This is a genomic window from Janthinobacterium agaricidamnosum NBRC 102515 = DSM 9628 (assembly GCF_000723165.1).
GTDB lineage: Bacteria > Pseudomonadota > Gammaproteobacteria > Burkholderiales > Burkholderiaceae_D > Janthinobacterium > Janthinobacterium agaricidamnosum.
In genome coordinates, this window is sequence record NZ_HG322949.1 from 4,611,258 (window position 1) to 4,668,928 (window position 57,671).

Here is a 57,671-nt window from a genome sequence, read left to right on the forward strand (position 1 = left end):
CCGGGCGCACGACCATGCCGTATCGGGGCAAGGTAACCTGGCTGGCGGCAACAGTCCGCTGTGGCATGGCGCCGCTGGCGGCGGCCACCGCAACGGCGCGGCGCAATGGGGCATCCGCAGCAAGGAATTCGGCGGCGCCGGTTACAACCAGCTGCTGTTCGACGATACCGACCAGCAAGGCCGGATTCAATTGAAAAGCAGCCAGGCGGCCAGCGAATTGAATTTGGGCCATTTGATACACAGCGCCGACAATTACCGCGGCAGCCTGCGCGGCAGCGGCGCCGAATTGCGCACCGACGCGTATGGCGCGGTACGCGCCGGCGCCGGGTTATTAGTGTCGAGTTATGCGGTCACGCATGGCGCGGCGCGGCGCGATCCGGCCGGCGACAATGCCCCCGGCATCGCGCTGCTGAAACAGGCGGTGGTGCTGGCAGAGACCTTCGGCAAGGCCGCCAAAACGCATCAGACGGTGGCCTGCAGCGAGAATGTGGCGCCGTTAAAAGCGTTGCTGGCAAGCGTATCCGGCATGCATGACATGGACGGCAGCGAAGTCCCGCACGTCAAGGACCCGATCATCGCGCTGTCGGCCAAGGCGGGATTGGGTGTGGTGGCCGGGCAAAACATGCAGATGAGCAATGGCGAGACGGTGACCCTGATGAGCGGCTTGGACAGCCAGTTCATCGGCGGCGGCCAATGGCGGGTGCACACCGGCCAGGCGATCGGTGTGCTGGGCGGCGCGGTGCAGGCCGGCGACGACAATGTGGGCCTGCAATTGATCGCGGCCAGGAACACGATTGAATTGCAGGCGCAAAGCGATGTGATGAATATCCAGGCGCGCGACGAAATCGATGTCATCAGCGCCAACGCCCACATCGACTGGGCGGCGGCGAAAAGCATCAGCATGTCGACGGCGGGCGGCGCGAATATCACGATTGCAGGCGGCAATATCACGGTGCAATGTCCGGGCAAGATCATCATCCATGCTGGGAAGAAGGCTTTTACCGGACCGACGCGTGTGAATTATCCACTACCGGCACTGCCGACCAGCGTATGCAAAGCTTGCCTATTGGCCGCCTTGCGTAGCGGCAGTCCATTTGTCGCGCCAAGCGCAGCGTGAGGAAATCCCATGTACTTTGCCATTGATACTCCCGATGCAAACTGTCCGGTACTGATTGCGCAGCAATTGCAGGAAGTGCGCACCACCGATGAGACTGCTCCCCTGCACTTGTTGGCGCTGGTCGATGGCGCCTTTGATGAAGCATTGTTTACCGAGCGTTATCGGAACCGCCTGCCGCGCCAATCGCTGTATGCACACACCGCGCTGCAAAGCTTCGGCAATGCATCACCGCATGTGCTGGCAGCGCCTGCGGGCGACGAGGCACAGGCGGCCTGGCTGCAACGTTTGTTTGAGATATGCGCAGGCAAGCCTATGCTCAGCATTATCGCCAGCAGACTCGATGTCGCGGCATTCGCGCAACACCTGCGCCCCTACCTGATCGCCATCACGCCGGACACCGTCGAATGGCCGGTGCGTTGGGGCGATACGCGCATCTTGCCGGCGCTGCTGGCGGCATTGACGCAAGCCCAGCACAGCCATTTGCTCAGTCCGGTCTATCGCTGGTGGTCGGTACGGCGCGATGGCGGTTTGATCAGTTGGCAAGGAGCGGGAGACATCCAGCCGACCGATGCCGGTTTTGACAAGCTGCCGTTGAGCGACTCGGCTTTTGCAGCCTTGGTCGACGCAGCGGAAGCCGATGCCGTACTCGCCAATCTACACGACACGCAACCGGATTTGTTTCATTCCAGCAGCCCTGCCGAATGCCATGCCCGGGTAGCGCGTCACCTGACCCTGGCCAGCGCCAGCGGCATCGAAGCGGCCGGACCACGCCAGCATTTCAGCGCACTCGCCTTGATGCTGGCCGATGATTTTAGCGCTCATCCAGCGATGGCGAACCTGCTGCGGCGCACTCGGCAAGGTGCAAATTATCTGACGGAAATCGATACGCTGCCGGAAGATTTTTGGCAAGCCAGAACGACTGTATCATCAATTTAACTGAAACTTATGGAGATAGTATGAAATGGTTTTTTATTGTTCTTATTTCATTTTTAATGAGTGCTTGTGCTGCTCGGCAGCAAAAGGAATCGACGATGGCTCCAGCTTCCGTAGGCATAGTAAATCATACCGGAAATTATATTCATAGCGCATCGGTAAATGGTGCCGGGGGAGCAAATATGGCGAGGTGGGGGGCAGGAGGGGCTGATGTTTGCTGTACCTCAATCCCAAAAGTCTGGTATCCCGGCATGAAAGTGTTGGTTAGATGGAATATGCCCGAGGGGCATACAGATATATTTAAGGAAAAAATTGTTGAAGTTGAAAAATACGATGAAGCTGGTGATATTTACATGCATTTCTTTCCTAATGATGAGGTACGTGTAGTGGTTTCCAATGCCAGAGGTGCAAGTTCGGCACATCCGATTATTCATTATGGAAAACCGGAAACCATTTCTTCAGGAAAATGATTGCGATGATTTCCAAAACTCCCATATCTGCACCATTTCCTGTTGATAATTTTTTACTGCCATCGATTAAAGAACAGTCAAAAATATCCATGATTACATGCGATAAATCATCAGACACAAAATGCAGTATTCCTATTAGAGTCGGCCTGTTCTTTGATGGTACAAATAATAATTTGGAACGTGACAGAGATGGCAAAAGAATCGGCGTGCCAGATTCAAAAACAAAAATTCCTGTTTTTATAAAAAACAAACCATTAAAGCTTGAAGAATACAGTCATAGTAACGTTGCAAGACTTTTTTTTGCATTTGCTCAAAACAAGGAAGGAAGTGGTTATTTTCGCAACTATATGGCTGGTGTCGGCACACCTTTTCCAGAAATTGGAGAGTTGACCGAATCTGATGATGGCAAGGCTTTTGCCAAAGGCGGGCAACCTCGAATTATCTGGGCGCTACTACAAGTGTTGAATGCCATTCACCTGACTGCGGATGGATTGAAGACTCCGCTTTACAAACCAGAAGAAATTGGTAAATATGCACAAGATTATGATGAAGAGGTTGGAAAGAGTGATGGCGATGTTTATGGTAACCGGCAACAAATTACCCATGTCTCATGGTTTGCCAAACATATAGCCAAGCTTGAAAAAGCGCGTGAAACACGTCCCAAGCCTTTGATCCCTTCAGTGACATTAGATGTATTTGGTTTTTCGCGCGGCGCCGCCCAAGCTGTAGCTTTTTGCCACTTATTCAATGATCTGCTGGTTGAGAATAAGTTGGCGGGAATTCCTGCAACTATAAATTTTCTGGGCTTATTCGACACGGTTGCCACCGTCGGCGTATCCGCTTCAGTAGCTCGCACCTTGCCAGTGCCTGATGGTTTCGCCGATGGTCATTTTTCTTGGGCCAAAAGAATACTCGACCCTCTGCCTGCCTGCGTCAACAAAGGTTTGCATTGTATAGCCGCACATGAACAGCGCATGAATTTTCCTGTGACCGGTTTAGCGACGGGAAACAAAATAATAGAAATGTATTTTCCGGGAGTCCACTCCGATGTGGGCGGTGGATACGCCCCTGGTGAGCAAGGAAAAGGACGAGGCGCCCAAGCCGCGATGCTTTCGCAAATCCCATTGGCATATATGTATAAGGCTGCGAGGCTCCAAGGAGTTCCCTTGCAGCCATTCAGCGAATTGGAAACACGTTTGCAAGATGAATTTCAGGTTGACTTAAACTTGGCTTCGGCATGGAATGCCTATACAAAAGCGCTTGACGATGAGGGTGGATTGCTGCTGAAACATATGGAGCTTTACCTTCGTTGGCGTGCCGCCCGCATGGAGTCACTTGAACAAATCGCCAGCTTCAAGGCTGCCGATCCGCAGGCTCAACAGGATTTGCAAGATTCCAATCGTATGCTGGCCGGCGATGTTCGAGCGATGAAATTTAGAAGCAAGTTAAATTCGATGAGTAAAGATATGAATAGCTTGCCTTTTTCGCAAGCCGATGCTGTAAATATTAGTCAATGGCAATATCTTAGGGCACAAAAATCAGTTCCTTTAAATAAATGGGAACAATGGGCTCTTTCAGCCTATAACACCGCCGAAGCATTGCCTGATGATGTCATGCGATTCTTTGATGACTACGTACATGATTCATTGGCAGGCTTTTATTTGGCTGGAGAAGTAACTGAATATGATAAACGCGCCAAGGCAAGCAAAGTCATGAAGGAAAATCCCGGTACTCTTAAAGGTTTTGATAAGAAGGTGTTTGATATAACAAGTAAAGCACAGGTGGCACAGAAAAAGAAAGAACGTGGCGAAATATTAAATCAAGAAGAGGAAAATCTGGCCAATGAAGCCGAATACGGCACTCCGTATCCGATCATGACCGATACTGACAGTGCCGATTTGCGAAACGCAATGATCTTGACACAAACTTCCACCAGACGTGAAGGCGGAGGATATTTCATGCGACGCGGTTATTACCCTCATGAGGGATTTCTATTTTTTCGTAGAAGTAAGTATGAAAATCAATTGCAGCGCACTCCCCGCGTGCCTAAAACAAGTAAAGCGGACAAAAAAGATTCACCGGTATTTGATATGGTGTGGAGCGAGGACATGGCGACCGATTTGCGTATCGCGGATGCCCGGCAATTCAATGGCTACGGTGCGAACTTGGCAATTGTGTAAATGTTGTTTTACTCGTCAGGCAGATGCCTGTCACGCTGTGCATGGAGGACATGGTGTAGCGCCGGCACGAATGTCGCCATTCAAATAAGTACTGGCATGGCAATTGGCCTGATGAGCCGACTGGACAGCCAGTTCATCGCTAACGGCCAATGCCGCTTGCATCCGCACGCCGGAAGGCACGATGCAGGCGCTGCCTTGGGCGAAGCGATTGTCAATCAAAACATCATTTAATCAATCAAGAAGACTTTTAGATAAGTGAGTATTTATCTACGTAGTCTGTGCAATTGACTCTAATAATGATAATCATTACCATTCGCATCTCATAGATTTTTGCCAGTCTCTGCCGCCTCCGCTTCGAATCTGTCGCGTCGCCTACACAGTCTGCGCAAACAGTTCATTCGCCCCGGAGATCGTTCATGCACCAGACTTTGCAACATCCGCAATTCCCCCTGCGCCGCTTGCCATATGCTATCGCCCTCGCCTTGCTGGCCTTGCCGGGCGTCACGCTGGCGCAACAAGCCGATACCGGTGGCGCCGAGGCCGCCGTGATGGACACGGTGCAAGTGAGCGGAAACTGGCTGGGCACAGGGTTGCAGAACAGCATCAAGAATTTCCCAGGCTCTCGTACCGTGGTGCAAAAGGATGCGATTGAAAGTTCCGGCGCCGCCAGCATCAGCGACGTGATGCGCCGCATCCCGGGCGTACAGATCAGCGACAACTCGGGTAGCTCGGGCAGCGCGGTGTCCCTCAATATCGGCGTGCGCGGCCTGGCCGGACGTTATTCGCCGCGCAGCACCGTGCTGCTCGACGGCATCCCGCTGGCGGTCGCGCCTTACGGCCAGCCACAATTGTCGTTCGCGCCTGTCAGCCTGAACAATATCGAATCGGTCGATGTGGTGCGCGGCGGCGGCGCGGTGCGCTACGGCCCGCAAAACGTCGGCGGCATCATCAATTTCAAGTCCCGCTCCATCCCGACCACCAGCGGCCTGCAGGGCGATGCGACGGTGCGCTACAACAGCTATAGCGAAGTGGGCCACAACACCCAATACAGCGCCTTCGTCGGCAACCAGCTCGACAATGGCGTGGGCTTTGCCGTGCTGTACTCGGGTCTCGATGGCAGCGACTGGCGCGTCGGCAGCAATGAAAAGGTCAACGATTTCGCGCTGAAGCTGCGCTACGACCTGAGCCCGACCTCCGAAATCTACGGCAAGCTGTCGTATTACGACGTCACCTCGTACACCCCTGGCGGTTTGACGGTGGCGCAATACAAGGCCGATCCTTTCCAGAACACCCGCAAGACCGATTTCTGGAGCGGCAACCGCAGCGCCGCCGACATCGGCTACCTGAATACCATTTCGGCCAACCAGGAATTCGAAATCCGCGCGTATTACAACAAGAGCGAACGTCAAAGCACGCTGGTCAATACGGCTTTCACCGGCCTGGGCCATCAGCCGCGCAATTACCAGGTGCTCGGTATCGAACCGCGTTATACGCAGCGCTTCAGCATCGGCGGCGTCACCCAGGATGTCACGGCCGGCTACCGCTACCTGCGCGAGCGCGCCGATGAAACCGTGTACAACACGGTGATCGCCAGCGGCGTCAACCAGGCGCCGACCGCTTTTGCGAATAATTCGACCGACGCGCATGCTTTTTACATCGATGACAAGATCGCCGTCGGCGCATGGCGCATCACGCCGGGCATACGTTACGAACACATCGAGACGACCCGCATCAACCACGTCCCGACCGATCAGGAAATCGAGTTAACCAACAACAAGCCTTTGCCGTCGTTGAATATCGCTTACTTGCTGACCAATGACTTGACGGTGTTCGGCAACTACAGCACCTCGTTTGGCGCGGTGCAAAACACGCAATTGAATACGCAATCGGCCAACAATCCGTTGAGCCCGGAACTGGCCAAGACGATGGAAGCCGGCGCACGCTGGAAAAGCAGCGGTTTTTCGGCGGAAGCGACACTGTTTAATATCAAGTTCGACAACCAGATCCAATCGGTCGGCAGCGGCCTGAACCTGACGTTTGAAAATATCGGCGCGACCCATCACCGCGGCCTGGAAACGGCGTTCGACTACAAGTTCGACAAATCCGGACCGCTGGCCGGCTTGAACGCCTTTGCCAATTATTCCTATACCCATGCGACGCTGGAGTCCGGCGCGAATGCCGGCAACGATGTGGCCTTTTATTCACGCAATACCGATACCATCGGCGCACGTTATGAAATCGGCTCCTGGGCCTTGAATCTGTCGACCGTCCATCAAAGCAGCCAGTTTGCCGACGATGCCAACACGGTGGCCGAATCGGCCGACGGCAAGCTGGGCACCATTCCAGGCTACCGTACCTGGAATGCGCAAGTGAGCTGGAAAGTACCGCATCAAAAAGGCGTTGAAGTCCTGGCAGGCGTCAACAACCTGGCCGACACGCGCTTTTTCACGCGCACCTCGGATAACAACCTGGGCAAGATGGTCGGCGCGCCGCGCATGGTGTATCTCCAGGGCCGCTGGGTTTTCTAAACGCCCCTTCCAGCACTCCCCACACGCCGGCCATCGTCTTGCACGATGGCCGGCGTTGTTTTTTTCTCCTCCCCGCTGCGCAGAAAAACAACAAGCTGCGCCGTGCGTTTCCGGGAGATTAGCCTGTCCCTCCCAGTAGATTATTACACCACATTATTTAATTGCCTTGCAGCAAATAATAATTTCAATTTTTATACATTTTTCGATGTCATTGATGAGCATGCTCAAGATGCCGATGATACAATTCACATATCGATTAAGAAACTAAGTTACATTAAATACAATTCACTGGGAATAGGCTATGAAAATCTCACCCGTACTGTTGACCGTCTTCGCATTCAGCGCCCTGGTCGCAGCAGGCAGCGCCAGCGCCGCCAACACCCCGGCAACCCCGCTCGTTCCAGCCAATCCGAACCTGGTCGTCAACGGCAGTTTTGAAGCGAATACTTTCAACGGTTCGTTCACCCAGCTGAGCGCGGTGAACGGCTGGACTTCGTCGAATGGCGTGTTTGAATTGCAAAAAGGCGCAAACCAGGGCGGCATCAGCGGTTTCATGCCAAACGCGGCCGATGGCATTCAATATCTGGAATTGAACAACAACAACCTGTCGTCGGTATCGCAAAACCTGGCCACCAAGGCTGGCGGTCTGTACTCGCTGTCGTTTTCTTTCGCCGGCCGTCCGGACACCCCGAACCAGCTGCCTAGCCTGATAAACGTGTACTGGGGCAATACCCTGCTGAATCCGTCGCCGCTGGTCGGCACCGATACCGGCAGCTGGCAAAATTTCAGCCTGAGCACGCTGACGGCGCAAGGTGCGCTGACGTCGCTGCGCTTTGAGTCGGTCGGCCCGACCGGCGCGCCGACCTTCGGCTCCTACCTCGACAACGTGACCGTGACCGCCGTGCCGGAACCGGAAAGCTACGCGATGCTGCTGCCGGGCCTGGCCTTGGTCGGTTTCATGGCGCGCCGTAAAAAAGCGGCCTGAGCATTCCGCAGTATTCCTGACCAAGCCGCCCGGTAATTGTTGACCTGGCGGCTTTTTTTATGGCGCACGCGGTGACGGTTGTTTATTCGAAACTCCCGCCCAGCGAATTGGCGATCATCGCCTGGAAGTCCTGGCGCAGTGCACGGTCGCTGCGGAACTGGCCCAGCATCTTCGACGTCACCGTCACCGCGCCCGGCTTGCTGACGCCGCGCGTGGTCATGCACATATGCGCCGCCTCGATCACCACCGCCACGCCGCGCGCCTGCAAGGTGTCGTGGATGGTGTCGGCGATCTGGGCAGTCAGTTTTTCCTGGATTTGCAAACGCTTGGCAAATACGTCGACCACCCGCGCCAGCTTGCTGATGCCGACCACCCTCTCGCGCGGCAAATAGGCAATGTGGGCACGGCCGATGATGGGCACCATATGGTGCTCGCAATGCGATGCGAAGCGCACGTCGCGCACGATCACCATCTCGTCGTAGCCGTCGGACTCTTCAAAGGTGGCGCTCAGTTCGCGGGCGGCGTCGGCCTCGTAACCGGCAAAAAATTCGCGGTAGGCGCGCACTACCCGGTCCGGCGTATCGATCAAGCCTTCGCGGCCGGGATCGTCGCCAGCCCAGCTGATCAGGGTTTTGACAGCGGCCAACGCTTCTTCGCGGCTGGCGCGGCCGGAAGCGGCGGCAGGAAATGAGAGGGATTCAGGCATTATCGAGTTTGATGTGATCCGCGTCATGCGGTGAGATGGACATGATAGGGTTTCTCGCCATCAAATGCAACCAACTTGCATTAATGGAGTTCAAAACGCTGTATTAAACACCTACAGTCTTGAGCAATGTTGCACAAAAGAACTTGATTGAGGCTACAATGACATGTCTTTTGCCAACATTTTTGGCAATACCGAACCGCCGCCAGGGAATACCATGTCTGAAGAAAAAAGCGTTACCGATTTCAATTCCTACGGCAAGGAAACGCCGGTCGGCCGGCCCGATATCGATGGCCGCGCCGGGGTCTTCGTGCCGACCGAGGAGTTTGACATCGACAATACCACCACCATCCGCAAGGGCGCCGGCATCGTCGGTTTCGGCAACCTGGATGGCACGCTGACGGTCTATTACGAAGCCAACCGCTTCGATGAAAGCGGCTTGCACAAGTGGGAACACAAGGCCCGCAAGGCGTATGACCGGATGGTGATGGGCGCGCCGACGGTGTCGAAAACCAAGATCGAAGCGAAGATGCTGGAACAGGTCGGCATCATCGACGGCATGGGGATCAACTTGAAGCATCCTGAGCGCCTGGCGCACTGGCTGCAGATATCGAACGTGATGGATACCGCGCCGGAACAGCCGGTGGTGATGTGGAAAAACCGCTAATCAGGCTTGGCAGCGCTTCCACAGTATTGGACGAGGTGTTGTCCTACACGGGGGCGGACATTCATCTGATGCCCAAGAGCATTATTTAAACCTATCATACAGGCATAGACTCACACCATCCCAACGAATTGACCAGGAGTACCCCATGTCTCGCCTTTTACCCATCGTCTTCGGCGCTTTACAGCTTGGACTGGTCGGTGCGGCGACATATGTGCTGTGCTCGGCCAGCGTACTGAACGAAGCTTCAGTGTTCCTGGCGCACTAATTACGCAGAAAAAATGGCACACCGGCCTGCCCGGGTGCGCCATTCAAGCGATCAATCGCTGCACTCTTAACGGCGGCCGTGGAAGCCGCCATAGCCGCCCCAGCCGCGATGGCCGTAACCGCCCCAGCCGCGGTGGCCGCCGACGAACAGGAAATCGAAGCCAATCGACACTGGCGGATTGTAATAATACGGCTGCGGGTAATACACCGGCTGCTGCACATATACCGGTTGCTGCACATACACAGGCTGCGGCGCGCCATACACCGGCTCGCTGGTATATTGCACGGTCGTTGGCGCGGACACATATCCAGCTTGCACCGGTTCCGACGATACCGTATGCCATTGATATGGATCGACCGGCGTCACCACGCGGGTACCATAATATGCCGGACCCGGCGGCACGACGGCGCAACCGCCCAAGGCGGCCAGTGACATCACTACGATCAAGCTTTTCATGATAATTCTCCTATTTCCCATGACTTACTATAGGAAATAAATCAGGGGGACGCTGCACATTTAACAGCTTGTTACATCGGCCTCGTCAACGTTACATGGGACCGGCACACCAGCCCCATCGTGCGCGTCAAAGATGGTCGATATCGCACATATCGAGCGCACGACCGCCAGCATCGTAGCGCAAGGCGCAGACTTCAAAGCGTACACCATAATCGAGATCGATGCGCTGCACCTCGCCGTATCGCAGCTTGAAACTGCGAGCCAGCTCACTGCGGGCGGACAAGGCGCCGACATCCGATGGTATCGCCATCACCGCGTCGAAACCGGGCTGGTGCACCTCCTGGCGCCGCGCTATATCGGTAAGCAAGGTGACATCGAGCTGCAAGCCGCCCAGCACATAACTGAAGAACGTCACCTTGCGCTGGGCGCTCATGACGCCCCAGGCACAAGCGCCGGCGGCATCGCATTGCCTGATTTGCGCCAAGGGGAAATATTCCTTTCCACCCTGTAATTTCTTCAAGGGCCAGCTGGAACGCAATCCGTCGCGCTTGCCGCTGAGCGGATTGATCCACGTCAAGCGGTTAACCAGCGACACATACTGGCCATCTTTTTGCGGATCGTCGGGACTGGAAAAGGAGGCGCAAGCCGACAGCGTCAACGGCAAGGCAAGGAACAATACCGGCAGCAAGAATTTACTCATGATCGCGACTCGCTCGTTTAAAGAAGTATCGGCTGGCACTGGCCAGCTCACGGTAACACAGATCAAGGCCGCATGCGGCGCCATGCAAAAACGGCCCGCCCCACGATGGCAGTCGTGAGCCGGGCCGCATCAAGGGCCGGGAGCCTGGGGAACCGTCCGCCGCTGCGGACCTCAGGCCATCAGTCCAACTTCCAGGCGTAATCCACCTTGGTCCAGGTCTGCGCCGCGCTGCCATCCTTGGTGCCCGGCTTGAATTTGCAAGCGCTGAGCGCCTTGATGGCGGCCTTGTCGAGGTTCTTGAAACCGCTGCTCTTTTCCACTTTCGATTCCGCCACGCTGCCATCGGCATTGACCAGGAAGCTCATCGAGACCGTGCCTTGCTCTTCATTCATCAACGAAGCTTTCGGATAATCGGCCTTGCAATTCTTTGAATCGAAACTGGCAGGAACTTCAGCCGCAAATGCTGCGGAGGAGACAGAAACCAGCAACGCTGCCGCTACACTCGCAAAACGCTTATTTTTAGACATTTGTTTCCCCAAATATTTTTAATCAGAACAAACGATTTCAGACACCCTGGAACGATACTCGCGCAATCTGTTTTACAGCTTCCAGACGTAGTCGACCTTGGTCCAGGTCTGGGCCACGCTGCCATCCTTGGTGCCAGGCTTGAACTTGCAGGCGCTGATGGCTTTAACGGCAGCCTTGTCCAGATTCCTGAAGCCGCTGGTTTTTTCAATTTTCGATTCGATGACGCTACCCTCGGCCGACACCAGGAACGCCATCGAGACGGCGCCCTGCTCTTCATTGACCAAGGAGGCTTTCGGATAATCAGCCTTGCAATTTTTTGCATCGAACGATGCCGGAACTTCAACGGCGAAGGCGGTGGCGCTCACGCCGGAGAACAGTACCGCTGCAATAACACTGACAAAACGCTTATTCATGATCACACTTTTTCCACAACGTTAAACAAAACCTGGACCGCACCATCAGCGGCAGCCGCAGCGCGCTCGCGCGGCAGCGGCCCCTGCTGGTTAACACGGCTTAAAACTCTTCCCACTCGTCATTGGCGCCAGCGCTGGCGACAACTCTCTTCGGCGCCGGCGCCGCTGCGGCGGCAGCTGGCGCGGCGACTTTACGCGGTGCTGGCTTGGCGGCGCGCAAGGCGGCCACCGGCTTGGCTTTGACATGCGGCGCCAGCGGCGCGGCCACGGCTGCCGGGGCCGGCTGATAAGCGACGGCTTTTTCTTCGCCTTCGACCAGTTTGAAGATGCTGACCACGTGGGCCAGTTCGGCGGCCTGGTCTTGCAGGCTTTGCGCAGCGGCGGCGGCTTGTTCCACCAGCGCGGCGTTTTGCTGGGTCATGCTGTCCATTTCGATGATCGACAGGTTGACTTGCTCGATGCCGGCGCTTTGCTCCTGGCTGGCATTGGCGATTTCGCTCATGATGTCGGTCACGCGCTTGACGCTGTCGACCACTTCGCCCATCGTCACGCCGGCCTGGCCGACCAGCTTGGTGCCGGCTTCGACCTTGCCGACCGAGTCATCGATCAAGCCCTTGATTTCCTTGGCCGCCGCGGCCGAACGTTGCGCCAGGTTGCGCACTTCGGTCGCCACCACCGCAAAGCCGCGGCCTTGTTCGCCGGCGCGCGCCGCTTCCACCGCGGCGTTCAGCGCCAGGATGTTGGTCTGGAAGGCAATGCCGTCGATCACGCCGATGATGTCGACAATTTTCTTCGACGAGTCGTTGATCGACCCCATGGTGCCGACCACTTGCGCCACCACCTCGCCGCCCTTCAGGGCCACGTCGGACGCGGTCGCCGCCAGCTGATTCGCTTCGCGGGCATTGTCGGCGTTCTGCTTCACGGTCGACGTCAGTTCTTCCATCGCCGACGCGGTTTTTTCCAGCGAGCTGGCCTGCATTTCAGTGCGCGACGACAAATCGATATTGCCGGCCGCGATTTCACGCGACGCCGTGCCGATGGTTTCGGTGCCGACCCGCACCTGGCCGACGATGCCGACCAGGCTGTTGCGCATTTCCTTCATTTCCGCCAGCAGGCTGGAATTGTCCGACGCCTGGGTGTTGATCGCGATCGACAGGTCGCCATTGGCGATGCTGCCGGCGATGGCCGCCGTGTAATCCGGTTCGCCGCCCAGCTGCTTCAGCAGGCCGCGGGTGATCACGAACGCCGCCGCCACGCCCAGCGCCACCGCCAGCGCGCCGAGGATGATCATGAAGGTGCGCGCATTGTCGAACGCGGTGCGGGCATCGGTTTGCACCTGGGCATTCAATTTGTCTTCCAGCGACGCCAGTTGTTCCAGCGCTTCCATCCATTTTTTCTGGACCGGGCGGATTTCCTTGATCATCACCTTGGTGGCGCCTTCGGCGTCGTTGGCCAGCCACAGCGCGGACGCCTTGGCGATGGCCGGCATCGCCGTCGCTTCATACTCCTTGATGGAGGCGAGCAAGGTCTTTTCTTCGGCCGTGGATTCCAGCGCAAACTGGGCTTCCAGTTTCTTCTGGGTTTCCTGGTAGGTATTGGTCTGGCTCTTGATGCGGGCCATTTCCGGCTCCATATCGCCGGCGTCGGTCATCAAGGTCAGGATGCGCAGCGACGTGATACGGTCGCTGACATTGCCGCGCATGTCGATCACCAGCCGGGTGACCACGTTATTGACACTGACCACATGGTCGAGGCGATCCTGGATTTGCGCCATGCGGCCGATGCCGACGACGGTCACCGCGATCAACAACACCAGCACCAACGCAAACCCCAAACCGAGGCGGCTACCAACCTTCATTTTTGCTAAATTCATTTCGGCTCTTCGTAAATGACTCATTGATAAGAATTTTGCCCGGCATTACATGACGAAGGCTGCGACGCACCGGCTTCCCGCGGCCCGATCCTGCCCGCTGGTCTCCGGCCGCACGCAGCCTCGTTTGTTCTTGACCCTCGCCGCCAGCGACTGACTGCGCATGCAAATTTATTCACAGGGTTTGTTTCTTGCTATTCCTTGTAATGTCACAGGAGCAATCGATTTTACCGTGAGAAATATTTGTCTATAATCAATTATAGATGTAAATTTTGCCTCAAAGCAAGCAATAACTGCCTCATTAATTTGCAGATTAACTTTCTGCGGGGAAATTACGGGATCGCCGTGACTTGCATGGAAAAAGTCACGAATACCGAGAATTTATGCGTGATGCGGCATTTTTGTGATGGCTTCCAGCAACAATCCAGCATCGCCGAGCGCCAGTTTTTTCGAGTCCGACAAGGTTTGCCGAAACGAGCGGGCGCCCGGTAAACCTTGCATCAAACCGAGCATGTGGCGCGTGATGCTGTTCAATTTCAGCCCCTTCTTTCCCTCCTTGTCCAGTTGCGCGCGAATGTATGGAATCATCGCTGCGAGGATTTCCTCGCGGGTCTTGACAGCGCTGTCGTCGCCGTAATAGCGCTGGTCGAATTGCGCCATCGAATACGGGTTGTGATACGCCTCGCGGCCCAGCATCACGCCATCCAGGTGCTGCAAGTGCAAGTCGATCTCGGCCAGCGTCTTGATGCCGCCGTTGATGATGAATTCGAAGTCAGGAAAGTCGCGCTTCAAGCGGTAGGCGTAGTCGTATTTGAGCGGCGGCACTTCGCGGTTTTCCTTCGGGCTCAAGCCTTTCAGGATCGCATTGCGCGCGTGCACGATAAACGTCTTGCAGCCGGCGCCGGCCACCGTGCCGACGAAATCGCGCACGAAGTCGTACGACTCGGTATCGTTGATGCCGATCCGGTGTTTCACCGTGACATCGATGCTGACCGCGTCGCGCATCGCCTTGACGCAATCGGCCACCAGCTGCGGTTCGGCCATCAGGCAGGCGCCGAACGCGCCCTTCTGCACCCGCTCCGACGGGCAGCCGCAATTGAGGTTGATTTCATCGTAGCCCCATTGCTGGCCCAGCCTGGCGCTGGCGGCCAGATCAAACGGGTCGCTGCCGCCCAGCTGCAGCGCGACCGGATGCTCTTCGTCGTTGAAGCGCAGGTGGCGTTCGACGTCGCCGTACACCAGCGCGCCGGTGGTCACCATCTCGGTGTACAGCCAGGTATGGCGCGTGATCTGGCGGTGGAACAGCCGGCAATGGCGGTCGGTCCAGTCCATCATCGGGGCCACCGACAGGCGGCGCGAAGGCAAGGTTTTGGTAGTCACGGCAACAACTCGCTAAAAAAATGGGGCTAAAACACCAAACCCGCTGGCGCATCACCGGTTAAAGTCATGCGGCACAGCGGGCCCGGTACGTCACCGCCACGGAGGGCGGCAACGCTTTGTCATACGATCGGATTACGATTCGCGCGATGCTTTTTTACGCTCGTGCTCTTTCAGGAAACGCTTGCGCAGGCGGATCGATTTCGGGGTGATTTCCACCAGTTCGTCGTCCTCGATGAATTCGACCGCGTATTCCAGCGACATCTGGATAGGCGGCACCAGGCGCACCGCTTCGTCGGTACCCGACGAACGCACGTTGGTCAGCTGTTTGCCCTTGATCGGGTTGACCACCAGGTCGTTGTCGCGCGAGTGGATACCGATGATCATGCCTTCGTACACCGGGTCATTATGCGATACGAACATGCGGCCGCGGTCTTGCAGTTTCCAGATAGCGTAGGCAACGGCGGCGCCGTCGTCTTGCGAGATCAGCACGCCGTTGCGACGGCCGGCCATTTCGCCACGGCTGTTGTCGACTGCCGCGTATTCGTGGAACACGTGGCTCATCAGGCCGGTGCCGCGGGTCAGGGTCATGAATTCGCCCTGGAAGCCGATCAGGCCACGCGCAGGGATCAGATACTCGAGACGCACGCGGCCCTTGCCGTCCGATTCCATGTTTTGCAGGTCGCCACGACGACGGCCCAGTTCTTCCATGACGCCGCCCTGGTTGGCTTCTTCAACGTCGACCGACAGGTTTTCAAACGGCTCCTGGCGCACGCCATCGACCATCTTGAACACCACGCGCGGACGCGATACGGCCAGTTCGAAGCCTTCGCGACGCATGTTTTCGATCAGAATCGTCAGGTGCAGCTCGCCGCGGCCCGATACTTCGAAGATCGTGTCGTCGTCGGTTGGCGCCACGCGCAGGGCAACGTTGGCTTTCAATTCTTTGTCCAGACGGTCGCGCAATTGACGCGAGGTGACGAACTTGCCTTCGCGGCCAGCCAGCGGCGAGTTGTTGACCATGAAGTTCATGGTCAGGGTCGGCTCGTCGACGGTCAGCATCGGCAGCGCTTCCGGGGTATCCAGTGCGCACAGCGTCGAACCGATGCCGATTTCGTCGATACCGTTGATCAGGCAGATGTCGCCGGCGACCGCTTCGTCCACCAGCACGCGCTCCAGGCCCTTGAAGTTCAGCACCTGGTTGATGCGGCCCTTGATCGGGGTGGCGCCTGGACCATCGATGACCAGCACGTCCTGGCCGACCTTGACGGTACCGCGGTTGACGCGGCCAATGCCGATCTTGCCGACGTACGAAGAGTAGTCCAGCGAGGTGATTTGCATTTGCAGCGGGCCTTCCGGATTGTCGTCACGCACTGGAACGTGTTCCAGGATGGCGTCGAACATCGGCTTCATGTCGCCGCCGCGCACGTCTTCGGTCAGGCCGGCGTAGCCGTTCAGGCCCGAAGCGTAAACGATAGGGAAATCCAGTTGCTCGTCGGTCGCGCCCAGTTTGTCGAACAGTTCGAACGTCTGGTTGATGGCCCAGTCCGGGCGCGCGCCTGGACGGTCGATCTTGTTGACGATAACGATAGGCTTCAGACCCAGTGCCAGCGCCTTGCGCGTGACGAAACGGGTTTGTGGCATCGGGCCTTCTTGTGCATCGATCAGCAGCAATACCGAGTCAACCATCGACAGTACGCGCTCTACCTCGCCGCCGAAGTCGGCGTGGCCTGGGGTATCGACGATATTGATGTGGGTGCCTTGGTACTCAACGGCGCAGTTCTTCGACAGAATCGTAATGCCGCGCTCCTTTTCGAGGTCGTTCGAGTCCATGACACGCGTGTCGACCGCCTGGTTTTCACGGAAGGTGCCGGACTGGCGCAGCAGTTGGTCAACCAGGGTCGTTTTGCCGTGGTCAACGTGGGCGATGATTGCGATGTTGCGAATTGCGCGTTTTGTATTTGACATGGTCGTAGTAGTTACTGAAAAACTGCGGAGTGCGTACGGAGGTGTACGGGATACCCGAATGCTAATCTGTTTCCGGAACCGCGCAGTATAGCATGTTGCGTTGCAGCGCTATTTTAAAATTGCTGGCGGTTGCGGCAGTCGGGGGGTTACAACAACAAGCCAGCAGACTGCGCTGGCCCTTCTTGATTTAATTCGGTGGATGCGCCGTGGCGATCAACCGTTCCGGCGCCAGGATGGCATATTCCTGTAGCTGGCCGGTGCCCAGCAAACGCGGGCCGTGATACACCCGCACCCGGCCCGGATCGTCGGGCACGGCCACGTTTTCCTTGCCCAGCGCGATGCGCTGGCCGTGCAGGAAACGTTTCGCCAATGCATCATCCAGCAGGATGGCCGGGAAACTCGACAGCAAGGCGTCGACCGGCTCCAACAGGCCCAGCGGTTCGGCGTGGGCGGTCAGCGCGTCGAGCGTGATCACGCCGGCTATCGTCAGCGTACCGACCTTGGTGCGGCGCAGCGCATTCAGGTGCGCGCCGCAACCCAGCGCCGCGCCGATGTCCTCGCCCAGCACGCGGATATAAGTACCCTTGCTGCACATGACCGACAACGTCAGGAACGGCGCTTCATAACTGATGAATTCCAGCTGGTGTATCGTTACCGGGCGCGCTTCGCGTTCCAGCGTGATGCCGGCGCGCGCATATTCATACAGCGGCTTGCCGTCGCGCTTGAGCGCCGAATACATCGGCGGCACTTGCATGATGTCGCCACGAAAACGTTCCAGTACAGCATAGATCTGTTCGCGCGTCACATCCACTTCGCGCGTGGCAAGCACCGCGCCTTCGGTATCGCCGGTATCGGTGCTCACGCCGAGGTGCACCACGGTCTCGTACGTCTTGTCGGCTTCCAGCAAATCCTGGGAAAACTTGGTCGCTTCGCCAAAGCACAGCGGCAGCAGGCCGGTCGCGAACGGATCCAGCGTGCCGGTATGGCCCGCCTTTTTCGCGTTCAGCACGCGCTTGACCTTGATCAGCGCGTCATTGCTCGACCAGCCGACAGGCTTATCGAGCAGCAATACGCCATCGACCAGGTCACGCACCCGCTTGATGCCGGGCGGTCTTGTCAAGCCGGCCACCGCTTATTCCGCGTCCGCTTCAGGTGCGGCGTCCGGCTTGACGTCCGGTTCGGCGTCAGCCGCGCGGGTCGCGTTGGCCTTGTCGATCAACAGCGACATTTCCATGCCGCGCGAGGTCGATGTGTCGTGCACAAAATGCAGTTGCGGCAAGGTGTGGATGTGCAAACGCTTGCCCAGCAAGCCACGGATGTAGCCGGACGACGACGTCAATCCTTCGATGGTGTTCTTGATGGCTTCCTTGGTATCTTTCAACATCGTGAAAAACACCTTGGCGTGCGCATAATCGGGCGTGATCTGCACTTCGGTGATGGTGACCATGCCGACGCGCGGGTCCTTGATTTCGTAGGCGATGATTTCCGCCAGGTCGCGCTGGATCTGGTCCGCTACGCGCAAGCCGCGCGCCGGCATGGTTTTGCTATGTTTTGCCATGATGAATACTACTTTTCCTAAGTGCCGCAGGGCGCATGGTCCAAAACGGTTGCCCGCCCGGCCCATGCGCCCCACGTGTTTCGCGCGGACATCGATATGTCCGCGCCGATACTGATTGGATTACAGCGTACGCGCGATTTCCTGGACTTCGAACACTTCCAGCACGTCGCCGACTTCGATGTCGTTGTAGCCCTTGAGCGACAAACCGCACTCGAAGCCCGAACGCACTTCTTTCGCGTCGTCCTTGAAACGTTTCAGCGAGTCGATCTCGCCGCTCCAGGTAACGATGTTGTTGCGCAACAAACGTACCGAAGAACCACGCTTGACGACACCGTCGGTGACCAGGCAACCGGCGATCGCGCCCACTTTCGAGACCAGGATGACCTGGCGGATCTCGACCGAACCAATGATGCTTTCGCGTTTCTCTGGAGCCAGCATGCCGGACAGCGCGCTGCGGACATCGTCGATCGCATCGTAGATGATGTTGTAGTAACGAATATCCACGCCGTTCGACTCGGCCAGCTTGCGGGCTTGCGCGTCGGCACGGGCGTTGAAGCCGATGATGACCGCTTTCGAGGCCACCGCCAGGTTGACGTCGTTTTCCGAAATGCCGCCGACCGCCGCATGCACCACCTGGACCCGGACTTCCGAGGTCGACAGTTTTTGCAACGATTGCACCAGCGCTTCCTGCGAACCTTGCACGTCGGTTTTGATGATCAATGGCAAGTTTTTGACTTCGCCTTCGGCCATCTGGTCGAACATGTTTTCCAGTTTCGACGCTTGCTGTTTCGCCAGTTTCACGTCGCGGAACTTACCTTGACGGAACAAGCCGATTTCACGCGCCTTGCGCTCGTCAGCCATGACCACCACTTCTTCGCCGGCTGCCGGCACTTCGGTCAAGCCCTGGATTTCGACCGGGATCGACGGACCGGCTTCATTGATCGGCTTGCCGTTTTCATCCAGCATGGCGCGCACGCGGCCATACGAGGAACCGGCCAGCACCACGTCGCCGCGGCGCAGGGTACCCGATTGCACCAGGATCGTCGCGACCGGGCCACGGCCCTTGTCGAGACGGGACTCGACCACCAGGCCGCGCGCCGGCGCGTCGACCGGGGCGCTCAATTCCAGCACTTCGGCTTGCAGCAATACCTGTTCCAGCAACTCGTCGATACCGGCGCCGGTCTTGGCCGACACTGGCACGAATGGCGATTCGCCACCGTATTCTTCCGGCACCACTTGTTCGGCGACCAGCTCTTGCTTGACGCGGTCCAGGTTGGAACCCGGCTTGTCGATCTTGTTGATCGCCACCACCAGCGGTACGCCGGCTGCTTTCGCGTGGGCAATCGCTTCCTTGGTTTGCGGCATCACGCCATCGTCCGCTGCGACTACCAGGATCACGATGTCGGTTGCTTTCGCACCACGGGCACGCATCGCCGTAAAGGCTTCGTGACCTGGGGTATCCAGGAAAGTGATGATGCCGCGCGGCGTTTCGACGTGATAAGCGCCGATGTGCTGGGTAATCCCGCCGGCTTCGCCCGACGCGACCTTGGCGCGGCGGATGTAATCGAGCAAGGAGGTCTTACCATGGTCGACGTGACCCATGACGGTGACCACCGGAGCGCGCGGCTTGGCTTCGAAGTGCGCGTGCTCGCCGTTGTCGGCCAGCAATGCTTCAGGATCGTCCAATTCGGCGGCAAATGCCTTGTGACCCATTTCTTCCACCAGAATCATGGCGGTTTCCTGGTCCAGCACCTGGTTGATGGTGCACATTTGGCCCAGTTTCATCAAATGCTTGATGACTTCCGATGCCTTGACCGACATTTTATGGGCCAGTTCGGCGACGGTGATCGTCTCCGGCACGTGGACATCCTTGATGACGGCTTCGGTAGGCGCCTGGAAATTGGTTTCACGGTCTTCGTGGTGCGCAGAACGACGGCCCTTGGCGCCACCGCGCCAGCTGTCGCGTCCGCCCGCAGGGCCGCTATTGCCGCGTGGCTTGGCTGCGCCAGGCGCACCGCGTTTTTTCGCGTCGTCCGACCAGGTCGACGAGACGTTCGCCGACTTGATCGATTTCTTGTCGGCCACGGCCGGCTTTTTATCGCCAGGCTTGTCGCCCGGTTTTTTATCGGCAGGCTTGTGCAGCGTGCCTTCCGGCGCTTTCGGCTTGACCACGGCGGCGGCCACCGGAGCCGGTTCCGGCGCCTTGATCGCGCGGCGCGGCGCATTCATCATCGCCTTGATTTGCGCAACTTCGTCGGCCACGGCTTTACGGGCGCGTTCGGTCGCTTCCGCTTTTTCAGCGGCTTCCTTGGCTGCCTGGGCAGTCGCGGCGGCTTTTTTCTTCGCTTCTTCGGCGGCCAGGCGTTTTTTCTCTTCGCCGGCGGCGTCGTCGGCAACCGCAGGGGCACCCGCCGCTACGGCGGCGACCGCGGTGGCGGCCTTGGCGGCGGCTTTCCTGGCTTCCGCTTCGGCTTCTTTCTTCGCATTCAATTCAGCTTGCTGGGTGGCCTTGGCTTGCGCCTCTTTCTCGGCATCCAGCTTGGCCAGGCGTTCCTGCTTTTCGCGCAGGTCGGCTTCCTGGCGGGCGATCAATTCAGCCTGCTTGCGGGCTTCCTCTTCACGGCGCGCCACTTCAGCGTGGTCGATCACCGGCGCGGCCGGCGCCACTGGCGCAGGGGCCGGTGCCACGGCTTCGTCGCGCTGGACAAAAGTGCGTTTCTTGCGTACTTCAACCTGGATCGTGCGCGACTTGCCGGTGGCGTCAGCCTGCTTGATTTCTGTCGTTTCCTTGCGGGTCACGGTGATTTTCTTTTTCTCAGTGTCAGCCGCTGCGCCATGGGTGCGGCGCAGATGATCCAAAAGCTTGTCTTTATCATCTTTCGACAATGGATCTGACGTCGAACTTTTTTCGACGCCGGCAGAACGCAGCTGCGTCAGCAGCAAATCTGCAGGCATCTTCAGTTCGGTGGCAAATTGGGCTACGTTGTTACTCGCCATTCAGTCCTCTTTTCTATGTGTCGCGGAGATGATAAAGATACTCAAATTAAGCCTTTGCGGATTCGGCCAGACTCCATGCCTTGGCTTGCAGCGCCTTGGCACGATCGTCGTATTTCGAGTCAACCAACTTCATCTCATCGTCGGTCACATCTTTAAATTCACTCTTAATCAGTTCACGCGCACGGTCCGCAGACAAGGCCAGGATTGCGCCAAATTCGTCGTATGCCAGTGCTGCAAATGCTTCAACGGTCTTGATACCAGCCAGACCCAGCTTGCCGGCGGTGACGCGGTCCATCGTATCCAGACCCACCAACGCCTCGTCCATGCCTTCCAGACCCTCTTCCGAAGCGATCGCTTCGGTGACCAGCGCATCGCGCGCCCGGGTCCGCAATTCATTGACGGTATCTTCGTCAAACGATTCGATTTCCAGCATTTCGGAAATTGGCACGTAAGCGATTTCTTCCAGACTGGCGAAACCTTCTTCCACCAGAATATCGGCGACTTCCTGGTCGACATCGAGTTTTTCCATGAACAGGATGCGCACGGCAGCCGTTTCCTGGGCAGACTTGTCGGCCGATTCTTCGGCCGTCATGATGTTGATTTTCCAGCCGGTCAATTCAGCCGCCAGGCGCACGTTCTGGCCGGAACGGCCGATCGCGATCGCCAGGTTTTCTTCATCGACGACCACGTCCATCGCGTGTTTTTCTTCGTCGACCATGATCGACGACACGTTCGCCGGCGCCAGCGCGCCGATGACGAACTGCGCCGGATCTTCCGACCACAGCACGATGTCGACGCGTTCGCCGCCCAGTTCGCCGGTAACGGCCTGGACGCGCGAACCGCGCATGCCGACGCAGGTACCGATCGGGTCGATGCGCTTGTCGGCGGTGTAGACGGCGATCTTGGCGCGCACGCCGGCGTCGCGGGCGGCCGATTTAATTTCCAGCATGCCTTGTTCGATTTCCGGCACTTCCAGTTCGAACAGCTTCATGATGAAGTCCGGCGCGGTGCGCGACAAGATCACTTGCGGGCCGCGCATATTGCGGTCGATGCGCAAGATGAATGCGCGGACCCGGTCGCCGATACGCAAATTCTCTTTCGGGATCATCTGGTCGCGCGGCAAGCGGGCTTCGATCTTGCCGGACTCGACGATCGCGTCGCCGCGTTCCATGCGCTTGATGGTGCCGGTGACCAGCGCATCGCCGCGCTCCAGGAAGTCGACCAGGATCTGTTCGCGCTCGGCGTCGCGGACGCGCTGCAAGACCACCTGCTTGGTGTCTTGGGCGAAACGGCGGCCGAATTCGACCGACTCGATCGGTTCTTCGATGTGGTCATCGACTTCGATATCGGCGATCTGTTCTTTTGCCTCGAAGTGCAGGATCTCCTGATCCGGCAATTGCAGGCCCGCCTCATCGGGCACCACGTGCCAGCGGCGGAACGATTCAAACTCGCCCGAATCGCGGTCGATCGAAACGCGGATGTCTACTTCACCCTCATAACGTTTCTTCGTGGCTTGCGCCAACGCGAATTCAAGCGCGCCGAAAACGACATCTTTATCGACGTTTTTTTCGCGCGCCAGCGCGTCAACCAATAATAAAACTTCGCGGCTCATGCTTTGCGTCCCTTAAAATCCACCTGTGGCACCAAACGTGCCTTATCCACGTCGGCGAGCGTAAACTCCAACATCGCCGGACCATCCTTACCTTCAAATTCCAACGACAAATTATCGCCCACGGGTTCTTGCAAGATCCCCTGGAACGATTTACGGTTGTTCGTACCCGGCATCGCCGCACGCAGCTTGACGATGGCTTCATGGCCGGCGAAACGGATGAAATCTTCCATCTTGCGCACCGGGCGGTCCAGCCCCGGCGATGAAATTTCCAGCCGTTCGTACGGCACGTTCTCGACCGTCAATACATGCGACAACTGGTGGCTCACAGTAGCGCAATCCTCGACCGTGATCGGGCCTTTTTCTTCGGCGTCCGCGGCGCTGAAATCGATGAAGACGCGCAGCAGTCCGCGCTCGGCCCGTTCGACATCAACCAGCTCGTAGCCCAGACCAGTCACCGTCTTTTCAATTAATCCCAACTGCTGCAAGAAAATTCTCCAGAATAAGGCCGCCTTAGCGACAGATGGCCCCGAATGGAGCCACATTAATTCACATCAAACGGTTCAACAAAAAAAAAATGGGCATCTGCCCATCTTCTTGTGTTTCCAACCAGATGAAAGCACTCCCCACCAAACCACCCTGCGGAGAACTTTTATTAGGCTGCAGATTATAACCTCTTATTAACTTCGCTGCAATGCCGCAAAGCGCATGTATGCGCACTGCCAGCGCCATTACAACACTATCAAGAGATTACGGCGGCCCGGCGCACCGCGCCAGGCCGCCACAAGATACTGGCTGCTTAACCCTTGCTGCGGCGGCGCGGCATGCCCTGGTCCATGCCGCCGCGCGGCTGGCCTGAACGCGGCTGGCCCTGGCCGCCGGACGGATTGCGGCGCGGGCCGGTATTGGCGAAGCCGAGCGCGGTTTGCAATGGGTCCGGCTGGCGCGAACGCTGCGGCGCGCGGCCTTCGCCGCCCGGACGGCCCTGCCCCTGCGCACGGCCCTGCCCTTGCGGACGGCCCTGGCCTTCGAAAGGCGCCGCGGAAGCGGACGAGCGCGGCTGGCCGGCGAACCCGCCACCCTGGCCACGGCCCGGACCACCCGGACGGCCCTGACCGCCACCTGGACGGCCCTGACCCTGCGGACGGGCGAACTGGCCTTGCGGCTGGCCACGGCCCGGACCACGGCCGGCGACCGGGAATGGATCCGCGTTGCGGTTGCTGACGTCGATGCGGTTGCCGTTCGGCTCGCGCTCGCGGCTTTCGCGGCCCTTGGCGGCGGCTGCCGCGCGCGGGTCGCCGGAAGCCGGCGTTTTTTTCTCGATGCCGTAGGCGGCCAGCAGGTCGCGCACGGTATTTTCTTCCATTTCTTCCCAGCGGCCGCGCTTCAGGCCGCTCGGCAAGGTCATCGCGCCGTAGCGGGTACGGATCAGGCGCGACACGGTCAGGCCGATCGCTTCGAACATGCGGCGCACTTCGCGGTTACGGCCTTCGCCGATGATCACGCGGTACCACTTGTTGATGCCTTCGCCGCCGCCGTCGGCGATCTTGGAGAATTGCGCCATGCCGTCTTCCAGCTCTACGCCGGCCAGCAATTTCTGGCGCATGCCCTCTTCCAGTTCGCCCAGCGTGCGCACCGCGTATTCGCGGTCGATGCCGTAGCGCGGGTGCATCAAACGGTTGGCCAGGTCGCCCGAGGTGGTAAACAGCAGCAAGCCTTCGGTATTGAAGTCGAGCCGGCCGACCGCCAGCCATTTGCCGGCCTTCATGGTCGGCAGGCGGTCGAACACCGACGGACGGCCGTCCGGATCGTCATGGCTGACGATTTCGCCGGCCGGCTTGTGGTACACCAGCACGCGCGGCGGCTTCTTGCTGACGCGGCGTTGGATCAGCTTGCCGTTGATGCGGACGTGGTCGGTCGGCAGGATGCGCTGGCCGATGTGGGCCGGCTCGCCGTTGACCGACACGCGGCCGGACACGATCAAGTCTTCCATGTCGCGGCGCGAACCGAGGCCGGCTTCGGCCAGCACCTTGTGCAGCTTCGGCGCATCGTCGTCGGAAGTCAGGTCGCGGCGCACCACGGCTTTTTGCGGACGGCCGCGGCCGGTATCTTCGCTGTCGAAGGCGTCCGACGTGACGAACGAAAACACCTCGTCGGCATCGCTGGTCCGGGTTTGAATATCCTTGTTGCGGCCGCCTTTCTTGCGGCTCTTGCCGGCATCCTTGCCGGCGCCGCGCACGTCATTGCGGCGCTGCGGACGGGCCGGCGCGACGGCGATCGCATTGCCTTCGGCATCCAGCACCGGCGCGGCAACAATTGCAACCGCGGCTGCAGCGACCTCAGCCTCCGGGCGCACGTTGCGCTGGTTGCGCGGCTGATTGACGCGCGGTGCGCGCTCAGCTTGCTGGGCGCGCATCTGGCGCGGACCACGCGGCGCGCGTTCTTCGCGCGGCGCGGCGGTGTCGCCTGCGGCTGCACTTGCAACGACTTCAACAGCGCTTTCAGCAGCGACTTTCGGCGCACGCGGCGTCCGCGGCGCACGGGCCGGCACAGCATCCGGGGCAACCGCGGCTGCCACCGCCGGCGCTTGCGCCTGCACGTCAACCTGGGCGGCCGGTTTGGCGCGCGTTTTTTTCACTGGCGCCGGGGCGCCGGCATCGGCAACCGCTTCGGCGGCGGCATCGGCCTTGGCGCGGCGCTTCGGTTTGGCCGGCGCGGCGCCATCGGCGGTCGCCGCCGCGGTATCGGCCTCGATCTGGGCCTTGGTGCGGCGTTTCGGTTTTACCGCGACGGCGGCGGCATCGTCGGGCGCGCCATGGGCGGCGGTCACTGTCTCTGGTGTATTCGGATTAGTCATTATTCGTTTCTTGGTTGTGCTGACCTGGCGCAGCGTCAACCGTTAATTCTGGCGCAGGGTCGTGAGTGAAGGCTTCAACGATAGAAGCATCGGGGGCGGCATCAGGGCTTGCTGTCACATCGGTCACAGCCAGATCGCTACCTGCACCAACATCTGGTGCAACTTCGCTTGTTGCCATTTCTTTTGGTGTTTCCGGCAAAACCGGGGTCTCCAGCGTTCCAGGGGACTCGACAAGCTCCACCGGATTCGCCGCTTTTTCAAAATTCTCTTGCAAGGCCGCTTCCAGGGCTTCCATTTCCAGCCCGCTGCCCTGCATTTCGCTGATTTGCTGCAACGGCGGCAGCTGGGACAGCGCATTCAAACCCAGGTCATCCAAAAACTGCTTGGTAGTGGCCAGCAAGGCCGGCCGTCCCACCACGTCGCGGTAGCCGATCGCATCGACCCAGCCGCGGTCTTCCAGCATCTTGATGGTTTGCGAATTGACCGCCACGCCACGGATTTCCTCGATATCGCCGCGCGTCACCGGCTGGCGGTAAGCGATGATGGCGAGGGTTTCCAGGGTTGCCCGCGAATACTTCGGCGGCCGCTCCGGCGTCAAGCGGTCCAGGTACATCTTCATTTCCGGACGGCTCTGGAAGCGCCAGCCGGTCGCCAGGCTGACCACTTCCACGCCTTTGCCGGCCCAGTCGTCGCGCAACTCTTCCAGCAGTTGCTTGATGGTGTCGGCGCCGACGCCGACGCCGCGCGCGCGGCCGTTATCGTCGATATCGACGAACAGCTTTTTCAGGCTGTGGATCGACAATGCTTCACGAGCGCACAGCAACGCGGTTTCGAGGACTTTTTTAGCCTCTATTGTATTCATAGCAATTCTGTGCGGATGTGTATTGCAATTCGTCTGCAAACAAAGAAATCAAAACAAATCGTATCAACGGAACAGGATCAGGCATCGGTGGATGCCGCCTTTGCACTACACGTTGAGGCTGTTTTCCGACGCCCTGGCCGATGCGCGCCGAGCGGGAATATTACAGATGGAGAGAAAAGTACCCTGCCATCGACGACGCCGATTAACTGCATCTGGCTAGCCGTTGATTTCAAAGCGAAACGCGATCCCGACCAGCAGCCTTGACGGCTGTTGCGCGATTCACTTGCGTGAACAGCTGACTGGGCGGCAGACGCCGTTTCATCCAACGACGCCAATTGTACCCGATAAAAGCGGGAAAAGCGCAAAACGCCAAAAAACGCCCTGCGCTGTATTTATATGTTGTATTTACACTCTGACGATAAGAACGGTGACGGCCACGATCAAGCCGATGCCAGTTTTTCCGACAGGATCTCCGAACATCCGAGGAAGGCCGGATATTGGGCGGTAATCACGTAAGTGGGCACTTGCGCCATATATTTATGGAAACGGCCTTTTTGCTCGAAACGGGCGCGGAAACCGGAACGGTCGAAGCGCTCGCCGAGGCGCGGCACGATGCCGCCGCCGATATACATGCCGCCCAGCGCGCCCAGCGTGATGGCGATGTTGCCGGCCACGGTGCCCAGCATTTCGCAAAACACTTCGATCGCCTGGTCGCACAGCGGCGATTCGCCGGCCAGCGCGCGGCGCGTGATTTCAGCGGCGGGAATCGGTTCGGCGGCAACGCCGGCCTGGTCGGCCAGCGCGCGGTAAATCAATTCCAGGCCGACGCCGGAAATCAGCCGTTCGGCCGACACGTGATCGAATTCGCGCCAGGCGAATTGCAAGACCTTGATTTCGACCTCGTTCGATGGCGCAAAAGTCACATGGCCGCCCTCGCTTTGCAGCGCGATCCAGCTATTCTTGCTCGGAATCAGTCCCGACACGCCGAGGCCGGTGCCGGCGCCCAGCAAGCCCAGCGCATCGCCTTCGCGCGCCAGACCGCCGCCGACCTGGCGCTTCTGGTCGCAGGTCAGCGCCGGCAGCGAACGGGCCAGCGCGGTGAAATCGTTGACCACGACAAAAGTCTCGAAGCCGCAATCGACGCGTACCGCCTCGATCGAAAAGGCCCAGTCGTGATTGGTCATCTGCAAAAAGTCGCCGTCGACCGGATTGGCGATCGCCACCGCCGCATGGCGCACATCCTGGCCGCCGGCCGCCGCGATATTCGGCAAGGCCAGATACGCTTTCAAGGCGTCGGTGAAAGTGGGGTAGTTCGCGCAAGGCAAGACTTCGACCAGGCCGATCTGCCCCGCCGCCACTTCCAGCGCAAACCGCGCATTGGTGCCGCCGACATCGGCCAGCAGGCGCGGACCATGTTCAAACTTCGTGGCAGAAACTGACGGCACCGGCGGGGACAGATTGCTCATGATATCGAATAAGGGCTAAAGGGCTAAGGGCTGAAAAAAGAGAACGCCATGATGGGCGGCAAGAAGCGGCCAAAATGGAAGCCAAGCTTAATGGATTTATACTGGGCTACGCAAGCAATCTTTGTAGTTTAAGTACAGGATTTGCACTTTTTAAGGGAGAAATGCGAGAAAACAGACATTTATCAAAGGTAGTCAAACTACGTCCGCTCCCCGAAAGCAAGCGCTGACACACCGTTAAGTCCTTGATATTCAAGGAATTTATACGAAAAAGGACGGAATGGCGTGATTTTCAAGCGTGACGACCGCAATTCATGGCTGACTGGCGACAGCCGGCAACGCAGTTGGTATTTTTACTACCAATTCATAGTAAAAATACCGTAGTCGCCGGGCGTGACGATTACAGGCTGCCGGCCAGTCCCGGCGTGACGGCTGGCGCCGGCGGCTCGCTGCCGCGGGTGGCCGCATTCCATGCGTCCAGACCGCCGTGCAGCGGCTTGGCGCGGTGGAATCCATGTTCATGCAGGATTTTTGCCACGTGGGCGGCGGTGACGTCGTTGGGGCAACTGCAATACACGATGATGTCGCTATCCTTGTCATAGGCTTGCAGCACCACCGGTTCGCCGCCGTTAAAGAACAGCGCGCCCGGCACCGCCGGCTCCAGCCCCTGGGCGGTGACGCTGCGCGCATCGACCAGCACCGGTTCCCTGCCCTCGTTGATCATGTCGAGCAATTCCTCGATGCCGATACGGTCGACTTGCAATGCTTGGCGAAAACGTTTGCGTTCGATGTATTTATACAGCAGGAACAAACCCAGCAAGACCATCAGCACGACCAGCGCGGTGGTGCCCATGGTGCTGAGGGTATCGAGCACGCTTTGCACGCTGGCATGGAAATAGGCGCCGATGGCGATGCCCGCGCCGCTCCACAGCAACGCGCCGAGGAAACTGAAACACAGGAATTTTTCCAGCCGGGTGCCCATTGCGCCCGACATCGGCGCGGCGATGGTATTAAAGCCCGGAATGAACTTGGCGACGATCAACGCCTTCGGCCCCCAGCGGTTGAAATTGTCTTCGGTCTGGCTGACGCAATAATCGGGCGACAACGATATCCGGCACAGCAATTTCAAAATCCGCTTGCCAAAATACCGTCCCGCGCGATACCACGTAAAATCGCTGATCATGCACGCCAGCAAAGCTACCCCCAGTACCGAATACCAGTGCATATCGCCATCGACGGCCAGCGCGCCCGCCACGATCAGGATCGGATAGGCGGGTATCGGCAATCCTGCCTGTTCGACCAGGACGATCGCAAACACGATCAGGACGCCGTAATGTTCGAGGAGATGAATGAGGGTTGGCATGTTGGTATTTTATCCCATCTGACCTGATCAAGTATGGGCGTACTCCAGGATTAAGGCAGCAAGCATGCGGCTTGTAGCCATTGCGCAACTTACTTTTTCCTATATATCGACATCCGACATAAACACAAGCCTCAACGATTTTATATGACAACCCAGCCTACCCCGAGGACAACCCCGATGCCCCATCCATATTTCACCATCAACCATCGCGCCGCCATGCTGCTGGCGGCCGCGCTGCCGGCAGTAATACAGAGCGCCCAGGCCGCCGGCCCGTCCTACGGCGTCGAACTGCAAGGTTTCAGCTATCCCCATCCGATCCAGTCGTTCAACTTCATATCGCAGGGCCAGCCGCTGAAAATGGCGTATATGGACGTGGCGCCGAAAGGCACGCCGAACGGCCAGACCGCGGTGCTATTGCACGGAAAGAATTTCTGCGGCGCAACGTGGGAGCAGACCATCACCGCGCTCAGCGAGACCGGCTACCGGGTGGTGGCGCCGGATCAGATCGGCTTTTGCGCATCGACCAAGCCAGAACATTATCAATATACTTTCCAGCAACTGGCCGGCAATACCGCGGCGCTGCTGCAGCATATCGGCGTGACGCGCAGCGTCGTCATCGGCCATTCGACCGGCGGCATGCTGGCCACCCGTTATGCGCTGATGTATCCGCAAGCCGTGTCGCGGCTGGTACTGGTCAATCCGATCGGGCTGGAAGACTGGAAGGCGCTGGGCGTGCCGCACCGCACGGTCGACCAGTGGAACGAGCGCGAATTGAAACTCAGCGCCGAGTCGGTGCGGAACTATGAAAAATCGACCTATTACGTGAATCGCTGGAAACCGGAATATGAGCGCTGGGTCGACATGGTGGTCGGCTTGAACCAGGGTCCGGGCCACCAGCTGGTGGCGTGGAATTCGGCACTGATCTACGACATGATCTTCACCCAGCCGGTGATCTATGAATTCCCGCTGCTGAAAATGCCGGTCGCGCTGATGATAGGCGACGCCGACACCACCGCGATCGGCAGCGACATCGCGCCGCCGGAGGTCAAGGCCAGGGTCGGCCATTACGAAGTACTGGGCAAGCAAGCGGTCAAGCTGATCCCGCAAGGCCAGCTGATCGAATTCCCGGGCCTCGGCCATGCGCCGCAAATGGAGCAGCCGGACGCCTTCCACAAGGAACTGTTGAAAGTGCTGGCCCGGTAATTGATTACGCCGCCGGAGTGGCCATATTTTGACAGGGCGGTTGCCTGTTCGCTCCTGCCCGGCTACCTGGCGATTGGCCAGCCACGCTTATCTGGCCGGCGCCGGGCTCATGCCGCGCGCCGGGGTCGATTGCGAATCGATATCGATATAGCGCCACTCTTCCAGCAAGAAGGGATGCTTCTTGTAGCCCAGCACATTCTTTTGCGCCAGCACATTGCTGACGCTCGCATAGCCGATCAGCACGCCGCCGGTCACTTCCAGCCGGCGCGCCATTTGACGGTACAGCGCGGCGCGTTCCGGGCCGGCCGGTAATGTCTGGCTGGCCACATACCATTGATCGTATTGCGCATCCTGGTAGCAATTATTATTGCTCTGGTAAGAATTCGGGCCGTAAAACGATTGCATGAAACTATCGCCGTCAGGAGTATCGGCGGCCATTGGCGCGTAGAACGCTTGCGACTTGCAATTCTTTAGTTCTTCGATCAGGTCGCCGACTGTTTTCAACTCGGTTTCCATCTGGATGCCGAGCGCGGTATAGGCCTTGCGCCATAACTCGGCGCGCAGCACGCCGGCGCTGCTGCTGACCGATGAAAAATGGATCAGCAGCGGTTTGCCGTCCGGTAAAGTGCGCCAGCCATCCGGGCCTTTTTTGTAGCCGAAGCGGTCGAGCAGCTTGTTGGCCAGCACCGGATCGTATTGCAGCACACTTGTGTAGTCCGGATCGTAGCCAGTCATGCCCGGCGCGACCGGATGGTCCTGGCGCTGGCCCTCGCCACGCAAGGCAATGCGGATTTCCTGATTCACATCGTAGGCCATTGCCATGGCCCGGCGCAACGCGATCTTTTCTTTCGAGAAGCCACCGACTACCGGATCTTTCATATTCCAGTAGTAGGCATTGATGGTCGGGGCCAAAAAGCGCGACAGTTGCACTCCCCTGGCGGCCAGTTCCGGCCGCAGCTTGCCGTCCTGCAGCGCTTTCGCCGCCAGCTCGCCATGCAGCGCGAACAGATCGGCGGCGCCGCTCTGGAACGACAGCCAGCCCGACTGGCCTTCGGTCTGGATGCTGATGTCGATGCGGCCGATCTGCGGCATCCTCTTGCCCTTCATCTGGGACACGATGCGCTGGTCGTCGGGATCGGCGCCAGGCGCGACATCCCAGGTTTCCGGCAAATGGTCGGTATTTTCATCCAATACGATACGGCTGCCGCGCACCCACTCGCCCAATTTGTAAAAGCTGGTGCCGACCGGATTCGACCCGACCGCGCCCTTGACATCGCCATAGCGTTCGACCACTTCACGCGCCAGCGCGGCGGCGGGCACCTGCGCCAGCAGCAGCGCAAAATTGAAATTGGCCTGCTTCAGATGGATGCGCAACGTGTATGGATCGAGCAACTCGAAACCGGCGACATTCTTGTCATAACTAAACTTCTTGTTTTTCCGGGCATCGGCCACCAATTCATCCAGGCCAAGCACCGCATCCTGTAATAAGGTGCTGTTCGGCGAGAACAGCCGCGGATCGGACAAGCGTTTCCAGGAGTACACAAAATCGGCCATCGTCAATGTGCGGCGCTTGCCCTTGAAGGCGGGGTCCGGCGTGAACAACATGCCTTTTTTGAGGCGGATGGTATAGGTCTTGCCATCGGCCGAAATGTCCGGCATCGCGGCCGCCGCTTGCGGTATCACCTTGACCGGACGGGCCAGGTAATCATAGGTGTACAAGGTATCGAAAATGGCGTGTTCGATCACCAGGCTGGATTCATCGTTCGAGGTGGCCGGATCGAGGCCGGTCTCGGCGGCCGGCAAGATGTAATGCAAGACCTTCAGCGGCGCCGGCGCAGGGCTGGCCGCGGCCAGCGTGGGCATCGCGGTCAAGCCGACACAGCCAGCCAGCGCCAGGCGGCGCATCCATGGTGATTTCATTGTAACTTTCATTATGTGCAGCGTGGCCCCGCCAGGGAAAAACCGCCGCAGCGCGCACTGGCGCTCCGGCGGGTGCCGCTACAGCTGCATGCCGCGGGGAATCGCGCCGAGCAGGGTTTGCGTATAAGGATGGGTAGGATTACGGTACAACTCATCCGAATTCGCGATCTCGACCACCGCGCCCTGGTTCATCACCATCACCTGGTCGGCGATATATTTGACCACTGACAAGTCGTGCGAAATGAAGATGTAGCTGAGGCCGAATTCATCCTGCAAATCCTGCAGCAAATTCAAGACCTGGGCTTGCACCGATACGTCCAGCGCCGACACCGATTCATCGCACACCAGGATTTCCGGCTGCATCGTCAGGCAGCGCGCGATCGCGATGCGCTGGCGCTGGCCGCCGGAGAATTCATGCGGATAACGGTGGAATGCTTGCGCCGGCAAGCCGACCTTTTCCAGCAGCCAATAGGCTTTTTCGATGCGCTCCTTGTCGTTGCCGCCGATCTTGTGGATGCGCATCGGCTCCAGCAAGATTTGTCCGACAGTAAAACGCGGATTCAGCGACGCATACGGATTCTGGAAAATAATCTGGATGCGGCGTTTATACGGCAAGTATTCGCGGTCCGGCATGGCGATCAAGTCCTTGCCTTCGAACATGGCGGTACCGCCGGTCGCCTTGTGCAGACGCAACAAGGTCAAACCAACGGTGGTCTTGCCGGAACCGGATTCGCCGACCACGCCGAGGGTCTTGCCGCGCGGCAGGTTGAACGATACATCCTTGACGGCCTTGAATTCGCGCTTGCCGAACAGCCCTTCGCGCAGGTAAAAACTCTTGCTGAGGTTTTTCACCACCAGCACGTTTTCATCGTCCGGCACATAACCCCGGCTGCGTTCGCGCACTTCGATGCCGGGACCGGCGCTGCCATTCAGGTAATCGTTGATGATCGGCAAACGCCAAGGCCGGTGATCCAGCGATGGACGGCAATGCAGCAATGCCTTGGTGTAGGAATCTTGCGGGTCGTCGAATACTTGCCTGACGTCGCCCGTTTCGCGCACTTCGCCATGGCGCATCACGATGACCTGGTCGGCGATCTCGCCCACCAGGCCCAGGTCGTGGGTGATGAACAAGACCGACATCTGGTGTTTCTTTTGCAGCTTGGCGATCAAATCCATGATCTGCTTCTGGATCGTCACGTCGAGCGCGGTGGTCGGCTCGTCGGCGATCAGCAATTTCGGTTCGCAGGCGATCGCCATCGCGATCATCACGCGCTGCTGCTGGCCGCCCGACATCTGGTTCGGATAAGCGTCGATCTTGGTCTTCGGATCGGGAATCCCGACTTCTTCCAGCAATGCCAGCGTGCGGGCGCGGGCTTGCTTGCGGTCCATGCCCATGTGCTGGCGCAATACTTCGGCGATCTGGAAACCGACCGTGAACACCGGATTCAGCGACGACATCGGTTCCTGGAAGATCATCGAAATATCCTTGCCGCACATGTCGCGCCGCTCGGCGATGGACAGTTTCAGCAAGTCGCGGCCGTCGAAGAAAATGCCGCTGGCCGGATCGATGATGGTGTTATCCGGCGGCAGCAGCCCCATCACCGCCAGCGAACTGACCGACTTGCCGCTGCCGGACTCGCCGACCAGCGCCACGGTGGCATTGCGCGGTATGTTGAAGGAAAGGCCTTTGACGGCTTCGAAGGTATTCTTTTTATCGAGCCGGAACGTGACGCGCAGATTGCGCACTTCCAGCAAATTGTCCGGACTCATGGGAGCTTGATTGGTATGTGCTTGATGCATGGCGCTTCCTGTTTATTTCACTTTGGGATCGAGCGCATCGCGCAGCGCATCGGTAAACAGCGAGAACGCCGTCACCAGTACCGCCATCGCCACCGCTGCGGCGGTCAATTGCCACCACTTGCCAAGAATCAATTCGTTTTGCGCCTCGTTCAGCATGCTGCCCCAGGACACCACGCCGACCGGCACGCCGAAACCGAGGAAGCTCAGGATCACCTCGGCCTTGATGAAACCGACCACCAGGATCGACATTTGCACCAGCGCCACGTGGCTGATGTTCGGGAAGATGTGCGAGAACATCTTGCGCCAGTGCGACGCGCCGATCGCGTCGGCCGCCATCACGTATTCGCGTGCCTTGTGCTTGATGTATTCGGCGCGGATCTGGCGGTACGGCCCGGTCCAGCCGGTCAGGCCGAGGATCAGCACGATGGTGGTCACGCCTTTTTGCTGCAATACGGCGGCCACCGTCAAGATCATCAGGATCGATGGGATCGACGTGAAGATGCTGTAGAACCAGTTAAAGAAATCGTCGATGAAGCCGCCGTAATAACCGGAAAACGCGCCGAACAAGGTGCCGAGGATGACTGCCAGCAAGGCCGCCACCAGGCCGACCACGATCGACGTTTCGGCGCCCTTGATGGTTTTCTTGAGGATGTCATGGCCCCACTTGTCGGCGCCGAACGGCAGCGTTTCGCGCTTGGCCAGCACGCCGCCCTCGCGCACATGGCCGAGTGCGATATGCAATTGCGTCATCTCGGCCGCCAGCGGATCGGCCACGCCGTACATATCGATGGTCAGCGACGGATCGCGGCCGATTTCGGCCTTCAACTGGCGGATATCCTCGGCCAGCGGATCGAGCACATTGACCGGGGTCGGCGCATCGGCGTCGACCGCTTTCCTGACCGCGAAACCGGAAGTGGCGTCGGCGCCGACAAAGGCCGGCGGTGCATAACTGACAGCGACTTCGTTTTCCCAGTCGGACACGATCAAGCCGCTGGCCGACAGCACCAGCATCAACAGGAACGCGCCGACCACGGCCAGTGCCGCCATGGCGACTTTATCGGCGCGCAAACGGCGCCAGGCCAGCGCCCACAGGCCGGGCGAGGCGATGGCCGGCGCAGCGGCCGCCGGCGAAATGGTTGTATTCGACATCACTATCCTTACTTCAGTTGTACGCGTGGATCGACCGCCTGATACATCAGGTCAGTGAGCAAGTTGAAGATCATGGTGGCGACGGCGACATACACGGTAATCGCCTTGATCACCGGAAAATCGCTGCGCTCGACGGCCAGGATCACTTCGCGGCCGATGCCGGGGATGCCGAAGAACCGTTCCAGCAGGAACGCGCCGATCAGCAGCGCCGGCAAGTTGGACATCACATAGGTGATGATCGGAATCGCCGCGTTGCGCAGCACGTGGACCCACATGATGCGGCCTTCCTTCAAGCCCTTGGCGCGCGCGGTGCGCACATAATCCTGGCTCGCCTCATCCAGCACGAAGGTGCGGAACAGGCGCAGCGTCGGCGCGATCGATACCGCCAGGCCGATCAGGATCGGCAGCGTCGAATAGCGCAGCAGGTTTTCCCAGAAACTGTCGCCCCAGCCTTGCACCGGGAACAGGCCCAGCTTGTAGGCGAAACCGTACTGGAACACGATGATGTAGACCAGGATGCTGATCGACATGCCGACGGTGCAGGCGATCATCACCGCGCGGTCGGTCAGCGAGCCGCGCACGAAGGCGATCACCAGCGCCAGCGCGATGCCGAAGAAGGTTTCCAGGATGGTCAGCGGTATCAGCACCGTCAGCGACGGGCCGAGCCGGCTGGCGATGATGTGCGACACGGTTTCGCCGGTGGCCCAGCTCTGGCCAAAATCGAAGGTGACGATTTGCTTGATGAAAATCCACAACTGGATGTAGTACGGCTGGTCGACGCCCAGCTGGCGGCGGATATTGGCGATGCTTTCGGCATTAGACATCTTGCCGGCCAGGATGTAGGCCGGATCGCCGCCGACCCAGTTAAACAAGATAAACACCAGCAAGACCACGCCCAGCATGGTGGGCAGCATTTGCCACAGGCGGCGCAGGATATAAGCAAACATGATATTTCCTAAAAGTTATAAGCAGCGCTTATTTAGCCAGCGCCGGGTCGATATCGATGTATTGGAATTCCTCCAGCAGCACTGGATGCTTCTTGTAGCCGAGCACGGTCTTTTGCGCCAGCATATTGCGGTAGCGGGCATAGCCGATCAGCGAACCGGCGTTCACTTCCAGCTGGCGTGCCATCTTGTGGTACAGCGCGTCGCGTTCCGGACCGTCCGGCAATTTCTGGCTGGCGGCATACCATTGGTCATATACCGGGTCCTGGTAACAGCCATTGTTATTCTGCTTGGCGTTCGGACCGTAAAACAATTGCATGAAGTTATCGCCGTCCGGATAGTCGGCAATCCATGGCGCGGTACGCGTCTGCAACTTGCAATTCTTTTCCTCTTTCATGATGTCGCTGAAAATCATGCGGTCGTTTTCCATCCTGATGCCGATCGCGTTGTAGGTCTTGCGCCACATCTCGGCTTGCAGCACGCCATTGGCTTCGTTGCGCGACACATAGCGGATCAGCAGCGGCTTGCCGTCCGGCAAAGTCCGCCAGCCATCCGCGCCCTTCTTGTAGCCGAATTTGTCGAGCAGCTTGTTGGCCAGCACCGGATCGTATTGCAGCAAGCTCTTGTATTTGGGATCGTAGCCGACCACGCCCGGCGGGATCGGATAGTCGAGGCGCTGGGCCTGGCCATTCCACACGATGCGGATTTCCTCATCGATATTGTGGGCCATCGCAATCGCGCGGCGCAGTGCGATTTTCTCTTTCGAGAAACCGCCCAGTACCGGATCTTCCATATTCCAGTAGTAATACGTCATTTCCGGATCCAACAGGCGCGACAGTTGCACGCCCTTGGTCGCCAGTTCCGGCCGCAACTTGCCGTCGAGCATCGCTTTCGGCGCCAGCGGACCATCCAGCCAGAACAGGTCGGTGCCGCCGCTCTGGAATGACAGCCAGCGCGACTGATCTTCGATCATCACGCTGATCTCGATGCGGCCGATTTGCGGTATCTTCTTGCCCTTCATCTGGGCCACGATGCGCTGGTCGTCGGGATCGTCGCCAGCCTGGAAATTCCAGGTTTCCGGCAAATGGTCGGTGTTTTCATTCAAGACGATGCGGTTGCCGCGCACCCACTCGCCCAATTTATAAAAGGCGCTGCCGACCGGGTTCGACGCGACCTCGCCCTTGATATCGCCATATTTCTCGACCACTTCGCGCGCCAGCGCCGACGTCGGCTGATGCGCCAGCACCATCGGCAAATTGAAGTCGGTCTGTTTCAGGTGGATACGCAGCGTGTACGGATCGAGGATCTCGAAACCGGCGACATTCTTGTCGTAATCGAGTTTATTGGTTTTCTTGGCTTCTGCCGCCAACTCATCAAAGCCGACGATCTTGTTTTCAAACAGCCAGCTATGCGGCGACGCCAGGCGCGGATCGAACAAGCGCTTCCAGGAATACACAAAGTCGGCCATCGTCAATTCGCGGCGCTTGCCCTTGAACGCTGGATCGGGCGTAAACAAGATGCCCTTTTTCAAGCGGATGGTGTACGTCTTGCCATCGGCCGAAATTTCCGGCAGCGCGGCGGCCGCTTGCGGCACGATCCTGGCCGGACGCGCCAGGTAGTCATAGGTATACAGCGTGTCGAACATCGCCTGGACAATCAGGTTGCTGTACAGGTCGCGCGCGGTGGCTGGATCAAAACCAGTTTCGGCGGCCGGTAAGATATAGCGCAAAACCTTGACCGGCGCTTTGGCGGCGGCCGCGGCGCTGGCGGCCAGCGGCGTGATACCGGCCATGCCGATACAGGCGGCCAGCGCCAGGCGGCGTATCCATGGTGACTTCATGTAAAACCTTTCCATCTCTGTTATTTCCGCATTGAATTAGTGCACTGTGATCGCCATCCGCTGGATTGCAGCCGACAGCTTCCAAGTTCCATCCCTGTGGCGCAAACTCTACGCAAGATTTGTGCCTTGCCCGCAAGGTACAGGCGTTTCCCCGCCGCGTCAAAAAAAGGCGTAACGATAACGCATATTTCGCGCCTCAGGCTTAAGGCATGGGGGTTGAAAAAGACCGTGATGCAGCGCAACATAGTTGTCTAGACATGACATTGCTGCGACGCAGCAAATTGACACAAAAACATATCCGTAGGAACCCTTACGTTGCTTCTCATTGTAAAGTTGAAATCTAAAAAATTTCAATATGCTGCTTTGCAGCATTTATTTTTTATTTTTTTGATATTCCTAAAAAAGCATCGAAAATTATGTTGTTTCTATGCCGAATAAGAACGCTCTTCGTTGACACTCAAAGCCGCCAAGTGGTCTTATGACCCCGAGGAAAAATAACTGAATAGAATTTTTCCACATCGATTGCCGACGCAGCAATCGCCTTTGAAAAAAAATGCCGAACGTCTTGCTTACCCGGCCGGACCGACGGTTTTAATGGGAGTTTTGAGAATGATGATGGAAAAAGCTATATCCCGCTCGGTACGCCTGATTTGCTCAGGTGGTATTGCTGCGGTCACCCTCGGCATGCTGGCGCAGCCGGCCATGGCGCAAGACGCCAACGTGCAGCGGGTGGAAGTCACCGGGTCGAGCATCAAGCGCGCCACCGCCGAAACCGCGTCGCCGGTACAAATCATCACCAGTGACGACTTGCTCAAATCGGGCAAGGCGACGGTCTCCGAATACCTGCAAACCCTGACCGCCGATGGCGCAGGTTCGCTGCCTACCGGCTTCGGCAACGGTTTTGCCGCCGGTTCCACCGCGATTTCGCTGCGTGGCCTGGGTGCGACCTCGACGCTGGTACTGCTGAACGGCCGCCGCATGGCGCCGTTCGCCCGCGCCGACGATGGCCAGAAAAGCTTCACCGACCTGTCGACCATCCCGATGCAAATCGTCGAGCGGATCGAGATCCTGAAAGACGGCGCTTCGTCCACCTACGGCGCCGATGCGATCGCCGGCGTGGTCAACATCATCTTGCGCAAGGACTTCGAAGGCTTGACCGTCAAAGCCGATAGCGGCATTTCCGGCTATGGCGACGACAAGCAGAACAAAGCCTCGATCACGTATGGCAAGGGCAACCTTGAGACCGACAAATATAACTTCGTCATCAACGCCGAATACAACCAGTCGGACATGCTGATGAATACCGACCGGTCCAGCCGCAAATGGATCGGCAAGAGCGACCTGCGCGCCTATGGCTATCCGCTGTCGAACCAGTTCACCACCGGCCAGCTTACCAGCAACCCCGGCGCCAGCCCCACCGGTTCGATCTTCAATCCGAATACCGGCAAGTATGTTTCCCTGCCGGGCTGCTCCGCACTGTCGACCACCACGCCGCAAGACCCGAATGGCGGCTGCGCATGGAACCAGGATCAGTTCCGCTCGATGCAGCCCAAGATCGAGTCGGTCAATCTCTACACCCGCGGCACCTGGCAGCTCAATAGCGAGACCCAGGCTTACGCCGAAGCCGGCTACTCGAAGCGCGATACCGCCTTTACCGTGATCCCGCCTTCGGTCAGCCAGGTTGTCGCCTTTCCTGGCGGCGTAATCAACTATGGCGCCGGCGCCAATGCCGTGCAACTGGCCGCGTCTCATCCGCAAAATCCGTATGGCCAGGCGGTCAACCTGCGCTATTCCGCATTCGACGTGGGCCCGAGCACACGCCAGGCCAATAACGAGTTCAGCCGCTTCGTGGTCGGCCTCAAAGGTTCGGCGATGGGCTGGGATTACGATACCGGCTTCACCCACTCCGAATCAAAGCTGCACCTCGATTACAGCAATATGCTGAACATGAAAGTGCTCAAGGCCGCATTGGGCGATCCAACCAGCAAGTACTTCCCGTACTACATCGGTTCGCAGGCGTACAAGAACCCGGCTTCGCTGTATGCCGCCATGGTGACCCACGCCACCTCCGATTCGACCACCAAGCTCGACATCATCGACTTCAAGGCATCGCGTGAACTGTTCGCCCTGCCGGGCGGTAACCTGGGTATCGCGGTCGGCGCGGAACACCGGCGCGATAAACTCGACAATCCTTCGCTGTCGGGCACCGAAGACGGCTCGATCAACACCAGCTATGTGGCCGCCAAAGGTGACAGCAAAGTGTCCGCGGTATTCGTCGAACTGCTGGCGCCGGTACTGAAAACAGTGGAATTGTCGGGCGCAGTACGTTACGACAAATACGACAACTTCTCGTCGACCACGCCAAAACTGGGCGCCAAATGGACCCCGCTGAAAACCTTCGCCTTGCGCGGCACGTATTCGGAAGGTTTCCGCGCACCCGGCCCAGCGGAAAGCAATAGCAGCTCGCAATCGACCGGCAACTCGACCGTGCGCGATCCTATCCGTTGCCCGAACGGCAAGAAACTGCCTGGCGCCGACGATGCGGATTGCAGCATCACGATCTCGGCAATCAAAGTCGGCAATCCGGATCTGCGTCCTGAAACGTCCAAAGGCTACACCCTGGGCATGGTATGGGATCCGATCGACAACCTGAGCCTGTCGCTGGACGGCTGGAAAATCAAACGCAGCGATGAAATCAATCCAACGACCTACAGCGATGCAGCCGCCTTGCCTAGCGCGGTCCGCAATCCGAACAATAACCTGACCATCAACGGCGTCGTGGTGCCGAACACGGGCAGCTTGTTGATCGTCAATGCGCCCTACCGCAACTCGAGCTTCACCGAAATCAAAGGTGTCGACCTGGATGTGAAACAACGCTTGCGCCTGGGCGCATACGGCCGCGCCACCATCGGCCTGACCTGGACCCACGTCGCCTCGTGGGTACGTGCCGAATCGGACACGGCACGCTCTCAATATGCCGGCACCCATGGCAATTGCGATACGTCGGACTGCGCCGGCACGCCGAAAGACAAGATCAACGTCACCGGTTCCTGGGACCTGGGCAACTGGAATGTCAGCGGCATCATCAATTACCGCTCCGACATGAAGAACGTGCGGGTTGAAGGCGATCCTTGCGCCTCCCAGTTGACGGACGGTACGCCTGCGCCTAACGGTTGCAAGATCGCATCGTTCACCACGCTCGATCTGTCGACACGCTGGAATTACAGCAAGCAACTGCAATTGTTCGCGTCGATCAACAACGTGACCGATAAAGTTGCGCCACTCGATCCATTGACTTACGGCGGCATCAGCTACAACCCGATGGACGCCAGCGGCGCCATCGGCCGCTACTTCAAGGTCGGCGCCAGCTACAAATTCTTTTAATTCGCACTTGAATTAAATCAGCAAGGGACGGTGAGTGATCACCGTCCCTTTTTTATTGCCCCCTCTCTGCTCCCTGCCTCTCATCGTCGTCCCTCGCGCCATCCTTCCACCCCGGCCGTCGTCACCAGGCCAGCACAATCAGCGCCATTCTTGCAAAATCTCAAATATCTTTTCCGCAATTGTTGTTTAAACACACAAACGTCTATGCAATGTTGACTTTTTGTCGATCAAATAGTTACATTCCATGGATGCAAAATGGTAAACATTTTTCGTTGATTTTTTATTACATGATGTAATGGCCAAACAGCCGTTCGCCTTGTCTGGCGACGCCGCCGGCCGTTTTCAATCTAGTCACCCGTGCTGTTCCATCTGGAGTTTTGAATATGATCAGAGAAATACCGCTATCCCGCTCGATCCGCATCATCTGCGCCGCAGGCCTCGGCTTGCTGGCCTTGCCGGTGCTGGCCCAGGAAGCCGCGCCTGAAACGGTGCAACGCGTCGAAATCACCGGGTCGTCGATCAAACGGCTGGTATCGGAAACCGCCAATCCGCTCACCGTCTTCAAGGCGGAAGAATTCGCCAAGCAAGGCTTGACGACGGCGCAGGAAGTACTCAGCAAGATTCCATCGAATGCATCGAGCCTGGGCAGCGGCAACGCGGTCGGCGGCAATACCAGCGGCTTGCCGACCGGCGGCCAGGCCAGCGCCGACTTGCGCGGCCTGGGCGGCGACAAAACCCTGGTCCTGCTGAATGGCCGGCGCATCGCCAACCATCCATACGACGGCGCCAGCGTCGACTTGAACATCATCCCGATTTCCGCGCTGGACCGGGTCGAAGTGCTGCGCGACGGCGCCTCGGCGATCTACGGCACCGACGCGATCGGCGGCGTGATCAACTTCATCACCAAGCGCTCGATCAATGTCACCAATATCACCGCCGAACTGATAACACCGGAACACAAGGGCGGCGCCGAGCAGCGCATCAACCTGTCGTCCGGCTTCGGCAAGCTCGATACCCAGGGCTACAACATCTTCGGCGTGCTCGATTATCACAAGCAAGGCGTGCTGACTTCGCAAGACCGCGATTTCTCGAAAACCGGCATCATCCCGAACCGCGGCCTGGCCTTGACCAGCGGCACCACCTTCCCCGGTAATTATTTCGATCCAGGTTCAGGCGTCACCGGCAATCCGGGTTTCGCCAGCGGTTGCAACCCGCCGCTGTCGGTGCCGGGAAACGGCACTTGCCGCCAGGATTACACGCGCCAGATCGACGATTTGCCGAAGCAGGAACAATTGGCATTCTTCGGCAAGGGCGCCTTCAAGCTTGGCGACGGCCACCTGGCCACCGTCGAGTATTTGCACTCCGAGAACAAGGTCCAGTCGCGCACCGCGCCCCCGCCGCAAATCGAACTGGTGCTGCCGAATACCAGCAAGTATTACCCGGGTAATCCTGGCGGCGGCGTGCCGGCCCAGGCCGGCCTGTCGGGCCAGCCATTGATCGTCAACTGGCGCCCGACCGAGGCGGGGCAACGGCAAATCGATTCGAAAGGCACGGCCGACCGGCTGGTGCTGGCGCTGGAAGGCGAACTGGCCGGCTGGGACTATAAAACCGGCCTGACCTATTCGATCAGCAAATCGGCGGAAAACTTTACCGGCGGTTATGTGCAAGACGCATCGTTCGCGGCCGGCGTGCGCAACGGCATCCTCAATCCATTCGCCGCGCAAGACGCGGCCGGCGCCGCCTACCTGGCCAGCACCGCATTGCGTGGCGAGGTGCAAAACGCCAAGGTCACCACCACCGGTTTCGATATCAAGGGCAGCCGCGAATTGACGCAACTGGCCGGCGGCCCGCTGGCGATCGCGCTGGGCGGCGAATTGCGCCATGAAAAAGCCGCCTTCAACGTCAACCGCGATATCGCCAGCCAGGCCACCAGTTCCGGCCTGTCCGGCTCGCAGTCGAAAGACGGTTCGCGCAATATCGAAGCGGTGTTCGGCGAAGTCAACTTGCCGCTGATTAAGGACCTGGAAGTCAACCTGGCGGTGCGTTTCGATAACTACAGCGACGTCGGCAATACCACCAACCCGAAACTGGGCGTGCGTTACCAGGCCAGCAAACAAGTCGTGCTGCGCGGTTCGGCCAGCACCGGCTTCCGCGCGCCGACGCTGTTTGAAAAAAATGCGCCGCCATCGAAAAACGATACCAACGATAGCTACGACGATCCGATCCTGTGCCCGGGCGGCAAGCCGACGCCGGCCGCCAATCCGCTGCGCGATTGCGATTTGCAGCAATTCAAGCTGCAAGGCGGCAATGCCAACCTGAAACCGGAAAAATCGAAAACCTTCGCCTTCGGCGTGGTGCTGGAACCGATCCCGGAAATCACCGTGGCGCTCGATTACTGGAATATCCATTTGAAGGACAAGATCGCCGCGTTGCCGGAACAATCGATCTACGGCAACTATGAGAAATACAAGGCCTTGTTCTTGCGCAATCCGGACGGTTCGCCGTACGCGATCCTGGACTTGAACGACAACCTGGGCGAGGTCAAGACCGACGGTATCGATGTCAGCTTGAATGCACGTTTGCCGCGCACCAATGGTTACGGCGACTTCAGCCTGTCGGTGGATGGCACTTATGTCCACAAATACGATTACCAGAACGAGCGCGATGGCGCATTCATCAGCAACGTCGGACGTTACGCCGATAATAATCCAGTGTTCCGCTGGAAACATACGGCGGCGCTGAACTGGCGCCTGGGCAATTGGGGCGCGACCGTGTCGCAAACCTATAAGTCGCGCTATACCGACCAGAACAATGTCGATGCGCAATACCAGCACGATGTGTCGTCGTACAGCTTGTGGAATCTGTCGGGCAGCTACACCGGCTTCAAGGGCGTGCTGGTGACGGCGGGTGTCAAGAACCTGTTCGACAAGGAACCGCCATTCTCCAACCAGGGCTCGCTGTTCCAGAAGGGTTACGATCCGCGCTACACCGACCCGGTCGGCCGCGCGTTCTACCTGCGCGGCAGCTACACGTTTTAATTTAAAACGCGCTTGAAAAACCGCCGCCGGCAGCGATGCCGGCGGCGGTTTTTATTTTATCGGCTCAGTTCTCGTCCTGCAAACGGCGCTGTTTGACCGCCGCCGCCAGCGTTTCCAGCACCGCCACGCTGCTTTGCCAATCGATGCAGCCATCGGTGACCGACTGGCCGTACACCAGTTCCTTGCCCGGCACCAGGTCCTGACGTCCCGCCACCAGGTGCGACTCTACCATCACGCCGACGATGCGGCTGTCGCCGCTCGCCACCTGGGCCGCGATATCGGTGCACACCGGCACCTGGTTTTCCGGTTTTTTGGAACTGTTGGCGTGCGAAGCGTCGATCATCAGGCGCGCCGCCAGGCCTTGGGCGCCGATCGCCTTGCATGCTTCTTCGACGCTGACCGCGTCATAATTCGGCGCCTTGCCGCCGCGTAAGATGATGTGGCAATCTTCGTTGCCGTTGGTCGATACGATCGCCGAGTGGCCGCCCTTGGTGACCGACAGGAAATGATGCGGCTGCGACGCGGCCTTGATCGCTTCCACCGCGATCTTGACGTTGCCGTCGGTGCCGTTCTTGAAACCGACCGGACAGGACAAACCGGACGCCAGTTCGCGGTGCACCTGCGATTCGGTGGTGCGCGCGCCGATCGCGCCCCAGCTGATCAAGTCGGCGATGTATTGCGGACTGATCACGTCGAGGAATTCGGTGCCGGCCGGCAAGCCCAGTTCGTTGATGTCACGCAGCAATTCGCGCGCCATGCGCAAGCCGTCATTGATGCGGAAACTGTTATCCATGTAGGGATCGTTGATCAAGCCTTTCCAGCCCACCGTGGTGCGCGGTTTTTCGAAATACACGCGCATGACGATTTCCAGTTCGCCGGCGAAACGGGCGCGTTCCTTGACCAGCAGGCGCGCATATTCCATCGCCGCCTTGGTGTCGTGGATCGAGCACGGCCCGATGACGACCATCAGGCGGTCATCCTGGCCGTGCAGGATGCGGTGCAGCGCGATACGCGCGGCGGCGGCGGTTTGTCCGGCCTGTTCCGAGCACGCGAATTCGCGGATCAGATGCGACGGCGGGGTCAGTTCCTTCATTTCGCGGATGCGCAGGTCATCGGTGCGTGGCATGGTGTTCTCCAAAAAAATTAAGATCAAATAAATCGTCGAGGTAAAAAAAAACCGCCATCGCTGGCGGTTTTTTAGAATTTGCTGGGATCTCGCTATTGCTGCTACGTGAACCGGCCGCTACTCCACCGCCTTTGGGTTGGAATTGCTAAAGTAAAAATAGCTGGTAAAAAACGCGGAGCGTAACATGCAGAAAATCCAATAAATGTGTGACTGTTGGATGACTATAACAACAATCGGCCACGCTTGGCAAGCGATTGTCGCGCGGCACTATGTCGCATGCCGGCCACAACACCGCTGAAAGACGCGCACCACTGATGCATCTCCAAGGCCGAAAAGGGCAACGGCGAAGACTGGATCGTCTCGCCAACCGATGCGCCGGCCGCGCCGGCGCCCCCCCGATTGTTAGCTTGTCACCTAGGAGATCGACATGACTGAAACACTGTTGTCGCGCATGCGTTATACCGTTGCCGGAGCCGGCATCCTGCTGGCGCTTCCCGCGCAGGCGCAAGCGCAGGAAGGCAGTCCGCAAGTGGTGCCGCGGGTTGAAATTACCGGCTCCAACATCCGCCGCGCGCAAGCCGAGACGGCGTCGCCGGTACAAACCCTGAGCGCGGCCGACATCGAAAAATCGGGCAAGACCAGCGTCGCCGAATTACTGCAGACGCTGGCGGTTGATAACCAGGGTTCGGTACCCAGCAACTTCGGCAACGGTTTTGCCGCCGGCGCGGCCGGCGTGTCGCTGCGCGGGCTGGGCGCCGCGTCGACGCTGGTGCTGCTGAACGGCCGCCGGGTCGCGCCGTACGGCCTGGCCGACGATGGCCAGAAAGTGTTTTCCGACCTGAACATCATTCCGCTCGAAGCGGTGGAGCGGGTCGAAATCCTCAAGGACGGCGCGTCGGCGATCTACGGTTCCGATGCGATCGCCGGCGTGGTCAACGTCATCTTGCGCAAGGATTACCAGGGCACCGCCATCAAGGCCAGCTACGGCAAGTCGCGCTACCGGGACGGGCGCGATAGCCGGGTGTCGCTGACCCATGGTTTCGGCGACCTCGACAACGACCGCTACAACCTGCTGCTGAATCTCGAATACGGCGAAAAACGCGAAATCTGGAACCACGACCGCGACGGCCGCGGCGCGATCGGCCGCGGCGCGATCGGCCGCGCCGACTTGCGCGACCAGGGTTTCAGCGCCGTCGAGGCGCTCGGCGGCACCGGCGCCATCACCACCAATAACGCGGCCGGCAACGCCATCAACGGCAATGTGCGCAATCCCGCCACCTTCGATTATTACAACCGCGGCAACCTGGCCGGGACCGGCTTCACGCGCCAGTTTCCCGCCGCGGCCTGCGGCAACTTCACCGGCCACCCGCAAGGCGATCCGGGCGGCGGCTGCCTGATCGATGCGCAACAAATCTATAGCCAGATCCAGCCGCAACAAAAAACCGTCAACTTCTTCGGCCGCGGCGCGTACCAGATCAACCCCGGCCTGCAGACTTATGCCGAACTGAATCTGTACCACAGCGATACGCACTCCGCCACCACGCCGTCGAGCGTCAGCGGCTCGGTCGGTTCGCCGGCTGGTCCGGTCAGCAATGCCGGCGCGGCGCTGGGCGCGGATCATCCGGACAATCCGTATTTCGGCACGGCGGCGCGGCTGCGCTACCTGGCGGCCGATGTCGGCCCGCGCGTGTCCGACATCGAATCGACCTTCGTGCGGCTGGTGGCCGGTATCAAGGGCAGCGTGGCCGGATGGGACATCGACAGCGCGCTGCTGTATTCGCAAAACAAGATCAGCCACGATCAAACCGGCTATTTGCAGCGCAACGTCGCGTTCGCGCTGCTCAATCCGACGCCGGCCAATGTCGCCGCCGCCCAGCTGAATCCGGCCTACGCGGCGCTGCCGCCGGGCAGCGTGTGGCGCATCGCCGAAAACGCCGGCCTGAATTCGGCCGCGCTGTATGCCGCGCTGTCGCCGCAACTGTCGAACGACGCCAGAACCCGCCTGTCGCAAATCGACTTCAAGGCCAGCCGCGAATTGAACCAGTTGCCGGGCGGTGCGCTGGGTCTCGCGCTGGGCGCCGAATTTCGCCATGAAACCACCGAGCTGGGACCGACGCCAGGCACGGAAACCGGCAACATCATCGGCCTCGGCTACTCCGCCTACAAAGGCAACCGCAACTCGTCGGCGCTGTATGCGGAATTGCTGGCGCCGGTGCTGAAAACGCTGGAATTGTCGGCCGCGCTGCGCGCCGACCATTTTTCCGATGTCGGCAATTCCTACACGCCGAAGATCGGCGCCAAATGGACGCCGCTGCGCGAGCTGGCGCTGCGCACCACTTTCGCCAAGGGTTTCCGCGCGCCCAGCGCGGCGGAAAACGGCGTCGGCGGACTGGCGGCGTTTTCCACCGCCGCCGATCCGCTGCGCTGCGCACTGGGCGTCGCGGCGGCGTGCGACCCGGCCTCGATCGCGGTGATCACGTCGCCCAATCCCGCCTTGCAGCCGGAACGTTCGAAAAGCTATTCGGCGGGACTGATCTGGGACCCGCGCCCGCGCAGCAGCGTATCGCTGGATGTGTGGGAAATCAGGCGCACCAATGAAATCAACCAGGAGCAGACCGACGCCGCGATCGCCGCCGGCCATATCGCGCGCGATCCCAGCACCGCCACCGCCATCCCCGGCGATCCGGGCGCGATCACGGCGGTGCTGGCCAATTACGTCAATTCGGCCAGCACCAAGGTGCGCGGCGCCGACCTCGATGCGCGCCAGGGCTTTGCGCTGGGGAACGGATGGGGCAACCTGACCTTCGACCTGAAATGGACCCATCTGTTCAAATGGCTGCGCACCGAACAGGATGGCAGCCAGCGCGACTTTGCCGGCACCCACGGCAATTGCGACGTGACCAACTGCATCGGCACGCCGGATGACCGGGTCAACCTCGGCGCGACATGGGAACGCAACGACTGGCGCGTGTCGGCGCTGGCCAATTACCGGGGTTCGCTCAGCAACACCGCCTTCAAGGATGACCCGGACGGCTGCGCCAGCCATTTTGCCGACGGCAGCGATGCGCCGCGCGGCTGCAAAATTGCGTCGTTCACCACCATCGACCTGACCTTGCGCTGGAAGGCGGCGCCGCGCATCGAAGTGTTCGGCTCGATCCAGAACCTGTTCGACAAGATCGCGCCGCTCGATCCGCTGACCTATGGCGCGGTGTCGTACAATCCGCTCGACTACAGCGGCGCGGTGGGGCGTTATTTCAGCGCAGGCATGCGCTACAAGTTTTAAAGCGGATCTAACGCGGGCATAACCCGGACGCTTGCGCTTCCGGGTTATGCTTGCGGACTGGCGATTTACGCGGTGCCGCCGACCGTCACGCCATCGATGCGCAGCGTCGGCTGGCCGACGCCGACCGGCACGCTCTGGCCTTCCTTGCCGCACACGCCGACGCCGGAATCGAGGCGCATGTCGTTGCCGATCATCGAGACCCGGTTCAATACATCGGGACCGTTGCCGATCAGCGTAGCGCCCTTGACCGGATAGGTGATCTTGCCGTCTTCGATCATATACGCTTCGCTGGCCGAGAACACGAACTTGCCGTTGGTGATATCGACCTGGCCGCCGCCGAAATTGACCGCGTACAGACCGTTCTTGACCGACGCGAGAATTTCACCCGGATCCTTATCGCCGCCCAGCATATAGGTGTTGGTCATGCGCGGCATCGGCAAGTGGGCAAACGATTCACGGCGCGCATTGCCGGTGACCGGCATTTTCATCAGACGCGCATTCATCGTATCCTGGATATAGCCTTTCAGGATGCCGTCCTCGATCAGCGTGGTGCACTGGGTCGGATTGCCTTCGTCATCCATGTTCAGCGAACCGCGGCGGTCGGCCAGCGTGCCGTCGTCGACCACGGTGACGCCCTTGGCGGCCACGCGCTGGCCAATCTGGCCGGAAAACGCCGACGAACCCTTGCGGTTGAAATCGCCTTCCAGGCCATGGCCGATCGCTTCGTGCAGCAGGATGCCGGGCCAGCCCGGCCCCAGCACGATGGTCATCGGACCGGCCGGCGCCGGACGCGCATCGAGGTTGACGATGGCCGAATTGACCGCGTCGGTGGCGTATTGCTCCAGCAGCGCGTCGTCGAAATACGCATAGCTGTAACGCCCGCCGCCGCCGGACGAGCCCATTTCGCGGCGTCCGTTCTGCTCGGCGATGACGGTCACCGACAGGCGCACCAGCGGCCGGATGTCGGCCGCCAGCACGCCGTCGCTGCGCACCACCAGCACCACGTCGTATTCGCCGGCCAGGCCAGCCATCACTTGCACCACGCGCGTATCCTTGGCGCGGGCGATTTTTTCTACCCGTTCCAGCAACTTGACCTTGGCGGTGGCATCCAGCGACGTCAGCGGATCGTTCGGCAAATACAGCGCACGGCCGCCCTGCTGCGTCATGCTGGACGCGACCTTGATCTTGCCGGCGCCGGCGCGCGCGATGGTACGCGTGGCGGCCGCCGCTTCCAGCAAGGCGCGTTCGGAAATGTCATCGGAATACGAAAAAGCCGTCTTGTCGCCGGACACGGCGCGCACGCCGACGCCCTGGTCGATCGAAAAACTGCCGGTCTTGACGATGCCCTCTTCCAGGCTCCAGCCCTCGTTCTTGGTGAACTGGAAGTACAGGTCGGCGTAATCGACCTTGTGGGTAAACATGCTGCCAAGCGCTTTCAGCAGCTTGTCTTCATCCAGCCCGAACGGCGTCAGCAAGATGTCGCGCGCCACGGCCAGCGTTGAGAGATTGGGTTCGAATGGAATCATGATCCTGTCTTTTTTATCGGTTAATGCCATTGTAGGGGATAGCGGCGACGCTTGCCCGAAAGCTTACATGGTGCGGTGCAGCAAAGCGGGCAGCGACTGGCGCACGCCGGCCAGGTAGGATGGATCGATGGCGCCGCCGACCACGCCCTCGCCTTCCGGCAGCACCGCCTTGATCTCGCCCCACGGGTCGATCAGCATGCTGTGGCCCCAGGTGCGCCGGCCATTGGCATGCCGCCCGCCCTGCGCCGACGCCAGCACGTAGCACTGGTTTTCGATGGCCCGCGCGCGCAGCAGGATTTCCCAGTGCGCCAGGCCGGTGGTGTGGGTGAAGGCGGCCGGCACCACGATCAGCGCGCAATCGCCCATCGCCCGGTACAGTTCCGGGAAACGCAGGTCGTAGCACACCGACAGGCCGACCTTGCCGAACGGCGCCTCGAAACTGCCGACCGCCGCGCCCGGCACGATGGTGCGCGATTCGTTATACGATTCTTCGCCCCTGGTAAAACCGAACAAATGTATCTTGTCGTAGCGCCCGGCCGGCTGGCCCGATGGATCGTAGACCAGCGTGGTGTTCAGCACCTTGCCTTCGGTATCGGACACCAGCGGCAAGGTGCCGCCGATCAGCCAGATGCCGTGCCGGCTCGCCATGTCGGCCATGCAGTCCTGGATCGGTCCGCTGCCGGGACGCTCGGCATGCGCCACCTTGTCGGTTTCTTGGTGGCCCATGATGGCCCAGTATTCCGGCAACAGCACCAGGCTGGCGCCGTCCGCGGCCGCCTGCCCGACCAGCCGGCGCGCGCTGGCCAGGTTGTCGCTGACGGATGGCGACGAAATCATTTGTATTGCGGCGACTGTATTCATGGTCTGACCTTATTTAGCGGTGTTCTTGGCATCGGCGGCAGGCACAGGCAATGGCGCCATCTTTTCCGGATCGAGCTTGGTCACCTGCGGCGCTTTCCACGGCCCCTTGATTTGCATATGGTAAGTCAACGCCTTCATCACCGGCGCCCGCAAAAACAGTTGCGCCAGGAAACTGCCGATGCCGATCACCGGGTTCACCGCCAGCGCATACACCAGCGGGCCGGTGCCGAGGTTAAATTCAGGAATCACCACCACCTGCAGATTGGTTGATTCATTGGCGATGTCGGCCGTGCCATCCATCAAGACAGTGGCGGCGACGCCATGCATTTTCAAGTTCTCGGTTTTCACCACGCCGTGGCTGATGCTGGCGTTGGCCGTGATGCCGTCGAACGCCAGCCCTTCCGAAAAGACATCGTGGAAATCGAGCTTCAACAAGCGCGGCAACGCTTGCAAGCTCAGCACGCCGAGCAATTTGGCGGCGCCGGGGTCTTGCTTCAGGAATTGCCCGGACTCGACATTCATCTGGATCTGGCCCGACAGCGTCGGAATATCCAGCGAATACGGCAAGCCTTTCCATGCGATGTCGCCGCTCAGCTTGCCCTTGCCGCGCCGCACCGTATCGGCGAAGCCAAACCGGTCCAGCAACTTGCCGGCGTCGATGATGTCGAGATTAAAATTCAGGCTGGTGGTGCTGTCGCCGTCCTTGATGACCCATTTGCCGCTGCCCTTCAATTCGCCGTCCGGCGTGGCCAGGCCCAGCTTGCCGATGCGCCATTCGCGGCCGCCGGCCGCGATCGTATTGTAGGCACGCAACTCCAGCCGGCCGAGCTGCTTGTTGAACAGTTCAAAGCGTTCAGCAATGATATCGAGCGACGGGATGCTTTGCGCCGCGCTCTTATTATTTTCAAGTAAGTTCTTGACCTCGGCGGCGTCCGCTTCCGGTATCGTCAGCGACGACAGCCGCGCCGTCATCTTGCCGAGGCCGGACGGGGTTTCGATCCAGGTCACATAACCGGCCACCTGTTTCGCTTCGATATTGGCTTGCCACACGTCTTTTTGATGGGTCGCGCCGACCACCACGTTTTCCAGCTTGCGCTCGCCCAGCAGCAATTCGCCGGCGCGCGCCGCCATCGCATCCGGGATCACGTACTGGCCGATGTCGGGCATGTCGCCGCTGTCGGCCGTCTCGTCCTTGCCGCCGGACGGTCCGGCGATCGCGCTGCCGGCCGCGATCCACGCATCGACGTCGAGCGACTTCATGTTGACGTTGAGCGCCATGCCGCTGTCCGGTTCGGGCGCCGCCACGTTGACGCCGATGCCGCCGCGCAGCAGGCGCCACGGCTCCTTGCCCTGTTTCTGGCGCTGGTAGCGGGCGGCGATGCCGGAACCGACATTGATGCGGATGTCGTCGCTGCGCACGCCCGCGTCATTGGCCACATTGCCGGTCAACACAAACCGCACCGGCAAGCTGTCGCCGGCGTTTTTCTTCAGCGGCGCCGGAAAATCCAGTCCCATGCCGGTCAATGGCGAATCGACCGCGACCACCACCTGATGGTCGCGCGCCGTGATCAGGCCGGAGTAGCGCGCGCCGCCGCTCACATGCCCGGCCAGGCGCTGCATCACCGGCGCCGGGTAAGTCTTGCGCAAGCCTTCGGCCGTCATCGCGCCGGCGATCCGCACCTGGATCGAATTATCCTTTTGGGTGCCGCCGGAAATCGCCACCGGGCCGCCCAGCAAGTTGCCGTTCAAGCCATTCAGGTTGACGCCTTTTTCATTAAATTCGATCTTGCCGGTGCCGCCCAGCACCGGCGGCAAATCGCGGAACAGCACCACGTCGTTGCCGCCCAATTGCACGCTGCCCTGCACCTTCGATTCCAGCAGGTGCGACAGCGGCAAATGCAGCTTCAAGGCCAGCTTGGCGTTACCGGTGGCCAAGGTTTCATCGGTAAAATGATCGATCCATCCCAGCACCGGCGAGGCAGCCACGTACTTGAGGAATTCCTGCATCGGCGCGGCCGCGTTGCCGTCGATGTCGAGCATCATGTCGTGCAAGGTCAGGTCGGGGATCACCGCCTTGACGGCCGACAGCGCCGCGCCGCCGGTGGTGGCGGTGTCGCCGCGAATTTCCATGCGCGCCCGGTCGAACACAAAACTGCCCTTGATATGTTCGGCTTGCGGCCACAGCGGGGCCTTGCCGTCGGCCGCGTATTCGCCGGGCGCATAATTCAGGCGGGCGTCGGCCAGCTTGCCGGCGACGCGGAATTCGCCGGCCGCGCGCTGCGCCGCCGTGTCGGCCTTGAACGGGAATTCCGCCAAGTCGCCGCGCAGGCGCACGCTGACATCGTGCGCCATGCCGTCTTCCAGCGCGCCGGTCAGCCAGTGGTGCAAGTCCGGTGGGGTTTCCAGGGGTAAATAACGGCCGATGGTCTTCAAGTCGAAATTATCCAGCGTGCCGCTGATGTCGACCTGGCCCGGGCCGCTGCCGGCGGCATCGAGCGGCAGCACGTGGCTGCCCTTCAGGCTGCCTTTCAAGCCTTGCTGCACAAAATCGAATTGCTCGACCTGCACCCGCAATTGTTTTTTATCTTCGAACATCCAGCGCGCCAGCACATTCATGGTCTCGAACGGCATGGCCGGTTCGCTGAAATAGCCGGGCATTTTCAACAGCAAGTCGTGCGAGCGGATGGTCAGCGCGCCGCCCTTGTCGCTGGCGTCTATGCTGCCGCTCAAGTTTTCAAAGCCGGGCAGCGCCGGCGCGGCGGCCAGCGCCATGCCGGTGGCCGTCTTCGGCTGGGCCGGCCTGGCCGCCTGCGGATTCAAGCCCAGGCCATCGAGCTGGCCACGGATGCGATAAGACGTAACAGCCGGCAACTCCCCCTGCCATTCGGCGGAAAAATCCTGCAAGCGGCCGCGCGGCGCCACTTCCTCGAGCATGCCACGCTGTTGTGGGCTCATCGGCAAACGGCCGGCCAGCGCGGCCAGCGTTTGCAAGTCGAGCAATTTGGCCTCGATGCGCATCTTTTGCGGCTTGCCCCTGGCCGCCGCCACATATTGTTCAGACAAAGTGGTCGGCGGCAAGCTGAGGCCGTCGCTGGTTTCCAGAGAGAAATTGGTCAACACCACCGAATGGCCGCGCGCGCCAAAGGTCGGCTTGCTGTCCGGCGCTTCTGCCATGAAATCTTCTTTGGCGGAGATGCGGCCATCGACCTTGCGCAAATCCAGTTGCGGCACATCCTTAGCCAAGCGCGCCTGCACCTCGGACAAATGCAGGTCGGCGGTAAAGCCGGCCAGCTTGGCGTGATCCAGGCTGATCCACGCGCGCAAGGCGCCCTTGCCTTGCGACAACTCAAACGAGGTATTCACATAATTGCCGACATAGCTGCGCCACACCGCCAGGTCGGCATTCTTCAAGTCGGCATACAGCTCGCCTTTCCACATCGTCACATCGGACAGACGCGCGGCGAACGCCGGATGCGAAAAGTTGGCGCGCACATCCAGCGGCGCGGCCAGCGCGGCCGGCGGCGTCGCTTGCAAGCCCAGCTGGTGATTGCGCCATTTATTACGCAGTAACAGATTGACATTGTCCAGCGCCAGCTCGGGGCGCTGGTACTGGTCGTCAGTCCAGCGCAGCCTGCCTTCGCGGATGACGATTTCGCGCTGCGACAAGACCCAGTCGGCGCCCTTGCCATCGGCGCCGGGCCTGGTCTCGATCAAGATGCCGGCCACATACAGCTTGCCGTCCGTGGCGCGCCGGATATCGAGGTCGGGCCGGATGATTTCCAGCGATTCGAAACGCACCGTGCCGTACAGCACGCTCCACCAGGACAAGGTGGCCGATACGCTCGGCAAGCTCAGCGCCTGGCGGCCATCCTTGTCGTGGACCGTGACGTCGCCAAGGAACAAGCTGGGCCGCAAGCCGTTCCACGACGCATAGATGCGCGCGATGGCGACCGGATTGCCGAGCGCCTTGCTGGCCAGCCGTTCGATATCGCCCTTGTAATAGTCAATGTTCGGCAACACCGCATACCGCAGGAATAAAAACACGACGGCAAACGCGAAATACGCCAGCAAGGCCAGCTTGATGGTGAAGCCCAGCACATGGTGGCTGGCCAGGTTGGCCATCCGATAGGCGGCGCGAAGCCGGCTCCAGCGCACGGCCAGGGGCACATGTGCGGTCGCGCTTTGCTCCGGCGGTTTTTGCATCAGTAAGCTAATAAATCGGGTCCGGCATCAAATGGATTGCTAAAATCGCCTGGATGTTTATTCTTTGATAAAGAATAGTACCCTTGCGTCCAGGCTGCGCCTCCCTTACCATCGTTCCAGAGACAGCCTCCGGCCAGGTAGGGCGCCGCCAGGCAGCGTCTGCTGCTGCGCCCACGGTAGCGCCTGCGGCCTAATTTTACCGCATACCCTGCGGAAACCCGCCACTTTAGGAAGCGAAACCAATAACAATGAGCACATCCCCCCTGATCCGCGCTTCCCGTTTTTACCAGCGCTGGCTGAATGCCGCTCCGGAACGGGCCGCCAAGATGGAACAATTCGCCGCCGCGCCGCTGGCCGGGGCCGACCTGGACGCCTTGCTGGCGGCCGAAAGCGCGGCGGTATCGCCGCCGCTGCCCTTGCAGCGCGCGATGCGCCGCCTGCGCAACCTGCTGGTCTGCGGCTTGATCCGGCGCGACCTGGACGGTCTTGCCGACCTGCATGAAGTGGTCACCGCCATGACCGAGTTCGCCGATTTTGCGATCCGGCGCCATGTGCGGGCCTTGATGGCCGACATGGTGGCCTTGCACGGCATGCCGGTCGGCGCAGAGTCCGGCGAAGCGCAGGAATTGATGGTGCTGGCGATGGGCAAGCAAGGCGGCGGCGAGCTGAATGTATCGTCCGACATCGACCTGATCTTCGTGTACCCGGAAGATGGCGATACGCAAGTAACCGAAGCCGGCCAGCGCAGCCTGTCCAACCATGAATTTTTCATCCGTCTTGGCAAGAAGCTGATCGCGGCGCTGTCGGAAATCACCGAAGACGGCTTTACGTTCCGGGTCGACATGGCGTTGCGGCCGAACGGCGGTTCCGGCCCGCTGGCGGCCAGCCTGGCGATGGTCGAGCAATACCTGATCGTCCAGGGCCGCGAGTGGGAACGCTACGCCTGGGTCAAGGCGCGCGCGGTGACCGGCACGGCGGCCGATATCGCCGCGCTGGACGCCATCGTGCGGCCGTTCGTGTTCCGCCGCTACCTCGATTTCGGCGTCATCGACGCGATCCGCACCATGCATGGCCAGATACGCGCCGAGGTCAACCGGCAGGAGCGGCTGCATCCTGACCGCAGCAACAACGTCAAGCTAGGCCGCGGCGGAATCCGCGAAATCGAATTCCTGGCGCAGGTGTTTCAATTGATACGAGGCGGCCGCGACACGGCGCTGCGCGACCGTTCGACCCGGGCCACCTTGCGCGTGGTGGCCGAAAAAGGCTTGCTGGAACCGGCCATCGTCGAGCAACTGCTGGCGTCGTACACCTTCTTGCGCAATCTGGAACACCGTCTGCAATACCTGGACGACGCACAAACCCACACCTTGCCGGCCAACGACAGCGACCGGCTGCTGGTCGCGCACATGATGGGTTTGCCCGACACGGCCACCCTGCTGGGCCAGCTGGAAGCGCACCGGGTATTCGTCGCCGGCCAGTTCGATGAAATGTTCAGCGACAAGAGCAGCGCGCCGGCCGACGGCAA

Annotated in this window: 37 protein-coding genes and 1 pseudogene (1 of these 38 only partly in view); 12 read left to right on the plus strand and 26 right to left on the minus strand. The window is 59.6% G+C overall.

Annotated features, from left to right (window positions below; all coding sequences use genetic code 11):
- Nucleotides 1-4 precede the first annotated feature (4 nt).
- The 6 genes and pseudogenes from GJA_RS19835 to GJA_RS19860 form a co-directional block, all read left to right on the plus strand.
- A pseudogene (locus GJA_RS19835) lies at nt 5-1,117 on the plus strand (DUF2345 domain-containing protein); the annotation flags it as partial.
- A gap of 9 nt (nt 1,118-1,126) precedes the next feature.
- Nucleotides 1,127-2,053, plus strand: coding sequence for a DUF4123 domain-containing protein (locus tag GJA_RS19840; protein ID WP_038495711.1), 927 nt, complete (start codon nt 1,127-1,129; stop codon nt 2,051-2,053).
- Between the two features lie 20 nt (nt 2,054-2,073).
- Nucleotides 2,074-2,520, plus strand: a complete 447-nt coding sequence (locus GJA_RS26895; RefSeq protein ID WP_081905503.1) for a DUF3304 domain-containing protein — start codon at nt 2,074-2,076, stop codon at nt 2,518-2,520.
- Entirely contained in the window at nt 2,517-4,700 is a 2,184-nt protein-coding gene (locus tag GJA_RS19850; RefSeq protein WP_242404585.1) for a phospholipase effector Tle1 domain-containing protein, read from the plus strand. Before GJA_RS26895 ends, GJA_RS19850 begins: the two co-directional genes overlap by 4 nt.
- Nucleotides 4,701-5,116: 416 nt before the next feature.
- On the plus strand, nt 5,117-7,228 hold the full coding sequence (locus GJA_RS19855) for a TonB-dependent receptor family protein (RefSeq protein ID WP_051781171.1): 2,112 nt from the start codon (nt 5,117-5,119) through the stop codon (nt 7,226-7,228).
- 301 nt (nt 7,229-7,529) lie between these two features.
- Nucleotides 7,530-8,213, plus strand: a complete 684-nt coding sequence (locus tag GJA_RS19860) for an FxDxF family PEP-CTERM protein (RefSeq protein WP_081905504.1) — start codon at nt 7,530-7,532, stop codon at nt 8,211-8,213.
- A gap of 82 nt (nt 8,214-8,295) precedes the next feature.
- On the opposite strand, the gene folE is transcribed toward GJA_RS19860, so the two are convergent.
- A complete protein-coding gene (gene folE / locus GJA_RS19865) occupies nt 8,296-8,919 on the minus strand; it encodes a GTP cyclohydrolase I FolE (protein WP_038495720.1) in 624 nt (207 codons plus the stop codon).
- Nucleotides 8,920-9,133: 214 nt separating this feature from the next.
- Here folE and GJA_RS19870 point away from each other — a divergent pair, with 214 nt between their 5' ends.
- Complete coding sequence (locus tag GJA_RS19870; protein ID WP_038500560.1) at nt 9,134-9,583, plus strand: hypothetical protein; 450 nt, start codon at nt 9,134-9,136, stop codon at nt 9,581-9,583.
- A gap of 331 nt (nt 9,584-9,914) precedes the next feature.
- Here the strand turns inward: GJA_RS19870 and GJA_RS19875 are convergent, their stop codons facing one another.
- The 16 genes from GJA_RS19875 to GJA_RS19950 form a co-directional block, all read right to left on the minus strand.
- The gene (locus GJA_RS19875; RefSeq protein ID WP_038495722.1) at nt 9,915-10,304 is read right to left on the minus strand and encodes a hypothetical protein; all 390 of its coding nucleotides are present in this window, start codon (nt 10,302-10,304) and stop codon (nt 9,915-9,917) included.
- A gap of 127 nt (nt 10,305-10,431) precedes the next feature.
- Complete coding sequence (locus GJA_RS19880) at nt 10,432-11,004, minus strand: hypothetical protein (protein ID WP_061301628.1); 573 nt, start codon at nt 11,002-11,004, stop codon at nt 10,432-10,434.
- A gap of 179 nt (nt 11,005-11,183) precedes the next feature.
- On the minus strand, nt 11,184-11,531 hold the full coding sequence (locus GJA_RS19885; protein WP_038495728.1) for an energy transducer TonB: 348 nt from the start codon (nt 11,529-11,531) through the stop codon (nt 11,184-11,186).
- Nucleotides 11,532-11,603: 72 nt separating this feature from the next.
- Nucleotides 11,604-11,945, minus strand: coding sequence for an energy transducer TonB (locus GJA_RS19890; RefSeq protein ID WP_038500563.1), 342 nt, complete (start codon nt 11,943-11,945; stop codon nt 11,604-11,606).
- Between the two features lie 100 nt (nt 11,946-12,045).
- On the minus strand, nt 12,046-13,818 hold the full coding sequence (locus GJA_RS19895; RefSeq protein ID WP_242404586.1) for a methyl-accepting chemotaxis protein: 1,773 nt from the start codon (nt 13,816-13,818) through the stop codon (nt 12,046-12,048).
- A gap of 378 nt (nt 13,819-14,196) precedes the next feature.
- Entirely contained in the window at nt 14,197-15,195 is a 999-nt protein-coding gene (gene dusA, locus GJA_RS19900; RefSeq protein WP_038495734.1) for a tRNA dihydrouridine(20/20a) synthase DusA, read from the minus strand.
- 132 nt (nt 15,196-15,327) lie between these two features.
- A complete protein-coding gene (gene typA / locus GJA_RS19905; RefSeq protein ID WP_038495737.1) occupies nt 15,328-17,160 on the minus strand; it encodes a translational GTPase TypA in 1,833 nt (610 codons plus the stop codon).
- Nucleotides 17,161-17,347: 187 nt separating this feature from the next.
- Nucleotides 17,348-18,289, minus strand: coding sequence for a tRNA pseudouridine(55) synthase TruB (truB, locus tag GJA_RS19910; protein ID WP_038495741.1), 942 nt, complete (start codon nt 18,287-18,289; stop codon nt 17,348-17,350).
- A gap of 3 nt (nt 18,290-18,292) precedes the next feature.
- A complete protein-coding gene (gene rbfA, locus GJA_RS19915; RefSeq protein ID WP_038495744.1) occupies nt 18,293-18,718 on the minus strand; it encodes a 30S ribosome-binding factor RbfA in 426 nt (141 codons plus the stop codon).
- A gap of 120 nt (nt 18,719-18,838) precedes the next feature.
- The gene (infB, locus tag GJA_RS19920; protein WP_038495747.1) at nt 18,839-21,715 is read right to left on the minus strand and encodes a translation initiation factor IF-2; all 2,877 of its coding nucleotides are present in this window, start codon (nt 21,713-21,715) and stop codon (nt 18,839-18,841) included.
- A 46-nt stretch (nt 21,716-21,761) separates the two neighbouring features.
- Complete coding sequence (gene nusA / locus GJA_RS19925; RefSeq protein ID WP_038495750.1) at nt 21,762-23,327, minus strand: transcription termination factor NusA; 1,566 nt, start codon at nt 23,325-23,327, stop codon at nt 21,762-21,764.
- Nucleotides 23,324-23,812 (minus strand): ribosome maturation factor RimP, encoded by a 489-nt coding sequence (gene rimP / locus GJA_RS19930; protein ID WP_038495753.1) that lies wholly within the window; start codon nt 23,810-23,812, stop codon nt 23,324-23,326. Before rimP ends, nusA begins: the two co-directional genes overlap by 4 nt.
- A 311-nt stretch (nt 23,813-24,123) precedes the next feature.
- Nucleotides 24,124-26,181 (minus strand): 23S rRNA pseudouridine(2605) synthase RluB, encoded by a 2,058-nt coding sequence (gene rluB, locus GJA_RS19935; RefSeq protein WP_038495756.1) that lies wholly within the window; start codon nt 26,179-26,181, stop codon nt 24,124-24,126.
- A complete protein-coding gene (gene scpB, locus GJA_RS19940; protein WP_038495758.1) occupies nt 26,174-27,043 on the minus strand; it encodes an SMC-Scp complex subunit ScpB in 870 nt (289 codons plus the stop codon). The genes rluB and scpB overlap by 8 nt, the downstream gene beginning before the upstream one ends.
- 440 nt (nt 27,044-27,483) lie before the next feature.
- The gene (locus GJA_RS19945; protein WP_038495761.1) at nt 27,484-28,509 is read right to left on the minus strand and encodes a glucokinase; all 1,026 of its coding nucleotides are present in this window, start codon (nt 28,507-28,509) and stop codon (nt 27,484-27,486) included.
- A 397-nt stretch (nt 28,510-28,906) separates the two neighbouring features.
- Nucleotides 28,907-29,869 (minus strand): VTT domain-containing protein, encoded by a 963-nt coding sequence (locus GJA_RS19950; protein WP_038495764.1) that lies wholly within the window; start codon nt 29,867-29,869, stop codon nt 28,907-28,909.
- Between the two features lie 177 nt (nt 29,870-30,046).
- Here GJA_RS19950 and GJA_RS19955 point away from each other — a divergent pair, with 177 nt between their 5' ends.
- Nucleotides 30,047-31,072: an alpha/beta fold hydrolase gene (locus tag GJA_RS19955; RefSeq protein ID WP_051781173.1), complete on the plus strand. Its 1,026-nt coding sequence runs from the start codon at nt 30,047-30,049 to the stop codon at nt 31,070-31,072.
- Nucleotides 31,073-31,159: 87 nt separating this feature from the next.
- Here the strand turns inward: GJA_RS19955 and GJA_RS19960 are convergent, their stop codons facing one another.
- The 5 genes from GJA_RS19960 to GJA_RS19980 all read right to left on the minus strand — a co-directional run bounded on the left by GJA_RS19960 (nt 31,160) and on the right by GJA_RS19980 (nt 38,725).
- Nucleotides 31,160-32,992: an ABC transporter substrate-binding protein gene (locus tag GJA_RS19960; RefSeq protein ID WP_144241602.1), complete on the minus strand. Its 1,833-nt coding sequence runs from the start codon at nt 32,990-32,992 to the stop codon at nt 31,160-31,162.
- Nucleotides 32,993-33,070: 78 nt separating this feature from the next.
- Nucleotides 33,071-34,762, minus strand: coding sequence for an ABC transporter ATP-binding protein (locus GJA_RS19965; protein ID WP_081905506.1), 1,692 nt, complete (start codon nt 34,760-34,762; stop codon nt 33,071-33,073).
- Between the two features lie 42 nt (nt 34,763-34,804).
- Entirely contained in the window at nt 34,805-35,941 is a 1,137-nt protein-coding gene (locus tag GJA_RS19970) for an ABC transporter permease (protein WP_051781176.1), read from the minus strand.
- A gap of 8 nt (nt 35,942-35,949) precedes the next feature.
- Nucleotides 35,950-36,888, minus strand: a complete 939-nt coding sequence (locus GJA_RS19975; protein WP_038495773.1) for an ABC transporter permease — start codon at nt 36,886-36,888, stop codon at nt 35,950-35,952.
- Between the two features lie 28 nt (nt 36,889-36,916).
- On the minus strand, nt 36,917-38,725 hold the full coding sequence (locus GJA_RS19980) for an ABC transporter substrate-binding protein (protein ID WP_038495776.1): 1,809 nt from the start codon (nt 38,723-38,725) through the stop codon (nt 36,917-36,919).
- Between the two features lie 615 nt (nt 38,726-39,340).
- Between GJA_RS19980 and GJA_RS19985 the strand changes: the two genes are divergently transcribed.
- Together GJA_RS19985 and GJA_RS19990 are read left to right on the plus strand one after the other, a co-directional pair.
- A complete protein-coding gene (locus tag GJA_RS19985) occupies nt 39,341-42,109 on the plus strand; it encodes a TonB-dependent receptor (protein ID WP_051781177.1) in 2,769 nt (922 codons plus the stop codon).
- Between the two features lie 383 nt (nt 42,110-42,492).
- Entirely contained in the window at nt 42,493-45,147 is a 2,655-nt protein-coding gene (locus tag GJA_RS19990) for a TonB-dependent receptor (RefSeq protein WP_038495781.1), read from the plus strand.
- A 64-nt stretch (nt 45,148-45,211) separates the two neighbouring features.
- On the opposite strand, the gene aroG is transcribed toward GJA_RS19990, so the two are convergent.
- Entirely contained in the window at nt 45,212-46,273 is a 1,062-nt protein-coding gene (aroG, locus tag GJA_RS19995) for a 3-deoxy-7-phosphoheptulonate synthase AroG (protein WP_038495784.1), read from the minus strand.
- 427 nt (nt 46,274-46,700) lie between these two features.
- Here aroG and GJA_RS20000 point away from each other — a divergent pair, with 427 nt between their 5' ends.
- Nucleotides 46,701-49,556, plus strand: coding sequence for a TonB-dependent receptor (locus GJA_RS20000; RefSeq protein ID WP_051781179.1), 2,856 nt, complete (start codon nt 46,701-46,703; stop codon nt 49,554-49,556).
- 65 nt (nt 49,557-49,621) lie between these two features.
- Here the strand turns inward: GJA_RS20000 and tldD are convergent, their stop codons facing one another.
- From tldD to GJA_RS20015, 3 genes are all read right to left on the minus strand, one after another.
- Nucleotides 49,622-51,082 carry a metalloprotease TldD gene (gene tldD / locus GJA_RS20005; protein ID WP_038495787.1) on the minus strand — a complete coding sequence of 487 codons (1,461 nt, stop codon included), beginning with the start codon at nt 51,080-51,082 and terminating at the stop codon, nt 49,622-49,624.
- A gap of 63 nt (nt 51,083-51,145) precedes the next feature.
- Nucleotides 51,146-51,943, minus strand: coding sequence for a carbon-nitrogen hydrolase family protein (locus tag GJA_RS20010; RefSeq protein ID WP_038495789.1), 798 nt, complete (start codon nt 51,941-51,943; stop codon nt 51,146-51,148).
- A 9-nt stretch (nt 51,944-51,952) separates the two neighbouring features.
- Complete coding sequence (locus tag GJA_RS20015; RefSeq protein ID WP_038495791.1) at nt 51,953-56,146, minus strand: YhdP family protein; 4,194 nt, start codon at nt 56,144-56,146, stop codon at nt 51,953-51,955.
- A 248-nt stretch (nt 56,147-56,394) separates the two neighbouring features.
- Between GJA_RS20015 and glnE the strand changes: the two genes are divergently transcribed.
- A protein-coding gene (glnE, locus tag GJA_RS20020) for a bifunctional [glutamate--ammonia ligase]-adenylyl-L-tyrosine phosphorylase/[glutamate--ammonia-ligase] adenylyltransferase (RefSeq protein ID WP_051781181.1) crosses the window boundary here: on the plus strand, nt 56,395-57,671 show its 5' portion. It continues 1,498 nt past the right edge of the window; the window shows 1,277 of its 2,775 coding nt (coding positions 1-1,277); its start codon is at nt 56,395-56,397; its stop codon lies beyond the right edge, outside the window.

Coding starts and splice junctions, on each gene's coding strand:
- GJA_RS19840 (WP_038495711.1), top strand. CDS start 1,127: ATGTACTTTGCCATTGATACTCCCGATGCAAACTGTCCGGTACTGATT.
- GJA_RS19990 (WP_038495781.1), top strand. CDS start 42,493: ATGATCAGAGAAATACCGCTATCCCGCTCGATCCGCATCATCTGCGCC.
- GJA_RS19965 (WP_081905506.1), bottom strand. CDS start 34,762: ATGAGTCCGGACAATTTGCTGGAAGTGCGCAATCTGCGCGTCACGTTC.
- GJA_RS19885 (WP_038495728.1), bottom strand. CDS start 11,531: ATGTCTAAAAATAAGCGTTTTGCGAGTGTAGCGGCAGCGTTGCTGGTT.
- GJA_RS19960 (WP_144241602.1), bottom strand. CDS start 32,992: ATGAAATCACCATGGATGCGCCGCCTGGCGCTGGCTGGCTGTGTCGGC.
- rbfA (WP_038495744.1), bottom strand. CDS start 18,718: ATGGCAAAACATAGCAAAACCATGCCGGCGCGCGGCTTGCGCGTAGCG.
- GJA_RS19870 (WP_038500560.1), top strand. CDS start 9,134: ATGTCTGAAGAAAAAAGCGTTACCGATTTCAATTCCTACGGCAAGGAA.
- tldD (WP_038495787.1), bottom strand. CDS start 51,082: ATGATTCCATTCGAACCCAATCTCTCAACGCTGGCCGTGGCGCGCGAC.
- GJA_RS19875 (WP_038495722.1), bottom strand. CDS start 10,304: ATGAAAAGCTTGATCGTAGTGATGTCACTGGCCGCCTTGGGCGGTTGC.
- GJA_RS19855 (WP_051781171.1), top strand. CDS start 5,117: ATGCACCAGACTTTGCAACATCCGCAATTCCCCCTGCGCCGCTTGCCA.
- typA (WP_038495737.1), bottom strand. CDS start 17,160: ATGTCAAATACAAAACGCGCAATTCGCAACATCGCAATCATCGCCCAC.
- GJA_RS19880 (WP_061301628.1), bottom strand. CDS start 11,004: ATGAGTAAATTCTTGCTGCCGGTATTGTTCCTTGCCTTGCCGTTGACG.
- GJA_RS20015 (WP_038495791.1), bottom strand. CDS start 56,146: ATGCAAAAACCGCCGGAGCAAAGCGCGACCGCACATGTGCCCCTGGCC.
- GJA_RS20000 (WP_051781179.1), top strand. CDS start 46,701: ATGACTGAAACACTGTTGTCGCGCATGCGTTATACCGTTGCCGGAGCC.
- aroG (WP_038495784.1), bottom strand. CDS start 46,273: ATGCCACGCACCGATGACCTGCGCATCCGCGAAATGAAGGAACTGACC.
- nusA (WP_038495750.1), bottom strand. CDS start 23,327: ATGAGCCGCGAAGTTTTATTATTGGTTGACGCGCTGGCGCGCGAAAAA.
- GJA_RS26895 (WP_081905503.1), top strand. CDS start 2,074: ATGAAATGGTTTTTTATTGTTCTTATTTCATTTTTAATGAGTGCTTGT.
- rluB (WP_038495756.1), bottom strand. CDS start 26,181: ATGACTAATCCGAATACACCAGAGACAGTGACCGCCGCCCATGGCGCG.
- GJA_RS19980 (WP_038495776.1), bottom strand. CDS start 38,725: ATGAAGTCACCATGGATACGCCGCCTGGCGCTGGCCGCCTGTATCGGC.
- GJA_RS19860 (WP_081905504.1), top strand. CDS start 7,530: ATGAAAATCTCACCCGTACTGTTGACCGTCTTCGCATTCAGCGCCCTG.
- GJA_RS19985 (WP_051781177.1), top strand. CDS start 39,341: ATGGAAAAAGCTATATCCCGCTCGGTACGCCTGATTTGCTCAGGTGGT.
- GJA_RS19955 (WP_051781173.1), top strand. CDS start 30,047: ATGCCCCATCCATATTTCACCATCAACCATCGCGCCGCCATGCTGCTG.
- GJA_RS19850 (WP_242404585.1), top strand. CDS start 2,517: ATGATTGCGATGATTTCCAAAACTCCCATATCTGCACCATTTCCTGTT.
- GJA_RS20010 (WP_038495789.1), bottom strand. CDS start 51,943: ATGAATACAGTCGCCGCAATACAAATGATTTCGTCGCCATCCGTCAGC.
- GJA_RS19895 (WP_242404586.1), bottom strand. CDS start 13,818: ATGAATTTAGCAAAAATGAAGGTTGGTAGCCGCCTCGGTTTGGGGTTT.
- infB (WP_038495747.1), bottom strand. CDS start 21,715: ATGGCGAGTAACAACGTAGCCCAATTTGCCACCGAACTGAAGATGCCT.
- GJA_RS19945 (WP_038495761.1), bottom strand. CDS start 28,509: ATGAGCAATCTGTCCCCGCCGGTGCCGTCAGTTTCTGCCACGAAGTTT.
- GJA_RS19950 (WP_038495764.1), bottom strand. CDS start 29,869: ATGCCAACCCTCATTCATCTCCTCGAACATTACGGCGTCCTGATCGTG.
- GJA_RS19975 (WP_038495773.1), bottom strand. CDS start 36,888: ATGTTTGCTTATATCCTGCGCCGCCTGTGGCAAATGCTGCCCACCATG.
- folE (WP_038495720.1), bottom strand. CDS start 8,919: ATGCCTGAATCCCTCTCATTTCCTGCCGCCGCTTCCGGCCGCGCCAGC.
- GJA_RS19890 (WP_038500563.1), bottom strand. CDS start 11,945: ATGAATAAGCGTTTTGTCAGTGTTATTGCAGCGGTACTGTTCTCCGGC.
- scpB (WP_038495758.1), bottom strand. CDS start 27,043: ATGAATACAATAGAGGCTAAAAAAGTCCTCGAAACCGCGTTGCTGTGC.
- GJA_RS19970 (WP_051781176.1), bottom strand. CDS start 35,941: ATGTCGAATACAACCATTTCGCCGGCGGCCGCTGCGCCGGCCATCGCC.